Consider the following 55721-nt stretch of genomic DNA (forward strand, 5'->3'; position numbering starts at 1 on the left):
TTTGAATGATAAAACTTTGTCGGATATTTTAAAAAAACTTCACGCCATTCCGCATGTTCGGCTGCTGCGAATTCACACCCGGATCCCAGTTACTCTACCCTCACGTGTCACAAAAAAATTAGCGGCCATTTTAAAAAAATCAAAACCGCTTTGGGTTGTTGTTCACATAAATCACCCGAAAGAAATTACGCCGAAATTTAGGGAAGCCGCCGCCAAATTCAAAGTAGTCGGCATTCCCCTTCTCTCTCAATCGGTTTTACTTCGCGACGTAAACGACAACGCCGAAACTTTAAAAAAATTATTTTACGGACTCGTGAAACTCGGTATCAAACCTTATTATCTGCACCAATGTGATCCGGCACGAGGCACAAAAAAATATTGGGTTTCAATAAAAAAAGGTAAAAAAATAATGCGCCAATTGCGCAAAGAAATTTCCGGAATTTGTCTTCCGACTTATGTCCAAGACTCGCCTCATTGCGGCAAAACGCCACTATACTAATTTTTTCAACAACAATTCTCCAACTCGCCAAACGTCTCCCGCGCCCATTGTGATTACCACATCTCCACTTTTCACTTCTTTCGCCAAAAACTCCGCCGCTTCAGAAATAGTCGAAATATAGAGAGCATCCTTGCCCTCTTTTTTTATTAATTCAACGAGCTCGCCGGAACTTACTCCGCCGGCGACTTCGCGCGCCGAACCATAAATATCAATCACAATTGTTTTATCAACCGCGCCAAATGATTTTGCAAAATCAGAAAGCAACGCTTTAGTTCTTGTAAAAGTGTGCGGATGGAAAACGCACCAAATTCGCCGGCCAGGATATTTTTGCCGCGCCGCTTCAAGCGTTACTTTAATTTCTGTTGGATGATGACCGTAATCGTCAATCACTAAAACGCCGCCCGCCTCTGCTTTTATTTCAAACCGCCGAACCGCGCCTGAAAATTTTTCTAATGCCTCGCGAATTTTTTCTAAATCAAAACCCAACTCTCTCGCCGTGGCGATTACCGCCAAAGCGTTTGCCACATTATGATTACCGAATAACTGAATTTTAAAAATCCCATGCGATTCGCCATATTCCAAAACTTCAAATTCCATTCCGCAGACGCGCGCTAAAATATTCTCTGCTCGCCAGTCGCCAGCTGTCAATCCATAGGAAATTATTTTACACTTTGCCGACTTAGAAATTTCTAAAACACTTTTATCATCCCCGCACGCTACCAAAAATCCGTCTACTGGAATTTTTTCCACAAACTTTCTGAAAGCATCATTATATTCTTCTGGAGTTTTGAAAAAATCCGGATGATCATATTCCGCGCTCGTCAAAATTATTGCCCGCGGATCAAAATACAAAAATTTATTTTGATATTCATCAGCTTCAATAACAACATACTTTCCTCCGCCAGCCCGGGCGTTTCCTCCGAGTTGCGGCACCGCCGAACCAACAATCACCGTTGGATCCGCGCCCAATTCCCGCAAAACAAATCCGAGCATTGCCGTGGTTGTCGTTTTTCCGTGCGTGCCAGAAATCGCGATCCCAAAACCTTCTTTCAAAATTTGTCCGAGCGCCTCCGGATAACTTAAAATCGCAACTCCACTTTTCCGCGCCGCGGCCAATTCCGGATTTTCTTCAGTATAAGCCGTGGAATAAATTACTAAATCCGGTTTTTCCGCCGCTAAATTTTTTGCATCAAATCCTTCATAAAATTTTATTCCATTTTTCGCCAAAACTTCGTCAGTAAAAAACTTCTCATGCGTATCGGAACCAGTAACTTCCGCTCCGCGCAATTTAAAAACTTGGGCAATCGCGGTCATGCCTACGCCCTTTATGCCGATGAAATAAATTTTCTTGGAATCTTTTAAATTCATCTCTCACAGACTGTCATTCTCGCCCCGCATCAAGTGCGGGGTAAACTCCAGCGGGAATCCAGGAATAGGAACTGGATCCCCGATCAGGTCGGGGATGACAATATTATTTTGATTTTTCATCCTATCACTTTTTCGCGATTGTGACAATATTCTTCCCGTTCCAAAAATGCGCTTTTTTATCATCAATTGAATAAAAATTTTCTAAAATTTCAAAGCCTGATTCTTTGACGAGACGTTTCAATTCCCGTAAAGTAAAAGCGTGAACATAGCGTTCGGCCATAACCTTACCGGTTTCAGAACTCTTCCAAGGAACCGAGGCATCGCCAAAATCCAAATCGCTCCGGCCTAATAATTTTAAAATAATATTTTTCGTGACAAGCATCAGGTATTTTTTTCGGAATAGTGCCCAGTTGGTCATAATTAAAAAGCCGTTTGGCGCAAGAACCCGGCCGACATTTTCCAAAACTTTCTTGCGCAAATCCCGGGATGGTATGTGGTGCAAAGTGGCAATCAAAAAAACCACGTTATATTTTTCACCTTTCCACCAATCCAAATTTATCGCGTCGCCCAATAAAAATTTCCGAGATGCGTTTTCACCCCATCTTTTTTTAGCAAGATCCAAAAGTTCTGACGAATTATCAACGCCGGTATAATCGATTGACTTATCTTTTAGAACCTCGTACAATCTTCCATTGCCGCAACCCAAATCAAGCACACGATCGCCCGACCCTAAACTTTCGGCAAAATCACGCATCTCATCCCAAAATTTTTGTCTTTTTGCCGAAAACTGAGGCGCGATAATCGCGTAATCAGTCTTAACTTTATTTAATATTTTTCCCGCGACTTCTTTTTTCATTTTAATTATTGCCTGAGCTTGTCGAAGGCCCTTCGACTCACTTCGTTCGTTCAGGGAATAAAATATAAAGTCAGATGAACACCATCGAAACCATCACTAAAAAAATTATCAAATCACGGCCAGAAAGCCGTGCCGACTTGGCGCAGATTAAACGCCAGACCGCGGGTAAATTTAAATTACCGCCGCCTCTCTCCGCTGATATTTTTAAAATTTATAAAAAACTTTTGCGGCAGAAAAAAATTAAACGCGACGAACGGCTGGAATTGCTTTTGAAAAAACGCGAAGTGCGGACAATTTCCGGCGTCGCGCCCATTGCCGTTTTAACAAAATTCTATCCTTGTCCTGGAAAATGCGCATATTGCCCAACAGAAAAAAACATGCCAAAATCTTATCTTTCCAACGAACCGGCTGTAATGCGCGCCATCACTTTTAATTTTGATCCCCAAAAACAAGTTGCCGGGAGAATTAAGGTTTTGGAAATGAACGGACACCCCACCGACAAACTGGAATTGATTGTTATCGGCGGAACCTGGTCTGCTCTGCCCGACCGCTACCAAAAATGGTTTATCCAAAAATGTTTTGACGGGGCGAACGGCAGAAAATCTTCTTCACTTGCCTCGGCGCAAAAAATAAACGAAACTGCCAAACACAGAATTATCGGCATTACTCTTGAAACCCGCCCTGATTATATTACACCCGTTGAAATAAAGCGAATGCGCGAACTTGGAGCCACAAGAGTTGAACTCGGCGTCCAAAGCATTTACAATTCTATCTTACAGCGAAACCGCCGCGGGCACAATGTCGCCGAAACTATCCGCGCCACGAAATTGCTAAAAGACGCTGGCTTTAAAATTTGTTATCACATGATGCCCAATCTTCCAGGTTCCACACTAGCTAAAGATTTTAAAATGTTCCGCGAAATTTTTACGAATCCAGATTTCCAGTCGGATATGCTTAAAATTTATCCCTGCGTTGTGACGCGCGATTCAGAAATTTATAAATGGTGGAAACAGGGGAAATATAAACCATACACAGAAAAACAACTCGTGGAGCTGCTCATTAATATTAAAAAATTTCTCCCGCCTTACGTCCGCGTGAATCGTTTAATCCGCGACATCCCGAGCCCAAGCATTGCCGCGGGAAATAAAGTTTCTAATCTGCGCGAAGTTGTTACCGCGGAAATGGCGCAACGCGGGCTACGATGCAAATGCATCCGCTGCCGGGAAGTCGGCCACCAAAAAAATCTCAAACACTCTGCTCCTAAACTATCCGTAAAAAAATATCTGGCATCAGACGGCACGGAATATTTTATAAGTTTTGATTCGCCAGATAAAAAAATACTCTACGCTTTTGTCAGATTACGAATTCCTAACTTAAAAACCGATCCCATTTTACCAGAGTTAAAAAATGCAGCGCTTATCCGTGAATTGCACACTTACGGTCATCTTGTTCCAATTGATAAAAAATCTCCCGGCGCGACACAGCATCTTGGACTGGGAAAAAAATTAATGGCCGAAGCGGAAAAAATCGCGCGAAAATCAGGCGTAAAAAAAATGGCCGTCATCTCCGGCGTCGGCGTCCGTGAATACTACAAAAAAATTGGATATCAAAAAGACGGAACTTACGTGACAAAAAATTTATAAAGAAAGCCCGCCTAACCGGTGGGTTTTTGAAATAAAAAACTCCCGGGAATTTCACTTCACGGGAGTCACTCATTACGGCAAGAAAGAAAACCGTTGTCTTCCGCCGTTTCGAGAAAATCCAACATTTCCTCGCAGACCGAGCCGCAATACGGATCGCTCCGCCCCCTTTCAATGTAGGCGCCGAACTCCTCGCGTAAGCGCTGTAAATCCTGAAGGGCGTTACGTATAATTGCTCTTCTCTTTTCAGAGGACAACCCGATGCCCTGACAAGAGGCCGCCTCCATGCGCGCTATCGAAATATGCAGATGCAGCGCTAGAACCGCGTCGGCGCTCGGTCGAACCACCTCGGTTTTGGCAGTGCAACCAACGAACGCAGCCAAGAGAATCGCGTAAATTTTCTTCATCGCCCCTCCTCTCATGGCCGGCAGAAAAAACCGTTCTGCCTTGCCTCTTCCAGGAACTTAGTTATCTCGAGGCAGACTGGACCGCAGTAACAGTCAGTCCGTCCCGCCGCGTGGTAAACGTCGAACTCCGCACCGAGACGACTCACGTCGCGCTCGGCAGCATTTCTCACGGCTTGTCTTGCACCAACTTCCGACATCGCTGCCTCGCAGATTCCGACTTCTGTCCGCCAAGCAGCCAGCTGGTAGTACTGTCCGGCAGTTCCGCCAAGTGTTGGTTCGCAGGTAACTACCTCGACTGTAACCGGATCAGTTGGCTCTGACAAACTTCCGCCACAACCGAAAACGAGAAACAGGAGCCCCAGAATGGCGCCGATTCCTCCGCCATAGTAACGCCGTTGTAGCGTGTATCCACTCTGTTCCATCCCTCAACCCTCCTTCTATCGCTCGTTTCAGGCGAATATAAAATTTTCTAACTTTTTTTGCTTTTTGTCAAGGAGAGATGTAAAATAAAAACACCCATCCTTGTCATTCCCGCGAAAGCGGGAATCCAGTTTTATGAAAAATTATTATGTTTATATAATGACAAACCGACGAAATGGTACGCTATACATTGGAGTAACAAATGATTTAACCCGCAGAGTTTACGAACACAAACATAATTTAGCAGATGGATTTACTAAAAAGTATAACATACACCTATTGGTGTATTACGAGGGAACGCCCAATGTTGTAAGCTCTATTCAAAGAGAAAAACAACTCAAGAAATGGAATAGAAAATGGAAACTTGCACTAATTGAAAAAATTAATCCCGAATGGGAAGATTTATATAATAAAATAATTCAATGACTACACTCTTTGTCATCCTCAATTTAAAGCCACAAGTGGCCTTGACCCGGAGATCCAGCGATCTGGATTCCCGCTTTCGCGGGAATGACATTGTGGGTCGGGCATGACAAATACAACTATGTCTTTTTTATCAAAATTCGATCCCGAAATCGCAAACGCGATTGAAAATGAAATTAACCGCCAGCGGTCTGGTCTCGAAATGATCGCTTCGGAAAATATCGTTTCCCGCGCAGTTTTGGAAGCCATGGGCACGCCACTCACCAATAAATATTCCGAGGGTTATCCTGGCAAACGTTATTATGGTGGAAATCAGTTTATTGACGTCTCGGAAAATCTGGCCATTGACCGCGCAAAAAAAATCTTTAACGCCGAGCATGCCAATGTCCAGCCGCACTCCGGCAGCCAGGCCAACGCCGCGGCTTATTTGGCGCTTTTGAATCCTGGCGACAAAATTTTAGCCATGAACTTGGCGCACGGCGGACATCTTTCGCACGGCTCGCCTGTAAATTTTTCTGGAAAATTTTATAATGTTGTTTTTTACGGGGTGGACAAAGATACCGGCCGAATTGATATGGATGAAGTCAAAGAAATCGCGCTTCGGGAAAAACCGCGCCTGATTTTGACTGGAGCTTCGGCTTATCCTCGCGAGATTGATTTTGCCGCTTTTCAAAAAATTGCTGATGAAGTTGGAGCGTATTTAATGGCTGACATTGCTCATATCGCCGGACTCGTTGCCGCGAAAATTCATCCTAATCCAATTCCCGTTTGCGACGTTGTGACGACCACGACTCACAAAACTTTACGCGGTCCGCGCGGCGCTTTAATTTTATCAAAAATTGCCGACCGCCTGCGCCCGGAAGATAAAAAAAATCTGGCGCAAAAAATTGACTCGGCCGTTTTCCCGGGAATGCAAGGCGGTCCGCTTGAACATATAATCGCCGCCAAAGCCGTGGCCTTTCTCGAAGCGCTCCAGCCGGATTTCATTGAATACCAAAAACAAATTGTAAAAAATGCCAAAGTTCTGGCGGAGACATTGCTTGGCGGCGGATTAAAATTAGTTTCCGGCGGCACGGATAATCATCTGATTTTGATTGACCTCTCCGAGACCGGCCTCGGAGGAAAACAAGTTGAAGACGCGCTGGGCGAAGTGGAAATTTATGTCAACAAAAACATGATTCCTTTTGACACTAGAAAACCGACCGATCCTTCCGGCATTCGTCTTGGCACCCCAGCCTTGACTACTCGCGGCATGAAAGAAGATGAAATGAAAAAAGTTGGCGAAATGATTGTAAAAATTATAAAAAATATTTCCGATGAAAATGTAAAAAAAGAAGTCCGCGAAAGTGTTCACGGACTTGTGACGAAGTTCCCGATCTATCCGGGGCTGACTGTTTTGTAGTAGAGGCGCCCGGCTACTTCATACGAGGCTTGGCCATGCTAGCGATCAAGAGTGAAACAATGATCAGCTCAACTGGCCGCACGTATTCCGTAATACCTACGGTGAAGTGCCGATAGATAATCCACCCGAATATCCCGATGTAGGGAATGAGGAAATCCGCCACTTGCCACACACGCCTAATCAGGCTTTTCTTCTCACCCATTTCTGTCCTCCTTTCCGAGAAAACTTAACATGATTTTAAAAAAATGTCAAGGATATGCCCGCTCAAATAATTGATGGCAAAAAAATCGCCGCGGAAATCCGCGTGGAAATAAAAAAAGAAATCGCTGAATCGGGAATTACACCCGGTTTGGCCGTGATTTTAGTTGGGGCTGATCCGGCCTCGCATTTGTATGTTGGCCTTAAAGAAAAAGCCGCCGCCGAAGCTGGCATTCATTTTGAAAAATATTTATTTTTCGCCACTGAGCCAGAAGAAAAAATTACTATGAAAATTCAGGAACTAAACGCCCGGCCGGATATCCACGGAATCCTGGTTCAGCTTCCCCTGCCAGGCGGCTACGACGAAAGTAAAATCATCGCCGCGATTGATCCAAAAAAAGACGCCGATGGTTTTCATCCGGAAAATATTAAAAAACTTATTTCTGCCGCGCCGGAAATTATTCCACCAGTCGTCTCTGGAATTTTAAAATTGATTGAATCAACCGGCGTGGAATTAAAAAATAAAAAAATCGCCATCTTGGCGAACAGCGAAATTCTAGCAAAACCGCTGGAAAAAATTCTAACAGGTAATGATATCCAAACCATCATCGCCCCGGAAACATTGACCACAGAAATTGCCGACGCCGATATCATTATCTCGGCGCTTGGCCGAGCAAAAATTATAACTGCCGACGCCATAAAACCCGGCGCGATTTTGGTTGATGTCGGAACAACTCGGCTGGATGACGGCACAACGGTCGGCGACGTTGACTTTGAATCAGTAGCCGCGAAGGCCAGCTGGATTACGCCCGTTCCCGGAGGCGTTGGACCAATGACCGTGGCAATGCTCTTGCAAAATGTCGTGAACATCGCAAAAAAATAATTCTAAAAACACGGCCCTCGAGACGTGTTTTTTATTCTCTTAAATTTTGTATAGTAGCCAATTTTTCCCTTCCATTTTTACCAGCGCATAATCGCCTTTCAATTTCTCGCCATACATTTCAATTTTCATGGCCTTGGTATTTTTCTCTTTCAAAATAAATTTCCCCTTGTCCCAAATCAACACTTTTCCCGCGCCGTATTGGCCCTCGGGAATTACGCCCTCAAAATCAATATATTCAACCGGATGATCCTCAACTTGCACCGCCAACCGCTTTACTCCCGCGACCTCCGGCGGACCCTTTGGCACAGCCCAAGATTTTAAAACTCCATCCATTTCCAGACGAAAATCATAATGCAAGTGTCTCGCGTGGTGCTCTTGAACAACAAACCGACTTTGGCCGGTTTTTTTAATTTCACCCCTTGGTTCAGAAGTAACGGAAAATTTTCTTTTTACCCGATAATTTTTTAAATCCGAAGCCACAAAATTTTTCTTTAGAATTCAGGATAAATTACTTTATAAATAATTCCCAAAATAAATACAAACGCCACCAGACTCAAGACCCATTCGGAAATTTTAACTTTATATTCCGGAGTTCTTTTCCCTTCTTTTTCCGCCTTGAGCCAAATCAAAATTATCAAAAGCCCCTCGATTCCTCCGAGCACCGCGCCGGTAAAAGCAGCGACAGAAATAAATTCCGGTCGAGCCAAAAGAAAAATTATAAATGGAACCAGGCATGCCAAAAGCCAGGAAAGCCAGCCATTCACCTTGTAATCTAATTTAAAAATCTCTTTGAGATTCAGTCCCAAAACAAGAAAAGAAGTAGTAATAGCCAAAAAACCGAAAATCGCGCCAAAGAGAACAATATTGCTTCCAAGCGGCCCGACTAAACCGCTGATTGCTTCTGACGTGGTATTTTCTCCGCTGATCCCGATTACCACGAAAGAAAAAAGAATTGTAATGACAATCGGAATTGCCGTGCCCCAGATCAACGCCTTTTTCATTTTCTTTTCCTGGCCACGTAGCAAATCTCTGATTTCAGGAACTGCCGCCGCCCCACCTAGGGCGAATAAAATCACGCCGTAAGGGAAAAATATTTCTTTCAAATTCATGACAAATAAATTTGGATACCAAACGTAAGACAGACCAAAAATAAAAATTATCGCTACTACGGCCAGAAGAAACATTGTCATCGCGAATTCAATCGGCGCCACGAGGCGAAGGCCGACTCCGACCGTGAGCGACGTAACAATAAAAAATCCGATTTGATAAGCCAAAATCGTTCCGCCAAAAACCGGCGAGAGAAGCAGGTGTAAAAATTGTCCGCCAATAATTATATAGGCGATAAGCGCGCCGTAAAAAGAAAAAATTTGCGCCAGAGCCGCTACTATTTTTCCCTTACTCCCAAGATATATTTCCGCATAACCAACCAACCGATGTTTCCCTTCGGTGCGGAGAGCTACTTCACCATAGAGAACATGCACAAGCAATAGAAGCATGCCCAAAATAAAAATATAAGTGGCGCCAAGAGCAAAGCCCACTTTCTCCACGGCGTAAGGCACGCCAAAAAGCCCCACTCCTACGATCATGCCAACCATCATGGCGATGGCATGAAAAAATCTTTTATTCATAACTCTCTAAAATTAGTTCTAATAGTTTAGAACATTATAACATAAACGAAATTATAACTCAAAATAAGGCTATTTTTAAACGTGGACAAAATGTGCAAAAATCCATTTGCCTTTTTCCCCCAAATCATCTAAGATTTAAGAACCTAAATTGCCAACTATGGCTACCGAAAAAATCACTCCGCAAAATATTGAAGCCGAACAATCTCTTTTGGGAGCGCTTTTAATTGATAAAGATTCTGTCATCCGCGTTGCCGATATTGTCCGGACGGAAGATTTTTATAAAGAAAGCCACGCCGTGATTTATGAAGCGATCTTGGATCTTTTCGGTCGCCATGAGCCGATTGATATTTTAAGTTTAACTTCAAAACTTGAAGAACGCGACAAATTGGAAATGATCGGCGGAAGAAGTTATTTGATGACTCTCGCTAATTCCGTCCCGACCGCCTCGCACGTTGTCCATTACGCCAATATTGTCCAGAAAAAAGCGACTTTACGACGGCTTCTAACCGCAGCCGGAGAAATCACCTCACTTGGCTACAACGAAGAAGAAGACGTGGAGGTTGTTTTGGATAAAGCTGAACAAAAACTTTTTTCCGTTTCCCAAAAATATTTAAAACAAATTTTCATCCCGATTAAAAATATTTTAACCGAAGCCTTTGATCGCATTGACGAATTGCATCGGGAAAAAGGAAAACTCCGAGGCCTCACGACCGGCTACCATGATTTGGATAATCTCTTGGCTGGGCTTCAAAAATCGGATCTTGTGATTTTAGCCGCCCGCCCTTCCGTCGGTAAAACTTCGCTTGCCTTGGATATCGCGCGAAATGTCGCTACCAAAGCAAAAGTCCCGGTCGGTATTTTTAGCTTGGAAATGTCAAAAGAACAACTTGTTGACCGCCTACTCTGTTCCGAAGCCGGGGTGGATCTTTGGAAAATGCGCACGGGCAAACTGTCCGACCGTGATGAAGACGATGATTTTCCGCGTATCGGCCACGCCATGGGAACTCTTTCCGAAGCCCCGATTTTTATTGACGATTCGGCAACTTCAAATATAATGGAAATCCGGACTAAAGCCCGACGGCTTCAAATTGAAAACGGTTTGGGTCTTCTGATTATTGACTATTTGCAATTGATGGAATCCCGTTCGCAAAAAGCCGACAACCGCGTCCAAGAAGTCGCGGAAATCACGCGTTCGCTAAAAGGTATTGCTAGAGAATTAAATATCCCCGTGCTTGCCTTGTCTCAATTATCCCGCGCCGTGGAAGCGCGTTCCCCGGCCATCCCGAAACTCGCGGATCTCCGCGAATCGGGCTCAATCGAACAGGACGCCGACGTGGTTTTGTTTATTTATCGCAAAGCCATGGACCGCAACTTCCGCGAAATAACTCCGGAAGAAAGAAACATCGCCGAAATTCACATTGCCAAACACAGAAACGGCCCGACCGGAATCGTCAATCTCTTCTTTGATGAAAACCGGGTCAGTTTTAAAAATTTGGAACGGCGCGCGGAAGAACAGCAATAGTTAGTAACGGGTAACGCGTAAATTGAATATTTTAAAAATTACTGGTTACTGATTACACGTTACTGGTTACTTCAACAATGTCTAAATTCCCCTTATCACTACAAAATCTCGTCGATCATTTCTCTAGTTTGCCGGGCGTTGGCCCCAAAACCGCGCTCCGGTTTGTTTTTTATTTGTTAAAACAACCGAAAGCAGAAGTGGAAAAATTCGCGGTGGCGCTTGGGTCTTTAAAAAATGTTCTAGCGACTTGTAGTGTCTGCCAAAACTTTTCTGAAAAAAATCCCTGCGCAATCTGCGGCGATTTGAGACGCGACCACGGAACAATTTGCGTTGTAGCCGAGCATCAAGATTTACCGGTTATTGAAAATACCGGCATCCATAACGGGACTTATCATGTTTTGGGTGGAGTTTTAGACGCGCTTCACGGCATTACTCCAGACCAGCTAAAAATTAAAGAACTGGTTACCCGTATCCAAAATGGCAATGGAAAAATTAAAGAAATAATTCTGGCCCTTAACCCTGATTTGGAAGGCGAAACAACTATGCTTTATCTCACAAAACTCATGAAGTCATTCGGTAAAAATATAAAGATCACTCGCCTCGCCCGCGGGCTTCCCATGGGAAGCGACCTTGAATACGCTGACGAAGTGACTGTTTCCGACGCTCTGAAAGGAAGAAAAGAAATATAAAAGAATTAAAAAAATCAGCCGCGTTTGGGCTGATTTTTATTTTATTATTTTATACTCGTAACTTTTACTTTCGTGAACATCTGTCTGTGGCCATTCTTTCGGCGATAACGAACTTTTGGTTTGTACTTTATGATGTTCAACTTTTTTGCCCGGCCTTGCTCTAAAATTTCTCCGGAAACTTTCGCCCCAGAAACCGTCGGTTTTCCAACTTTTACATCCTTACCGTCTTCGTCAGCCAAAAGCAAAACTTCAAAATCAATCTTATCGCCGGCTGCTCCGCCGATTTTTTCGATTTTTAAAATATCCCCTTCTTTAACTTTATACTGCTTTCCGCCTGTTTTAATTACTGCAAACATAATTTATTTTTGAGTATTAAAAAATTAACATTCAACTATTAAAACATCTATTTAAAAAACTGTCAACTTCTTCCAGTTTTCCTAACGCCCTTTTCCCAGCTCCTTGTCGATCGCCGCGACAAAACTTCTAAATTGATTCAGATCCGGATCATCCTGGGCTCTTTTCAAATCTTGCCTTATTTCTTCCTGTCCTTGACCAACTCTTCCGATAGCATCATCTATATTACCAATCTCCTTAAGGATAGTCTGGGCTCTTTTAAAATTTTCCTCTCGCTTAGCCCTTTCCAATTCCCCAAGAAGTCGCGCGCTTTCTTTATTGAGTTTGTCTACCTTTGGCTTCGCGGCTGCTATTGCCTCGCGCAAATCCCTGGCCATTTGCAGTGCCGCCCGTTCCTTTCTCCCTACAAGCGCCGCGAAATATTCTCTAGCTAACGAAAGCTGCCCTCTTTTTAAGGAATTAATAACTCCTTCCAGATTTTCAATACTCTGCTGCCTCGCTTTCCCGCTCTGTTCATTAAACACTCCAAAATTTTTGGTTTGACGTAATTCGCGCTGGAGAAAATCAACCATTGCTTCTTTAATTTTTAAAAAATCTTTCCCCTCTATACTTCTTTCTTCCTCCACTCCGAGTATCTCAATCCTATGCATATTTTTCTAAATTTTAATATCCACCTTATCTCCTATTTTTATCCCGTGCTCCGCGGCAAACCCGGCGTTGACTTCTAAAACATAATTAGCTGGTTCTCTCGGTGTGTAGGTTGATAAAAATTCCGCGGCCGTAACCGGAAGATTTGGCGCGATATCAACAACTACATTATTTTTAATCCAAATAATATCAATGGAAAAATTCATATCTTTCATCCAAAATGCCGGCTGACCGGGGGTAGCAAAAATAAAAAGCATTCCATGATTTTTATCCAAACTTTTACGGTTGCTTAAACCTTTTGCCATTTCCATCGGCTCATCAGCGATTTCCACTTTAACTTTTACATCATCAATAATTACTGAGCCGTGTTCTTCGACGTATTGGCCTACTTTTAAAAATCCCGCCGCCGCCAAAATTACGATAAAAATGACCGAATAAAAACGTTCCATAACATTCAATGTCATTACGAGCTTAGCGAAGCAATCTCATTTATGGGATTGCCGCGTCGCTCATTTTATTCGCTCCTCGCAATGACAAAATAATTCTTTTAATTATTGTACCAAAATATCATAAAATCGCAAGCTAAATAAAAACCCTGGAGTGAGTGAGCAATCCTCGAATATCCAGACAAACAGAGAGAGATTTGTTTGCTGAACGAGGCTTACTCACTCGCTTCAGGGTTCAAACATTTTTTGAGGCCACCACCCGACTGAAATTCATGTTAACTAATTTGAGCGGGTGACATTCTCGAAAAATGCGGGGAGTTACTAAGCATAAACTTTTCACTCCCCCGAGGCTCTGCTTCCTCTGGGCTCACCACTGCGCAGGTGACGCGTTCGGGCGCGGCTGGCGAACGTTGACCTTGCGGTCAAGCGATGGCAGCTATCTATCTCACGCCTACCTCCTTCTTTTCGCCGAGCAGGAACCGGACGAACTGGTCCAGCTGCGGCTCGTACCGCTGCATGAGCCGGGCCGTCGCCTGCGGTGTGATCCGGTCGGCGATTCTGACCACAAGTACTGTGGAGACGAGAATCGCCGTGCTAGCGATCTCCCATGCCATCTTCACAATTTTTCTCCCTTCTAGCCGATCTTCCGAGGATTTGTTGCGACGAACACCAAGTACGCCGCGACGAGCAGAACGACGTTCAGGAGGACGGCACCGAGATTGGCGGCCGGTCTCCACCAGGCGTTCGGCAACGCCAGATAGAACTCTCTGTAGATCGTCGCCCCTCCCGCGAGGACAGCCACGATCGTGAACACGAAGGCTCCACCTGGAGAACCTTGCGCCCAGCGGAGGATGATCATCGCCCCGAAGGCAACGATCATCACCCAGAACGCGATCGTTCCGATTGCTTCGAGCATCTTCTTCTCTTTCTACCCGCCGAGGACCAGCAAGGTCCCGACGAAAGCGAAAAAGACAATGAACAGAAAAACATTGCCCTCGGCTCCGTCTTCTGCCCCACCGACAACCATGAGCCGCCGGCGTTCCAGTTTTTGCACTCCTTTCATGAGAATGTACAGGTACGCTCCTACCACCAAAACTCCCAATGCCAACCTGAACAATCTCTTTTCCTCCTTCTTTGAAAGCACCACTTCTCGTGATGCCCTCGAAAAAGGGCGGAACTCATTTTTTAGGTGGGTTCCGCTAACTCGCTTAAGTTGCTCGTCGCGCATTACTGCGTGATTTCGCAAAACTTTAGCGAGCGCTCAACCTAGGATGGTTGAACTTTCCTGGCATACTTTGGAAGCCAGGACGTTGGGAAGGAACTACGAGCAGCCCTCGTCGACCGTGCCGTCGCAGTCGTCATCGACCCTATTGCAGTCCTCTTCGGTCGAGACGAATTGCGACTTGCAGGCAGTCCACTCACGGTTCAGGCAGGTGCTCATGCCGATTGCGCAAATGCCACGCGCGCCATCCACCGAACAAGTCTGTACCGAACCCTCCGGCACCTCCTCTAGACGGCCGTCCTCGTAGACGAGGCACCCTCCTTCTACCGCCTCCGTACCCGCCGGCTCGTCGATGATAGGCTGGCTCGTACCGCCGAAATCGAAAGTGTAGTACTGCGAGAGCCAAGCCGCGAGACCGATGCCGACGAGAATCAATCCCACGACGATCGCCGCGACCTCCGCTCTCTTCGACCTCTGCGTCATCATATCTCTCCCTCCCCTTCCTTCCTTGTTTGTTGCCCAATGAAGGGCAGTGTAAAGAACTTTGTCCCGGACACGCGAGATATTCGCGGCCGAGAAACTTTCCTCTCTTCGAGCTCACCACTTGCATGATGCCCTCGAAAGAAGGCGGAACTCATTTTTGAGGTGGGTTCCGCTGGAGCTCGCTTGGTTGCTTGTCGCACACTTGCGTGTGAGATTTTACAAACCTTTGCAAGCCGCTCAACCTAGGATGGTTGAACTTTCCTGGCATACTTTGGTTTGAATTTGCCAGGACGTTTGGAAGGAGCTACGAACTGCAGCCAAGCATCTGCGGCGTCAGCAACAGATTGCCTTCGCCGCCGATCCACGGATGGCGAATCACTGCCGGTTCCACCGAGAGACCGTCAACGGTAACCATGAGACGGTCGAGCATGCCCAGATCGCCGTACCAGCGTCCGTCGGTACGTCGAGCATTGACCTCGACGCCTCCCGCGCGACCGCAGGCCTGCGCCTTGGTCAGCCGCACCTCGAACATGGCCGGCCCGTAGGACACATCTCCGTTCGAGGCATCACCGGGATCGACTGCGTGAAAGATGTAAATCTCGGCCGACTGCTCATCCTTGGAGTTAATCCGAACCGTCACGGAGTCCCGCTGCTTGTCCGCGCGCTTGTCTGCCAGCAGAGCCAGAAGACCCAAGCTCAACATGCCGAACATGAAAAAGCAAACCGCACCCACAAGCCACCAATTGCGCCACCAGTTGCTGAGAGCCTTCAGTGCCTTCTTCATCTTCTTCTCCTTTTTCCTTCCTTGTTGTAAAGAACTTTGTCCCGGACACGCGATGATTCGCGCGCCGAGAAAACTTCCTCTCTTCGAAAGTACCACTTTCGTGATGCCCTCGAAAAAGGGCGGAACTCATTGTGGTGGGTTCCGCTAAACTTGCTTGGTTGCTTGTCGCACATTACTGTATGATTTTGCAAAACCTTGCAAGCCGCTCAACCTAGGATGGTTGAACTTTCCTGGCATACTTTGGAAGCCAGGACGTTGGGAAGGAAGCTATGGCACACATTCGCAGATGCCGTAGTCACAGTAGCCAAACTTCTCTCTGCAAGAATTCCGGCACTCTTCATCCCTGCAGAATCTCTCATCGTTCAGGTCGCACCGTTCGCCGATGCCATCATTGTCCGCATCGAACTGGTCGGGGTTAGGATCAATAGGACAGTTGTCCCAACGATCTGGAATCTTGTCGCCATCCTGATCCTTTATCATGACCGGCTGAACAACCACGCCCCGCCAGTGGAGAGAAGCCGCTCGGGAAACTTCCAGGCAAAAACCGCGCAACGCGCAGAAAAACGTGAAAACGACGAACGTGAACGACGCTACCGTGATTACTGTCCTTGCCACTTTTCCATTCATTATGTTTTTACTTCCTTATTTCATCCGCCAAAGGCGGACTGGTCAATGAACTATTCCCTTGTCGCACCATGCGGTTTAGGAAATCTCTTCAGTGGCGCTGGTGGGAATTGAACCCACTCTGACCCGGTCGACCCTTGCGGGCTCTCTCCTTGAGACTTTTTGACCGGCAGCGCCCCTCGAGCAGAAACTCGTGCTTCTGCCCTGGCTTGAATCGATGAATACTCATCGCCTCAAGTCATTTAGACAAACAAAAACGGGCGAGGAGAGAATCCGCCCGAAATTAAATTATTTGTACAAATAATTTAGGGTGGTTTCCCGCCAAATCGGCGGGTCTCTCTCAAACCAACTTATCTTATTGTCAACAAATTAGTATACCATAAAAACAACAATCTGTCAAGAGTTTTTGACAGATTTATACATTCCACTCTATTTTTCCTTTTAAATTAACCAAATTTACCCCTCCCCTTAAGAATTGACTACTCTTCCCCTCCTCCCTGAGGAGGGGTTGGGGGTGGTGCGTAATTTTTGCAAAATTATTGCCAAAGCATTATCTAAACTATCTCTCACATCGTTGTCTGTAAAACGCACAACTCTTATGCCAGCCCTTTCAATAAATTCTTGTTTTACGCGGTCGTGTTCCGCAGCTCCAATTTGATAATGACTATCACCATCAATTTCCACCGCGAGTTTAGCTTCCGGACAATAGAAATCGACAACATACGGCCCTATTCCTTGCTGCCGGCGAAATTTGTAGCCGCCCAGATTATTCCCACATAAATAATGCCAAATTATTTTTTCAGAACACGTGGGACGGTTGCGAAGATTTCGACGCGTTAACTTTTGTGATTTGCGGTTAAATAGTTTGATCATAACCACCCCTTGATCCCCTCCTTGGAAAGGAGGGGAAACTACAACCTTAAGAGGGGGAAATTTACTCCCCTATTTTATGCTCGTTCCGACGGCCTTTTATCAAAACAACTGTCCAGGCTACGCCCAAAATTCCCAAAACTACCAAAGCAAAAACTTTGCCCCCAGATTTTAAAATCAAAGTTGAAGTGCCAAAAGCCAAAGTCACAAAATACAGTGAAAGCACGGCCTGGCGCTGGGTCATCCCGGCGCGAAGCAGGCGAAAATGCAGATGTTTTTGGTCAGCCAAAACCAAACTTTTCGGCCGGCTCCAAAGTCGCCGTAAAATGACAATCGCGGCATCCAAAATCGGCAAACCCATAATCAAAAGTGTGGTCGCGATTTTACCGCCGGCAATGATGGATAAAACCCCTAAAATAAATCCTGTAAACAGGCTTCCGCCCTCGCCCAAAAAAATCTTCGCCGGATTAAAATTCCAAACTAAAAATCCGGCGCAAGCTCCGGCAAAAATTATCGCGAGCATCGCTGTCCCCGGCTGGGCGACTTCGGCCATTAAACTGACGAAAAAAATTATTATTGCGCCGATGGTTGAAACTCCGGAAACCAAACCGTCCAAGCCGTCCAAAAATTTTGTCGTGTACATCATTCCCATCAACCAAATAAAAGTGAAAAGATCGGCGAGGATTGTAATTTTATAAGGAATACCATCCCACCAAAAAATAATTTTCTGCCAGGAATCAAGATGTAATAGTCCGCCGAAAGGGTTGGTGATCTGGCTAATTCCCACGCCGCCTATAATTACAGCAATCACCGCCGCAATCGGCCAGATGATTTGATATTTTGGCGCCAATTTATATTTGTCATCCAAAAATCCGCCAATCATCAAAAGCGCGCCGCCCAAAAACACGCCAATTAAATTTTTCGCAAAAATTTCCGTACCTAAAACTTTGTCGGAGAAAAAAATATAATAAACTAAAACTCCGAAAAAAGATAAAAAAATCGCCAACCCGCCCAGAAGCGGCATTGGCTTTTTATGAATTTTTCTTGTTTCATTCGGCTCGTCAACCACGCGCCACTTCAAAGCCAACCGGCGGACAAGCCCGGTCAAAAAAACCGCCAACAAAAAAGTGACGATGAATGAAGTAAAATACATGGCATTTCATTTTATAATTCTCTCGCCTTCTCGATTTTAAAATTCCCACCGACTTCAAAAATAATTTTGTCCCGTCGGCCGACTTGTTTTGTTAAAAGCAAATTTGCCAAACCATCTTCCACTTTTTCCTGAATTACGCGGCGAAGAGGCCTCGCGCCAAAAACCGGGTCAAAGCCGGCTTTGGCGAGTTCGCGAACCGCTTCGGGTGTCGCCTCAAAAATAATTCCATGCTTATTTTCCAATTGTTTGCTAATTTTGTCAAGCATCAGACCTGCGATTGTTTCAATCTCATTTTCCGCGAGAGGTTTATAAACAATTACCCCGTCAAAACGATTCAAAAATTCCGGACGAAAATACGGTTTTAGCTCCGTGTTTATCAGGCGATCTTTAATCGCTTCAATTGATAATCCGCCCCTGATCCCCTCCTGAATCGCCGGTGAGCCGGCGTTTGAAGTCGCGATTAAAATTACGCTCGTAAAATCAATTGTTCTTCCCTGATTATCAGTCAAGCGGCCGTCATCCATTACTTGTAAAAAAACATTTAAAATATCTGGGTGGGCTTTTTCAATTTCATCCAGGAGCAACAAAGTAAAAGGACTTTTCCGAACTGCTTCAGTTAAAAATCCTGATGAATCCCCTGCCGGCGCGCCGATTAATTTATAAATACTCGCCTGATCCTGATATTCTGACATATCAAGGCGAATCATATTTTCTTCGCTGCCAAAATAAACTTCTGCCACGGTTTTCGCGGTTTCAGTTTTACCAACGCCAGTCGGCCCCAAAAATAAGAAATTGGCAATCGGCCGTTTGCCTTCGCGAAGTTCGGCCCGAGAACGCCGCAGCGCCGCGGCCACCATTTTCACGGCTTCATCCTGGCCGATAACGCGACGATGCATCACTTCTTCCAGCCGCAAAAGTTTTTCGGTTTCGCCTTCGGTCACGGCCGTTACCGGAATTTTCGTTTTCTGCGCCACAACTTCGGCTACATCTTCGCCGGCGACCACCGCGCCTTCGCCTTTTTTACTCCGCGTATAGTGCGCCGACTCGCGCAAAATTTCTATGGCCTTTTCCGGCAAAAATCTTTCATGCAAATACCTGTCGGACAAAGTCACGGCCTTTTCCAGAGCGTCGTAAGAAAAAAATACTTTGTTTTGATATTCCACGCCGCCAACTTTTGCTTCCAAAATTTGGATCGCTTCATTTATTTCCGGCTCGCGGACTTCAACTTTTTGCAAAACATTGCCCAAAGGCGAACCTTCAACATGCCTGCTCCAATTCATCGGCGTGGCCGTTGCCAAAACAAAGAAATAACCCTTGGCAAGTTCATCCGCCAAAACGCGAGAAAGATCAACGCTTTCCTCCGCCCCCGCGGTTATGCCGATTAATCCTTCAATGTCTTGGATATAAAGAACAATATTTCCGGCGCGGGCAATTTCATTACAAATAATCAAAAGCCGTTCCTGGGCATCGGCTGGAGACGCACCTGCCACAAGTTGACCAATATTTAAACTGATCAATCTTTTATCCTGTAAAATTTTTGGCACATCTTCTTCAAGCATTCTTTCGGCAATGCCTTCAATAATTGTATTTTTCCCGACGCCGGGATGACCGATTAAAATTACGCTCTGGTGTCCGCCTTCAATAATTCTCATTATTTCTTCTGCTTCTTTTTCGCGGTCAATACAGGGCGCGAGATACGCAAACTTCGCCATTAAAGTCAGATCTCGGCTGAATTGATCCAAATACGGCGTGGCCATGGCCGTCATCGCGCGAGACATTGTTCCGCCCGGGCGAAGCCGCGCCAAGGCGCGCGCCTGTTTCCATTTCTTCCGCAAAAGTTCGGAAATTTTCAGCCACTCCACCACGTTTCTAAGTTTCGCTAAATCAACTTCCATGGAATACAAAACTTCTTGGATTAATTCTTCTGATTCGGCCGACGCTAAAATAAGTTCGGCAATATCAATTTGTTCGCGGCGCGCGGCGTATGCTTTAAAATATGATTCAAAAAATACTAAAATCCCTGCCGAAGAAAGCGCGGGTTCTCCTCGTTCCGGCAAATTTACGGGAAGCGCACCTAATTGTTTAATAATTTTTTCCTGTAAAATTTTTAAATTAATGCCAAGCCGCCCGAAAACCACAGCCGATTTTCCGGAAAAAAGAAGCGCGCCAAAAATATGGAGCGGCAAAACTTCCGCGTGGCCAAATTTCAAGGCCGCTTTCCAAGCGTCAACGAGCGCGTGCTCGGCCTCCTGGCTCAAAGTTTTGGCCACATTTATTTTTTCTTTTGCCGGCAACTGCCGAACAGCCGCCCAGTCGGTGATTTCCCCAACCGGCGCCGTTTTTATTCTTTCATCCACTTTTTCCGAATATTCCCGCTTTTCCACTTTTCCCGTTAATGCCCGCTCCAAAGAAAACTGGTAAACTAAATAAAAATCACCGACAAGAGATAATAAAAATAAAATTACTTCCAGCCGCCCGGAAATCCAAAAAGTAGTGTCAAAAATTGAAATAAAACCGACTTCCCAAATTCGCCAGCCTAAAAATAAAATAGCGCCCAAGCCAAAAATCAAGGTAGCTCCGGCGAGGACAACTTTCAAAAATTTTTCTATCTTTTTTCTTTGCAGTTCGCGCTTGGTAATTATTTTATTCCAATACAAAAATCTGCTATTTCGCCAAAGGCCCGCCCCAAATCCCTGGCAAGCCAGACATTTTCCGGCTCCCACTTTTCCGCTGCCATTGCAGGCGGGGCAAATTAAAATATTTTGGTTAGGCGTCATAAAATTATCCTGCCAAATTTAAAATAATTCCTAAAACTACGAAGAGCGGTAGAACAATCCAAACAAAAAAGACCAAGATCATAATCATGGTCCATAAAAACAAAACCAGCGTCCGGCCGATTATCTGAAAAATTCTCATGAAAAAACTGATAAGCACTCCGGCAATATCATGCTGGCCAAACATCGGTTTGAAAATATTTACCGCCCAGACTTTGACGCCAAGGCGGACTTCCATATTCTTTATTCTCTGCCAGGAAAAATTCGCCGCCATCGCAAGCCCCTTCGTATACCACCAAATTGGGAAATACAAAATTTCCCGGATAATATCCAGAAACACGTCTCGTATGAGACCGCTTGTCACCTTTTGAACCATACCCCGTAGTAGAACTTCGACTCGCGAATAAGTCTCGGCTCCTCTATATTTTATTTATTTACGCTCCGCGATGAACTTTGACACATAATTTTGCTAACATTATTCGCTAAAGGCGAATTGTCGAAGTTTCACTACGGGGCATATTTAATTATTTTAGCACAAAAAACGTTTTTAGAGAAACCCCAAGTTAAAATTTCCCTGCCCGAATCGCCGCCCTGATTTTTCTCATCAATTCCAAGTAGAAATGGACGTTATGAATTGTCGCGAGGCGCGCCGCTAAAGGCTCGCCGGCAATGAAAAGATGGCGCAAGTAGGCGCGAGTATAATTTTTACAAGTTGGACAGGAACAATTTTTATCAAGCGGCGAAAAGTTATTTTTAAATTTTTCGTTTGTGATGTGGAGAGTTTCGTAAAATCCCTGGCCAAAATTATCTTTCTTTCCCTTGAAAATATAAATCAACCCATGCCGGGCATTCCGGGTCGGCAGGACGCAATCAAACATATCTATCCCGCGCCGGACGGCCTCAACAATTTCTTCCGGCTGGCCGACACCCATCAAATAATGCGGTTTTTCTTTTGGCAATTCAGGCACAACATAATCCAAAATTTTATACATATCTTTGCGCGGCTCGCCTACCGCCAAACCGCCCACCGCGTATCCGTCAAAATTCAAATCCACCAATTCCTCGGCGCTCTTCAATCTTAAATCTTTGTAAACGCCGCCCTGCACAATCCCAAACATCAATTGTTTGCGTAACGGGTAATGAGTAACGGGTAATGAGTAATTTTTACTTCTTTCTGCCCACTTTGTAGTCAAACGCACTGCCTCCTCAACAATTTTCCGCGAGGCGGGATATGGCGCGCAAACATCCAAAATCATGGCAATATCAGAACCTAAATTTTTTTGAATTTCCAAAGCAAGCTCCGGCGTCAAAGTAAATTGCCGGCCATCAATATGCGAACGAAAAATCGCGCCGTCTTCGGTTATCTTTCTCTGTTTGGCCAACGAAAAAATCTGGTATCCGCCCGAGTCAGTCAAAATCGCCCCGCCCCAATTCATAAATTTATGCAATCCGCCGGCTTTTTTCATTACTTCCATTCCCGGACGAAGCAAAAGATGATAAGTGTTGGATAAAATTATTTCCGCGCCGAGATTTTTAATATCCGCGCTGTCCAGCGTTTTAACCGAGGCCTTTGTCGCGATCGGCATAAAAAATGGCGTCTGCACAACTCCATGCGCCACTTTCAACTTCCCTACCCTCGCGCGAGATTTTTTTGAGGTTTTAAGTATTTTGAACATAAAAAAATTAAACCGATCTGCTTTCTAAAAGTTGTTTTATTTTATTGATTGATGTTTCCCAAAGTTTTTTTGTGTATTCACAATAAAAAGGTCGTCTTGTTAACTTTTCATCTTTTATCCAAAATTCATAAAATTGTTGCGGGGTTTTCTGCATAGATTTGGCGGTAGCTTCAAATGCGTTGAAACTAGAAGTAACCCAAAGAAAATCTAAATCATTAAACACAGCCATTTCCTCGCATTCTTGAAAAGGAGAATCGTCACCAAATAACCAAGCGTCATGGACTGAAATATAACGTACAATTTTTTCAGTCAGGACTGGACTGTAATTTATCTCTCGAAGAATACTCTCTGAAATTTTAGCGCCTTCCGCCATGTGAAGTTTTTTTGTTTCTTTATCTTTAATATTGGGATTCGTATCTTTAATAACCGAATATCCGACATCGTGCAAAATTACAACTGGAAGTAATATTTTTTTATCCAAATGTTCAATGTCGGCAATTTTATCAGCTTCGCCCATCATCCATGAGACGTGCGGAATATTATAAGCGCGGCCTTTCTGATAATAAGGCTTAGCCAATTCAAAAATTTTAAGATAAATGTCTTCCATATTATATTTTTATTTCTCCTTGTTTTACTTTTTCAAAAAACTTTTTAGTGCCGGGATATAATTTTAATTCAAGCGCCTCGTCCGGCGTCACCCATTTAAACTCAGACGCTTCGCTTTCATCAATTTTTAAATCGCCGCCAATTATTTCAGCCAGCCAGAACGAAACTGTTTTAACTTTTGTATCTGCTTTTGTTGTCCAAAGTTTTTTAATTGGCTTAACTTTCAAACCGGCTTCTTCGCTGACTTCTCTTATTACAGTCGCCTCTTCATCTAAATCAGACTCCTCCGCTCTGCCGCTCGGCGGTTTCCAGAGGCCAAACATTAAATCACGGCTTTCTTTAAGCAGTAAAAATCTATTGTCTTTTTTTATAATTGCCGCAATACCGTGGCTTTTCATATTTTATTTTTTAATCTAAGATCTTCAACTGAATAATCGTTAAAAGTAATACAATTAGCATTAGACTATAGTTTATTGAAAAATTGCGTAGAGTAATATAGTTTTCACTTGGCGAAATATTTATCTTTTTTACAAATTCGTCGTTAGTAGTACCATAATTTCCAGAATGCATTTTCATTTCGCCCCTAAACCTATAAAGGGATTTAAAGCTATACTCCCCCCGGCTATTGAAAATTATCGTAGCCCTACCATTCAATTTTCCTGGCTTTATTTCTACTCCACCTGCACTTTGAACTCCCATGCGTTCGCCGAGCTCAATTGGATATTTGAAAGAGTTGAACCATGCCAATGAAAATTCATCAAACGAATCTTTAAACACGGACAGAGTGTCAATTTCATCGAACTTTTTTACGGATGCCTTTATTCTTATTTTTCTGCCAGCAATAAATCCTCCCCTTGCCTTAATTATTATTTCTATTGGAATGCCTCCCGGCCCATCTGGAAATTTATTAATTTCAGGACTATTACTGGGGTGCAATATTAACATATTTTCTTTCACGAAGGGGATAAAAAATCCAATAAGCGCTAATCCTGCCCATGCAATAAAAATAAAAATTATATAATATTTTATGTTATATATCTCCAAAAAGAATTTATCTACTATGAAAAGTAAAACTATTATTATTGGAAAAGCAAACTCTATGACTCTGCGTATAGAAAAATCATAATAAAATAAAGAATATATATAGCCAAAAATCTTATTACAAGGCTTTAAAAATTTACTTTTCTTAGAAAATTTCATAGTTGTAAATGTTGGTATATTTTAATCATACCCTATTTATCCCGGACAATAAAGCCCGCCATTTGAACCCCTCACCCTAACCCTCTCCCCCAAGGGGCGAGGGGATTTTTGCGCCTTTGCTAATTTTGCGTTTTCGCGATATCAAAAACAGCTTCTTCATCCTTGAACAAAGGTAAGAAGAAGCCGTTAGCTCGCAGTTTTTATCAGAGTTTGCCAAAGGGTTAATTCTTCGACACTACCTCCGGAAAAACTGCGAAATATTTTTTTATAAATAATGAAATCCTTCGACTCGCTGTGCTCGCTCAGGAGATAACATTACACATTATTTAACGGCGACCGTGCCGCTCGTTTTCGCGTAATCAACTTTCGCCACGCCAACCATGCTCAAACTATTGATTCTCTCCTGAATCTTAGCCGTTGATTGCATTTCCGCCACTTGAAACTCAATCTTCCTGATATTTTCTTTAAGCGCGGCTTGTTTATCTTCCAAATCTTTTATGGCAAAGCCCTTTACTGCCATGCTATTAATTTGGGCGAGATAGAGCACGCCGAATAAACAAATCAAAACAACGAGGGCTATATTTATAGTTTTAACATTAGAAAAAATCTTGTACCAAACACGCGGTTTGGCTTCAAGCCTTTCTTTTTTGTTTTTGTTTTGGATCAGCGCCAAGAATTTTGACATATTTTGATTTTCGGCTACTTCAATTTCTCAACGGCTCGAAGTTTCGCGCTCCGAGACCTGGGATTTTGGGTTGCCTCCTCCTCACTGGGTACTATTGGTTTTTTATTTAAAATTTTTAAAATCGCTTTGTGGCCGCAGGTGCAGACTGGAATGCTTTTTGGACAAACGCAGTCAATTGATTCTTTTTTAAAATATTGTTTGACGATTCTGTCTTCCAAGGAATGGAAGGAAATTATCGCGAGCCGGCCGCCCGGCGGAAGAATTTGAATCGCTTGCGGCAAAACTTCGGTTAAATTTTCAAGTTCGTGGTTTACAGCAATGCGAAGAGCCTGAAAAACTTTCGTGGCAAAATGGATTCGGCCAAACTGAAACTTTTTCGGGATCACTTCAGCAATCGCGTTCACCAGTTTAAAAGTCGTGTCTATTGGATTATTTTTTCTAATTTCGCAAATTCTCCTGGCAATTCTTCCGGAAAATTTTTCTTCGCCGTATTCTTTGAAAATTCTTTCTAATTCCTCTTCGCGAGAATGGTTTAAAATATCCGTTGCCGTCATCCCCTCTTCGCCATAGCGCATATCGAGCGGCGCGTCGATTTGAAAAGAAAAACCTTTTTTCGGATCCGCGATTTCCATGGAAGAAAATCCGAGGTCAATCAAGATGCCGGAAATATTTTTAAAATTATTTTGAAGGACTATGTCCTTTAAATCTCTGTAATTACCTCTGACGGCAACTAACCTCGTGTCCCCGATTCCCGCCTTCAAAGCTTTTTGCTTGGCGACAAGAATCGCCCGCATATCCATATCAATTCCCAGAACTTTTCCATTCGGCGAAATGCGTTTTAAAATTTCTATCGTATGTCCGCCGGCGCCTAAAGTACAATCCAGAAAATTTTGGTTTGGTTTTGGATCAAGAAATTTTATGACCTCATTTAAAAGGACTGGTATGTGCTCGGATTTTTTTTCCATATTAAACCCCGAGCTCCCCTAACTGTTCGGCGATGTCACCGCTTGTTTTTTCCGTGCCGCTCTTGTAAGTATTCCATTTTACTTCATCCCAAATTTCCAAACGATTGTAAAGTCCGGCGACGATAGCGTTTTTTCCAAGGCCGGCATACTTCCTTAAATAATCAGGCAAGACTACTCTTCCCTGTTTGTCTAAAGAAACGTCCATCGCGCCGGCGAGCATTAATCTGGAAAAGGCGCGAGTGTTGGCGCGGCTGATCGGCAGCTTGGCTAATTTTTCCGCCAAGATTTTCCATTCAGCTCCCGTGTACAAAAAAAGGCAGTTGTCTAAACCCCGAGTCACAACTGCGCCTTTAGAAAGTTTATTTCTAAACTTAACCGGCACGGCCAGTCTTCCCTTCTCGTCTATTGTGTGATTGTATTCTCCGATAAACATGAAAGTAGTTTTATGCTGTTTGAAAAATTTTACGTGATTTTGCCGAGTCCCGCCCCGTACGAAGTAAAGGTTTCAGGCGAGAAAATTTTTAAATAACCATCTTGCGCTCATTGCCCTGCTAGCTACATCGCCCCGCTTAAACTTCGTATGGGGTGATTGTATTCTCCGATAAACATAATATTTTGTGAAAGAAACAAAAGTGGAGGACGGTGGGTTTTGGGTACTAATTTTTTTTGGTTAAAGTGGAATTGGCGCGTAATGTCTTGGCCAATTAGCCGCGGAGCTGTTATTTGAACTTTTGATTAAGGAATTCTGAAGGTTTTCCTCAGGATCCTTTGGCTCAAAGCAACTCCGAGTTATCCACAAAGAACCATGTCTATCCCCACTTTTATCCACTTTCATATCTTATACTTCCATTTTACTCCACTTTTCCCAACTTGTCAACCACTCTGTCAACGAATTATTTTCCTTTTAAATAAAACAAAAAATCCACTGCTGTGTATAAGTGGATTTCTATATTTCAAATTAAGCTTGTGGATAACTGGCGCCAAGCTACAACTTCCACTTCTTGGGCTTGGTGATATTTGGCTCCTTGCCGTAAGTCGGCAAAACGATTTTCTCTCCTTCGCCTTTAATCATTTTTTCATAACCTATTCTTAAAAATTCAATTTCACTTTTAAATTCCTCCTGTTTTAATCCAATAACCGGAATTTTAAGCAAACTTCCCAGAAGATTCGCCGCGACCACGCCGCCGCGCACCGCCGTAAAAGATCCCGGACCGGAGACCACGGCGATTCCCCCGATTTTCCCCACCTCTTTTTTATTTTTCTTAAAAATTTTATCAATCAAAAAAAGCAATTTATCTTTTGTTTCTTTTGTTGCCTCTTTTTTAATTTTTTTTCCGTCAAACAAAAAAACAGTTGCTTCGCCTAGAACCGCCGTATTAATTCCTAATAATATTTTTTTATTTTTTAATTTCATTATTGATGCACAATAACAGGCGTGCCTTTCTCAGCCCATTCAAAAACTATTTCCGCGTTGGAAAGCGCGAGCCGTACGCAGCCATGCGAAACCCTTTTTCCTAGATGATTTACTCCTTCATAAACAAACTTACTGCCGCTCTTCCAATATGGCAAGCCGTGGATGCCCGCGCCACCCTTGGTGAACAACATAAAATGCGGCATATAAAGTGAATACGCGTTGGAATACGCCACCTCTGATTTGGATAAAATTTTAAAAGTTCCGAGCGGGGTCGGCATTTTTGTCGTGCCGGTGGAAACTAGATATTCTCCAAGCTTAAAACCGTTTTCAAAAAATTTAAGCTTTTGCTCGCTGATATCAATTTCAATATATTTATATAAATCCGCCCTGCCACTCGGTTCGGTTTTATTGGGCATGGCCACAATCTTATTTTCTCCATCGGCAAACTTCCCTACTCCGACAAGCGTCCCGCTTCGCGAATTTTTATCAAAAGAAAAAAATTGATTTTCTAAATTTCCTTCACCGTCAAAAATTCTGATATGCGGCCCGCCCGTAAACCCCGCGCCCAAAATAATTTCTTCCTGGCTATCTTCGTCCACATTGCCCAGAGAGACGTTCACTCCTCCGCGGAAACTTTTTCCATAAGCCAAAAATCTTTTAACAAATTCTCCATCTGAATTAAAAATTTGAACTTCAGGAACGCTCCCCCATCCCGGCGCGACAACAACTTCTTCTTCCTCGCCAGCCAAAATATTTCCCGCCGCCACCCGAACGCCGCTCCATTTATTTATGCCTGTCGGATTAATTTTGAACAAAGCCACGCCTAAATTATTAAAAACTTTTATTTCCGGCTCTTGCCCGGGCCCGCTGCCCACGATAATTTCATCCTGTCCATCATTATCCAAATCCCCGGCGGCGAGATTCGCGCCAAATTCCAAATTTTTATCAAAAGCAAAAAAGCTTTGGGAAATTTCCATTTGGCCATAACCGTCAAAAATTTTTATTTCCGCCGCCGCACCTTCGGCCGGTGCGGTTATAATCTCACCCTTGCCGTCTCCGTCAAAATCTCCGGCGCCAACCGTGACGCCTCCTAAAAATTTTTCATCATAAGCCAAAAAGGAATTTACGAGCGATCCATCCTCCCGATAAATTTTTACTTCTGGTTTTTTACCAAACGGCGCGCCAACCACGATTTCGTTTACCCCGTCCCCGCCCAAATCAACCATCGCCATACTCGGCGCTTCGTCCATTTTTGAAAAAGAAATAAAAAATCCCTTCTCCGGGGTGAAATTCGTTGTATTAAAAATTTTTACTTCCGAAACCCCCGCGGCATGAACAAAATTAACCGGTAATATTAATAAAAGTCCGGCACCTAACACGAAAAATAAATTTTTTGCTCCGTTGGGCATAATCATAATAAACGTTCGCGCGGTAAAATTATTTCACTCCTAAATTATTTACCATCACGATTTTTTTACCTTCTAAAATATTATATAAAAACTTGTCCGTAATATCTTTGCGATATTTAAATTCCTGGCGGCTCATCAGGGTATAATTAATTTCCCGACCAAAATCTTTTTCGAAACCTTTAATTAAGCAAGCCACCTTCCGCCGATTAAACCGGCCCACCAAAAGCAAGTCCACGGAAATACCTGGCATGCCGACAAACTGACCGGCTAAAACCAAATAATCCACGCTCCCGGCACGGCTAACGGCTTTAACAAAATTCTTTTCCAACAAAAAATCCGCTTTTAAGAGTAATGCTTTAAGTTCCGGAAATAAAATAAAACCGCTGTTTGCCTGAAAAAATTTCTTTACGACGTCCTTATTTTTAACTTTTTTAAATTTTCCGGAAAATTTTTTTTGACTATCGACTTTGGGAACCAGATAACTTTCCTTCGGGGCTTCCACCTCTAAAATTATTCCCAAATCTTTTAAATTTAAAAGCTCTCGACGGACGGAATTAATTTGAGAATTGATCGCTCTCGCGATTTCTCTCACGAAAAACATCTTCTCCGCGCTGTTCAAAAATAACTTTAATAATTTGACCCTGGTCTTTGAACCAAATAGTTGTTCAAGGCCGGAACTGCGGCTGTTTTGATGTCTTTTTTTAGTCGCCATAGATTACCCCTATAATCTTTACTTTAATCCTAAAAAACATTATACTTATTATAATACATAAAAGCCAAAAAGAAAAGCCATTAAACCAAATGTCTAGAATTGAATATAGCCAATTAATCACTGACTCTGGAAACGGAAAGTCCATTTCCAAGAGTTTTGTTTTTGATTTGCCTGAAAAAGAAGAAGCTGCGTTAGATAAGCCGGAGACGGCCGCGCCAAGGCGGGCTTCCGGCCAAATTTTCGGCATGATTGAAATTGAAGCGCCGTCGAGCAAAAAATCATTATCTTTTCTCGATGTTTTAATCAGCGAAATCAAGGAGGCCGCGGCGGGAAGTTTTGGAAAACCGGGACAAAAAACGCCCGAGGAAATTTTTGAAAATTTTATCCAAAAAACAAACTACCGTTATCTGGAGTTGGTAAGCAATAAATCTTCGGCCGCTTTTCTTGATGAAGAGACGGACGGCTTGCCGAAAATAAATGCCATACTCTCCTTTTTAGATGAAAAAAATCTTCATCTCGCGGGCCGGGGAAAAATGCTACCATTTTTAATTTATGAAGTAAAGCAGGGAAATTTCCGAATCATGGACATCACGGAAACCGCCACGGGCAAAGAAGCGCGATCAAGCAAACTTAGCCTCTTCACCAATATTGTCAGCGGAAAAATCGGCGCGAATGATTATCTCTTTTTTACAACTGAGAGTATCTTGGATTATTTTTCTTTAGAAAAAATTTGTAAAACCGTTTCCGCGGCAACTCCGGAAGCGGCGAAAGAAACCTTAAAAAATTTGCTCGGAGAAACAGCTAACCCCGGAACATCTTTTGCTTTCATGGTTATAAAACTCCGGACAGAACTTCCGGTAATAAAAGCAACTTTATCCCCCGCCCCGGCCGCGAGCTCCGACAACAGGGAAACGACTTCTCCGCAAAATTCTATGGATGGCTTGCTCAAAACCGCAGCCGACACGGAAAAAATGTTAACTCCGTCACTTGGTTTAAATATCGGCGGCGGATTTTTCTCATTCCTCGGCGGCCTGAAAAATATTTTTAGAAAAAATGAAATAAAATCTAACGCCCGGCTTGAATATTATTCTTCCCAGTTCCATCCCCCAACAAGCATCAATAAATTTTTTAGATCAATTTCTCTCATTCTTTTGGCAATCCTTCGCATTCCTTACTTTTTGATCAGAATAATTTTTTCATTTCTCTTCAATCTCCTTAAAATTATTTTCTATTCAATCACAAACTGGAAGGGGCAAAGGAAGACGGCCTTTGCAAACGCCGCCGAAAGTTTCCAAAAAAGCTGGTCAGCTATTTTACCCAAAACAGAAAAACTTCCCAAACTTTCCAAAACCCTTCTGGTTTTTGCCGTAATTTGCGTCACTCTTTTTGTCGGCAGCACCGCTTTTCTTTATTTTAAATATCAAAAAGATGTTGCCACAAAGGCGCTTCAAGAAAAAGTTGAGGTTGTCCAAAATAAAAAAAGTTCTGCCGAAGCCAGCTTAATTTACAACGACGAAACTGGAGCGAGAACTGTCTTAACTGAAATCGACGCGCTTTTATCCGCTTTTCCACAAAAAACAAAAGATGAAAAAAAGGCCTACCAAAATCTCCTCGCGGAAACAGAAAAACTTCGAGAAAAATTAAGGCATGTCGAAAAAATTGAAAATCCCGTTGCGGTAGCTAATTTCCCGAGTTTTAATCCCGACGCGGCAGTGGAGAATTTTATCGTCACTAATAATAATATTTATGCTTTTGATCGCTCAGCTTCGGTTATTTACAAAATAAATTTACAAAATAATGAAGTAGCGAATAAAAGCGTTTCCGGTCTTAATTTCCAGATCGTTTTTATGGAAAAAGATGATTCGGCTTTTCTTTATGAATCGGGGGAAAAATTCTTTAAACTTGACTTGAAAGAAGATATTTTAAAAGAGCTTGAAGTGGTAATGGCAAGCAATGAAACAGAAATCCAAGATCTCGCGGTTTATAACCAAAAACTTTATGTTTTGGATCCGCGCGACGGACAAATTTTCAAACATTTAGCGACCCCGACGGGATTTGGCGGCGGCACAAACTGGCTTCGCGAAACAGTAGATATTAGCAAAGCTAAAAGCCTAGCCATCGACGGCGCTATTTATCTTGGAACGACAGACGGAAAAATTTTAGAATTTGCCAACGGCCAACAAACAGAATTTTCAGTTGAAGTTGATCCTACTCTTTCTTCTGAAATAAAAATCTGGACTTCGACCGAATCTTCATTCCTCTATGTTTTAGAGCCGCAAGCTAAACGTCTTATTGTTTTGGACAAACAAGGAAAATTGATCATCCAATATTTTTCAGAAAAATTTGATAATTTAAAAAATTTAGCAGTCAGAGAAAAAGAAAAGAAAATCTATTTGCTTTCCGGCGATTTTGTTTACGAAATTACCGCTACTCATTTGCAATAAATAAATGGTATAAAAAAACACCCGCCGATTGGGCGGGTGTTTTTAATTATCAAGCGAGCGAGGGAAATGAAATTATATTTCATTTCCGAGCGAGCGCAGATAACACGAAGTCTTTTTGTTACTTTAAGGTAACTTTGGCGCCAGCGGTTTCTAATTTCTTTTTCATCTCTTCCGCTTCGGCTTTGCCTACGCCTTCTTTCACGACTTTCGGTGCGCCATCAACCAAGTCTTTCGCGTCTTTCAAACCCATCTGGGTCAATTCGCGAACCGCTTTAATCACGCCGATTTTATTGGCGCCGGAATCAGTCAATTCCACGTTGAAAACGGTTTGTTCTTCAGCCGGGGCTGCTCCCGCGGCTGGGGCTCCTGCGGCCACGGCCATTACTGGCGCAGCGGCGGAAACTCCAAACTTCTCTTCCAAAACTTTTACCAGTTCGGCTAAATCCAAAACTGATAATTTCTCAATCTGCTCGACAAGCGCCTTAAATTTTTCCGGCACTTGCACTTCTTTTGTTTCATCTGCCATATAATTTTTTAAATTATTATTTAATTAAATTATTTTTTAAGCCGTTTTTTTCTCGGACGCTGCTTTCAAGACTTGGACCAAACCGCGTAAATTTCCCGCCAAAACATTTACAAATCCGGAAACCGGTGAATTGATGCTACCGACTAATTTTGCCAAAAGTTCCTGTTTGCCCGGAATATTGGCAAGTTCCATAACTTTAGCGGCGTCAATAAATTTATTTTCCAATGTTCCGCCGATAATTTTTAACGCTTCATGAGTTGCCCCAAATTGGTTCAAAACTTTTGCCGGCATCACTTCGTCTTCAAAACCAAAAACTACGGCAATATTGCCATCAAAACTTTTTGGATCAACTCCTTCTTGACCGGTTTTTTCCACGGCAAGCTTCAAAAGTGTTTTTTTCGCGACCTCGTATTCAATTTTTTCTTTACGCAAAATATTCCGAAGGGCAGTCACGTCTTTGACATTTAATCCTTGAAAATTAACAAAAACCGCGGCTTTACTTTTTTTAAAATTGTCTTCCAGCTCCGCGAGAGTTTGTTTCTTTTGTTCTTTAGTTTTAGGCATATTGATAAGAAATTATATAAATAAAAAACTGTGGGATTACCACAGAACACGAATGAAAAACCGAAAAATCACGGTTTTTACCTCGGCAGGAAATTAAGCCCCGCCTAAGCGGGACGCCTGCTGTCTTTGGTAATTTATTTATACTACAACATCCCCCAAAACCTGTCAAGTTTAATTTGTCCACAGGACTTTCTAATAAAAAAGCCCGCCATCCAGAGTGAATGACGGGCAGAGACGGGCGTCCTAGACCGAGCGAATCCCGAGCCTAGAACTTCCGGCAGGAGGCCGAACCGTGATTCGGAAGAGCGCTACCGCCCCAGCGCCAATCAAGCACGGTCCGACCGCTGATCACACGAAGACAGGCCACATCCTCGCGCTGCTTACGACGAACGGAACCCGGCAGGTCCATGACGTGGCCGTCGCGGCGCGTGGTGTCGCTCACAACCTCGGGGTACTGGATGTAGGCCGAAACGGCTTCGAGCACCGTGAGGCCGAGTTCGTTCTTTGCGAAGTTGTGGCGACAGTCGACCACCGAACGGTTCCGGTTTTGACGGCCATCCTGCATCCGAATCCAAAAGGGAACTTCTGGATTACTGTGCAGAGCGTTCCACAATTCGAAGGTTTTGTCGCTGCCGTCGAAGTCGATGTTGCCGCAAGCGCAGAGCCTCTTGAGCGGCAGCCGCGACTCCACGAGCACGAGGAGCGGAAAATCCTTGTCCGGAAGACGAAGCTGCGGAGGAATCTTGGGAATGGTCGCGAGGTACTTCTCGAAACTCGGAAAATCGAGCTCATGGCCGATGCCCGGCTCGCTGTTTCTCAAACGCGCCGTCTGGATCTCGTGCAGTTGGGCCACGTGGCCAAGATCGAAAAGGTCTCCCATCTTTTTTCTCCTTCCATCCCGCGGCAGTTCCGGAGACAGCGCTTTGGCCATAACCGGAATAAACCGAAGGACAGCTCGTCGCCGAACCCATTCCGGCGAACATTTTATTATTGTCTGTTTAAACAAAAAAGTCAAGCGTCTTGGCGCTCGGCTTTCACAAAAAATTAAATTTATTTTATCACGCTTCCCTTAAACTTTTCTCCCTTTAAAAATTTTCTAAAGTTATCTAAATGATTTGCTTTCATAATTACAACTTCCATTCCCCATTTTTCCGCAAAACGCGAAGCAATTGGATCAAACGGCGCGTGCATGCGCGGAATCCATTTACTCCCGACCATTTTCCTGTACTCTGCCCATTTTAGATTTTTGATAGGCCTGGCGTTTTTAAACTTTTTAGGATTTTTATCATAAACGTAATCCGTATTGGTTAAATTTATTACTTGTTTCGCACCAAAATTTTTTGCCCACAAAATCGCGTCTTTGTCTGACGAACACCCCGGCAACCAGCCAGAAGCAATTATTATTTTTTTATTAGTTTTAATTTTCTCTGTCGGATTAATAGCCACTTTTTCATACGCGGCCTCGCTAAAAATCACCCTCACTAACTCTGCGTTCAATTTTGTCGCGGCAATACCAAGCCAATCTAAATCAACGTTTTTAATCTTTGCTAATTTTTTCGCCGCCGCGTTATATTTTTTATTTGTCCCTCCTCCGCCGGCCACTATTACCGCCCGCCCGCCATTTTTAATAAAATCCAAAATCGCCCGACGAAAATTTTTTAAAAAAATCGTGTCCACTTCGTCTGGCACGATAACTGATCCGCCGAGAGAAACTATTAATGTTTTCATTTATTTATTTTGTGAATTGTTTATAAAGTTCCTCAAATAATCTTTTTTGTTCTGTCGGATCATAACCCTCCCGACGTATGCGGGCTTTCTCCCCACGAATAAATTTTTTAACACTGCGGCTAAATTTTCTTTTTGACATAAATTTTGTCTCTCTTTGCACGCTCGGCCGACATTACTTTAAAAGGCGACGGCGTACGGTATCGCGTTTTTCCCTTTCCACAACGTGCACACGAATATTTTTTCATCTTCTTACAAATAATTTTTAGAGCGCGTTCTCCACGCCGCCCACAGTAATGATTGCGCCACCAACTTTAGGAAATTGTTTCGCGGTTTGGGAAAGTTGCGCTCGAAACATTTGAGCCCGACAATTATCCGCGGCTAAAACAAATATCTCTGGAGAAAAATCAACATAAGCCATGCCAATCATAATCTTTACGCTATGGATTTTTATCTCGTCTCCAATGTACGGCGCCTGGCCCGTTTCCCCTTTCTTTTGTTCGCGATAATTTATCATTTCTTCTTTGCTCGGTATGGCTGAATAATATCCTTGTTCTATCTCGGTAGCACTTGGACCAAATAAAATTTCTTCAAATGCCCTACGTTTCACAATAAGATCGTTCGGGACAGTCCGCTCTATCGGAAAAACTGCCTTGCAATCGGCCTGATTTTGATTTAAATTTTTATTCCCAAAAAATATTTTTACAGTCGTCTCTTTTGCTTCAACTTTTTTTGCTTCCTGAACCGCGTCTTTTAAATCAGCGCTCGCCTCTTTCATTCCCCCAATATAACCAAAAAGCATCGCTGCAGCAGCAATTAGCAAAATAATACTAGCAAATATTAAGAGCTTCTTTTTCATAAAATTTTATTTTTTCTAGCTCTACAATAATTTTAACCTCAAATCCGACTTTGAGCAACAGCTCGCAAATAAAGCTAACCGACTTTTATCCGGCGCTTGATCCGCCGCCGCCTCCGCCGCCGGCTCCCCCACCTCCGCCAAAACCGGACGAGCTAGAAGGATTACTATAATTCACAGCTGCGCCAACGCTTGTTTTCATTCCTGAAATAGAGTTAACAAAAATAACACTATTAAATCCGCTAAGCGGCGTCGAACTTTCGTACCAATCTGGCTGCGCTTTATAAATATCAGCAAACCTCTCCGCCCATTTTCCTTCCACACCAAAAACCATGGCATAAGATAAATATTTTTCAAAAGTTTCCGGCGTGCAAGCCCCGAGCCGGAATCTTTCCGCCACTTGCAAATATTCCTTGAAGCCGAGTGCGTGCCATTTTGCTTCAATCCCCTTTTCCGTGAGCGGCGGGGGTTTAATAATTAAATAAATAACCCACAAACCCAATGAAATTAAAATCGCGGCTAAAATAGAAAATGAAAAATTTGGGAGTAAGGCCGTGACTATGGGAATAAAAATAGCGGCCACGGCAAGTGCCACAATAAAACTTGTCTCACGAGCAATCGGCATGGATCTGAAATATTCTTTTTCTTTAACTAATTTTTCTAAAATTTCTTTTGGTAATTTAGTAATCGTCCCCCTAAACGATGATTTTGTTTTTAAGTCGCCGAGCTCAATTGTTTCGGCCGTTCCAAAAATCGCTTTTAAAAAATCTGCTTCATAATCGGAAAGACTGGAGTCACTCGAAAATTCTTTTTTCTTCACGAGCGAATATTTTTTACTTTTTATCCATAAAGTTTTTTCTTCTCGTTCAACAATTTTTAAATAACCGCGGTAAGCCAAATCAATAAGCGTAGCCGTAAAATCTTTAGAACGAACGCTGTTGTAAACAAGTCCGCCCATTTCGGCCGGCAATAATTTCGCTGGCGGATCGTATTGGGCAATAATTGTCTTTTTTAGTTTTGGCGCGTTTTTATATTTCTTAAAAAGAAAAATGCCAAATAAAATCGGGAGGAGATAACTTAATTTATCTAAAACATAAAACCAGGTTGTCTTTTCCAGTTTAAAATCTGATGTTACAACTTTTCCCGTTTCCATCTTCACCATTTTTTCGCCATCACCTTCGGGTTCAAAGCCAAATTTTTCCACGGAAATTTTATGTTCACCAAGAGAAATCTCATAGTTTTCTTCAAGCACAGCCGGCGTGCGAAGACCGGTTTTCTGTCCGTCTAAAATTACTTCCGCGCCCGCAGGATCGGAATTGATTTTTAAAACACCGGCGGAAAAAACAATTCCTTTTGGCCAGCCGGCGACAATTGTAAAATTTTCGTAGGGAAGAATGTTATTTCCAAAAAATTTAAAAGTTTTACCGTCAACAATTTGATATGTTCCGGAAAATTCGCGACTACCAGCCGCTCCGGTGTAAAGCGCCTGCTTTAGAGCGCTGATATTAGACGCTTCGGGCAAGTGAACCGTGACTTCTACTTCCCCAATCGCCACATCCCGATTTTCAGAAACTGCGTTCCAATAAAGTTCATCATAATCTTCAAAATATCCAAGCCCACCGGACACCCTATATTCAAAAATTCGCGTCATCGAGGTATCCGTTAAATCAAAACTTAATTTAATATTAACCTGATTTATATCTTCGGTAATTTCCACTTCTGGTGGAACAATTTCTTGGCCATTTTCATCAAAAACTTTTATATCACTTATCGCCCGCACCCTATTTTTAGGAATAAATCTTTGTGTCCAATGAAAATTTCCATGAAAATTAAAAATCTGCGTTTCGCGGACTATAAAAGTGCTATCTTCATTTACATTTATGTCTACCGACCACTTTTCAAAATCCCACCATTTTTCTTCTTGGGCTGAAACTTGACTACCGGAAAATAAAAAAACTGCCAGAGCTACCGCAAGAAAAAATATTTTTTTAAACATAAAATTAAATTAAAATTACTTCTTATAATTATACTAAATTTTTTACCAAAATACCATTGTGCCAGCTCTTGACAAAATAAAAAAACAATGCCAAGATGAGGCGAGGAAAAGGAGGTATTTTATGGCCCAATCAGCGCGACCGGAGACTCCCAGACTGTATCGCCTCACGATTCGCCGCCCATCATCCGATCCAAAGACGCCAGAACTCATGGACATCGTCAGCGAAGCGTTTCTGTTCACCAAGCCGGACGGATTCCCCATGACCGAAGCCATCGCCAAACAGAGAGCCACGAGAGTCCAGGAAACACTGCCGCCGGGCTGGGAAGCCAAGGTCACGGAAGAGCCCTTCCTTGTCACGCATGGCACGCCGGCAATCGTCGGCACCTGCCGACGCGCGACTTGCCAGAATTTCGGCATTGGGGCTCCAAATCGCTTCCGCTGCCCCGAGTGCGGCGAGCTGACCGCGATCGAGATGGTCGCAACCGTAGAGTAGCGACTTCACCCGAACCGATTGACTGAGTTTAGGATAACTCTCCATCGGCTCGGGTATTTTTTATAAAAAATTCGAACCTTTAAAAATCCGAATTTTTAAATTTATTTATTTTTTAACTCTTCTAAAATCTCCGGGGGGATAGGAATCTCTTTCACCGGACTAATCCCCGGATATCGCCAGGCGGCAATAATTTTTTTCTGTCCGTCTTTTTCCTTCTGCCACATTACCCAAATTTCCGTTTGTCTTTTGCCTTTTCCAACTTTTTGCATCATGGCCACTGTTCCCGGCGCAATCCCCTCTTCTGTCCGATCCGGAGCGCGAAAAATCTTTTTCACCCTGCTCGACGCGAGGCCGTAAAAAAACATTTTAGCAATCGCGTGTTTAGTCCAAAAAAATTCCTTAGTTTCTTTGAACTTGGTCTCGTCCATACTTAAACCTTTTTCTCTTTAAGATAATCATCCCATCTCACCTCAAGTGCTTCAGTGATCGCTTTTATATCCTCTTCTGGTGAAATTTTACCAAACTCGGTAAGTTCACCAATCACAGCCTCGGCTTCTTCAATAAAGGCTTCACGACTTTCAGGTACAACATAATCAAAGCGCGCAAGCAATTCTTCCCAAATTGAATCTATGTCGGGCATAATTAGATATTAAATTTAAAATTTTATAATTTACGGCACTGCAGTAAAACGGAAAGTGGAAATTATAAATTCCCATTCTTCAATCACGTCTGGATCCCCCAAATCTGAATTATAATCAACTGTCACCCAATCTCTACCGTTTGGATGTTCCACGATGTAGGCCGGATCTCTTCCATAAGTTGCGCGAAATTCTCCCTCTGTATCCCAGGTTTCAATCTGAGCCCGGTAAGACTGCGTGCCAGGGACCGCTTCAATAAAATGAATTAAGGCATGCGGCCAGCCGTAAGTGTCAGAAATTGTTTTGTATTTCGCTGGATATTTCATTTCAATTGCCCATGGAACATCTCTATATATTTTCCAACCAGTGGTCGGGTCCGCGGCCGCGTTAACGTTTTCAGCCGACACCTCTTCGTTGACATTTGCCGACGGCACGTTCGTTGCCTCTTCCCTTTCAGCCGGAAACCAAGCGCACCCCGCCCCGAGAAGAGTCATTGTCGCCAAAATTGAAACTCCCAAAATAAATTTTTTCATAATTTTATTATTTAATTACTAATTATTTTGTTAGCGCGTTTGTAATCCACCCGACCACCCATAAAACCAGAGCTCCCAAAAACGCGGCGGCGAAATTTCTAACATCAAAACCTTTAACGATTGAAGCGACAAACCATAACATCAACGCATTAATTACTAACGTAAAAAGTCCGAGGGTTAGAATATTTACCGGCAAGGTCAAAAGGATCAAGAGGGGCCTGATTACGGCATTGACAAGACCCAAAATGAGCGCCGCAATAAGGGCTGAATAAAAATTTTTCACGGAAATGCCCGGTACAATGTAGGTTAAAAGCATAATCGCCACGGCATAAATTAACCAACGAATAATAATGCCCATTCCCATAAATTTGTGATTTATTTATTAACTCCTTTTTAATTTTACCGCTATTGACTTTTGGCGTCAATAAATAAAAAATAGAGACAGATGAAATTTTTTCCGAATAAGCCCGTTTTAAGATAAAAGGAACCATATGGATTACGAATTAGAGCGACAATTAATCAAAAAAGCCAAGGAAAACGCTGCCGCTTTTGAGGAGCTATACAACCATTATCTCCCCAAAATCTACGGTTTTCTCCTAAATCGCACCGGCCAGAAAGAACTGGCCGAAGATTTGACGTCCGAAGTTTTTGCCAAAGCCCTGGCTAATATTTCTAAATTTAACGACCGAGGCGTTCCTTTTGCCGCCTGGCTTTTTAGAATTGCGCGAAATACTTTAATTGACTGGAGCCGCAAAAAGAAAGAGATTCTAACAGATGCCGTAGAAATATACGAACCAAAACCTGACCGCGCGGAAGTGGGAGCTGTATCCGGACTTATACAAGATGAAAAAAAAGTACTCCTCAGAAAAACCATGGGAAACCTTCCCGAAAAATACCAGACGGTTTTATCTTTAAAATTTTTTGAAGAGTTAAGTAATGACGAGATCGCGGATATCGTCGGTTGTCAAAAAAATGCCGTAGCTGTAAGAGTTCACCGCGCGCTTCGTTTAATGAAAAAACATCTGATCGGCAATCCTGAATTTTTAGAAATCAATTTTTAACAAACATGTTTCAATTTTTAAATAGAAAATCAAAAAAATTGATCACGGCCTGGGAAGAAAAAAAACCAGCCGAGCTTAATGCTGAAGAAAAAATGCTCTACGCCCTGGCAGAGAAAATCCAAAATGCGCGGCTCGCGCGGCCAGGAGAAATTTTTGTTTCCGAAACGGAAAAAAATCGCATCAGGGAAAATTTTTATCATAAATATTTTAATCTTGTCGGTTCCAAGGCAACTGCTCAAAATCTAATAAAGGAGCAGGCCAGAACCCAAGACGGAAGAAAGGAAAAACTTATGACTCTGCCCTTTAATTTAAAGCGAGCCACTCTCGCGTGGGCTGGTGCGGCCGTAGTAGTGGTCGCCTTGGCGCTCGGAATTTATTTCACTCGCGGCCCGGCCGGAACGGGTGGAATTTTTAACGGAGCTCTCGCGGCACATTTATCGATCGCTGACGGACAAGTTGAAACCTGGAATGGCAGTGACTGGCAAGAGGTTGCTGTCGGGGCCACCTTATCCGGTCAGTCGCAGCTTAGAACGGGTGAAAACAGCAAGGCAGTTTTAGAATTTGATGAAGGCAGCGCCCTACGGCTCGACGAAAACACTCACGTAATTTTAGAAGAAGTCAATAATAAAAATATTTCTGTCGCGCAAGTGGTCGGCGAAACTTATAGCCGCGTTAATAAAACTTCAGGCTTAACTTATAAAGTAAAATCCGGCGGCGCGGAAACAACGGCGCTTGGCACGGCTTTCGGCGTAGCCACGGAAAAATCAAACTGGGTTAAAAAGGGCGAGAAAAAAGTTATCGTTAAGGTGGTGGAAAGTAAAGTAAAAGTAAAAATTATAAAAAATGACGAAACCCTGGAAAAAGAAGTCAGTGAGGGCGAAGAATTAATTGTTGATATGACAAAACCGATTGAAGACACTGCAAAAAAAGTTCCTCTGCCAAAAGAAGAAACTGCGCAAGACGGATTTTATGCCTGGAACCGCCAAGAGGATAGTGAAAAATCTTATCCTCTCGGAGTTTTATCCGATACCACAGCGCCAGAAATAAATATCTCTGAACCTTTAGACGGAATCACAACAGAGTTGGTTCGCGTCGCTGTACGCGGCACGACCGAGACCGGAGCAAAAGTTTTTGTGAATGGCACCTTGGCGGAAAACAAAGACGGATCATTTGAAAAAATTATTGATTTGAAAGTCGGCGCGAATACAGTTGAAGTAAAAGCAAAAGATGACTCGGGAAACGCTACCACCAAAAAAATTACTGTCACAAGAAAAGGCGAAGCAGTCCAAGCCTCCCCTCTTTATCTCAAGGGTTGGGCTGATTCTGACGGCGTGCATCTTTCTTGGTCGCTTTCGGGAATTACCGCGCCAAAAGGATTTAAACTGGTAAAATCGCTCACGGCTTACCCGACTTATCCTGGCAACTCGGCGGTTTACCTAAATCCCGATGTCAGAAGCTATCTCTGGCAAATCAATGATGGAAAAACCTGGCATTTCAGAGTCTGCGTTTATGAAGGCGGGGCTTGCGGCACATACAGTAATGATTTAAAAATCACTGCAAAATCAAGCAGCGCGACAAACAACGAAATTTACGGGACATTGTCTTTGACCGGCTGGATAAAAACAGGAAAAATTGTTGCTCTCTCTTGGGCACTTTCTGGAAATTCCCCGTACGGATATAAATTGGTGAAATCCACAGAACCAAATCCTGTTTATCCCGGAAATGAATATGTTTACCTCTCTTCACCGGACTTGAAAGGAAGTTATGTCTGGGACATGAAAGAAGCCGGCACATATCACTTCCGCGTTTGTGCTTATAATGGAGGCGGCGGATGCGTCTTCTATAGCAATGACTACTCTATAACAGTGCAATAAAAAAATAAAAACATAAAAACACGACCCCAGTACCCGGGTCGTGTTTTTATTTTAAAATCTTTATTCTACTTTTCCCCAAAATTCGTCTGCTTCCTTTTCCATTTTGTCCAATCTTGTGTAATAATCCGAAAATTCATTTAAATGGGCTAGGGCGATTTTTCCTGTCATAAGCGCGTCATCGTTCGTGACATTGGTGTGCAAATCACGCGCACCATGCTCCAATTCAACATCCATTCCTCTTCTAAACTGCTCGATATCAAATTTACTCCAATCGATGCCCAACTCTTCTCCGATTTTTTTCGCCTCATCGGCGGTAAAATTTTCTTTAGCCATACTATTTTTTCTCCTTTCTATACATTAAATAACTATAACCTATTGTGATAATCGTGGTGATAACCACACTACCAATTAAAACAATAAAACTTACCATGCTGCCAAAAAAAGCGGCGACCAAGCTCGCCACGCCGGCAAAAATAAATACCTTGCCGCCGAAATCGTGCGTCTTTTTCCAATTTTCGTCAGAAACGAGGGTCCACGGCGTCTTGATGCCAATAAAAAAATTTCTTTTAAGCTGCGGCAATATCCATCCAATAAAACATAAAAGCAGGGAAAAAGGAATCGCAAACATCAAGCTTCCCTGTGGCGGACTAAAACGTATTGAAGAATAAAGCAAAAATATTTCTAAATAAATAAAGAAGAACGCCAAGAAAATTTTAAAATATAAATACGGCTTGGCAAATTTTTCATAATTTTTCCGGAACGGATCAATCGCCGGCAAAAAAGACATTAAAAGATACGCCGCGAGAGCAATTGTCGGCATTAAAAATAAATTGATATATTTTGAACCCCAGCCATCAACTTCTCCTCTTATATTCCAGTGTGTCGGCACTCGATCGGGCATATTCGGTGCCATATAAATTCCCACCGCAAAAATCGTAATAATAAACAAAACCATTAACCAGTCTACTTTTCCCCAAAGTTTCATAAACTTTAATTATTATTTAAAGTATCTTTCTGAAATTATATCACAAAATCATGTTTGACAAAAATCAAATAATATTTTAAATTTAAAATCCGGAAAGGAGGGGAAAAATGGAAGACGGAACGATGCTGCTCGACAGGGAAAAGCGGAAAGCGGAAATTGGCGGACGCCTCCAAGAATACGAGCGGGAAAATCCCGAAATCTGGCGAGTCATCCTCAGGGTTTTCAGAGTAGAAACGACCTACTCCAAATATGATTTCCTGGAGGCAATGTGGTCATTGTTCGAAGGTCTGCGAATGGTCACAGAACTGCTCGGACAACTACCACTGATCCCGGCCGAGTCAGCCGAAAGGGTCTGGACCGAACTGCACGAAGCGCCTTCCGACGTGCTAAACAGCGAGGACTTCGACCGTTTTCGCTGCATCATCGAGTTTGGTTTCAGGACAGCGCTAAATGCAGTAGTCCGGTCACCTGACATCAAGAAGCGGACCGAACGCATCTTCGCCATGATTCTCCGGATGGTTCAAATCGAACTGGACCGAAAACCAGACTGAAAAGGGAGGAATAGCAAAGAGGCACCGACACGGCAAGCCTCTTTTTTTATTTTTTTATTTTACCCTTGACAAAAAATAAAAATTAAATTAAGATTCATTGTTCCCCGGAAAGGAGAATTCCATGGAAACCACGAGCGCCGACAAGCGCCAAAATCCCGTTCAAAATCAGTTTGAGCGTCTGGTCGCTGCCTTGCGGATGGAAGAATCCGCCGTGGCCGACTGGCTCGAGGAAACGCGGGACGACTTGGCCGGTATTTTCGGCGAGACGGAACTTGCCCTGGCCTGGGAAAACATCTCTTTTCTCTCCTACATCTGGGTGATGCTCGGCACGATCGAAAAGATGAGGGAGAAGGGCCGGTTGCCCACGATCACCGTCAACTCCTACCTACAAGCCACTCGCGAGTGGAACGACCGGGAAATCCGCGCTCAACTGGAGTGTGAGATCCTCAAGGCCATGCAGACGTTCCAACGCGAATCTTACGAAGACTTCGAAACTCTCCTCAGCGGTTCTCCTTCCGAGAACCAGAGGGCAGAAAGCTGTTGCCGCGGGAAGCTAGCAAAGCTCCTGCGTTTGGTCAGACTCTCTCAGCAGTAAGAAAGGAGGCAAAACGAAAAGCATCCCCGCTTCACGAGGATGCTTCTTTTTTTATTTTTAAATTTAAGCAGCTCTTTTTCCCAGGGCGTTCTTAATTCTTTCTCTGCGAATGTCTTCCTTTTCTTGCTCTTCACGCGACATTTCTTTTACTTTCAACATTCTCATCGCAGCACCATAAACCCCTTCTTCAAATTTTTCCGGAGTAAGTGTTCCCTCGTCAAGTTGCTTGAGCCAAAATTCTTTGATACTAAGAGTAGCCATTTCTAATCTCTTAGGATCCCCTCCTTCTCTATCCAAAACCGACTTCACAAAATCTTCTGGACTCATTACCCCAGCAAGCAAACTACCAACGTCAGTTTCTCTTTCCGCTGCGGCGGCAGCGCCTTCGTGTTTTTGTTCCATATTTTTTTCTCCTCCCATTTTTTCGTATTCCGCCGCGACTTCCGGCGGAACTTCACCTTCTCTAAACATATTCAAAAAATTAATTTCTTAACACTAAATAATAACATAAATTCCAAATTTTGGCAAGATCCCCTAGGCGGCCTTTGTTTTTTTAGCTTTAGGTTTCTTTTCTTCCGGCTCTGCTATTTTAAACGCCGCCTCAACCCTCGCCCTTCCCTTCTGCGCTCTTATCCTTTTCCCTTTTTCACGGAGACCTTCAATTTTCGTCTTGATGCGCTCTTCCCTGGCGCGGCTTGCTGCGGCGCCTTTTTCAAGCCATTCATCTCCAGCCGCCTCTGTTTTCCCAATTTTTTGCCATTTCTTTAACGCATTTAAATCAACATTTTTAAATATTGGTTCTCCGTCCTTATCCGTTTTGCCGAGAAGCATTGTTTCTTTATTTTTACCAAAATTCACAACCGCCCAACCGGAATCCAACTTACCTGAATCATCTACCACTACAACCTTATCGCCGATCTTAAAGCCAGAATCACCCAAAAATTCCTGCGCCGGTATTGCTTCAAGTTCTTCTTCCTCGACCGACGGCAATTCCCTTTTCGCTTTTTTTCTTTTAACAAGGGAAACTGGTTCAACTTTTGCTTTTTCCATTTCTTCTTCGGCCGATTCAATAACTTCCTCGGCCAAAACCTCAACCGGTTTAATTTTCTCTATGGAGGGAGGCAATTTTTCTTCGTGCTCTTTGTCTATTGCCTCAAATTCTTCACCTGGCGGGAGGTCAACCATTTTCATTTTTTCTTCTTTCACCTTAAACAAACTATCCCTTTCCGCCTTAATTACACTACGCGTTTCTTCCATCTTTTCTTGCTCGTCCTTGAGTTTATCCGATTTAAAAAACTTTCCACTTTTTAAACCCTGTTCAATCTCTTCGTGACGGACGTCTTGCGCCCGCATCTGATCTTCTAAAAATTTAATTCTCTTATCAACCTCTTTTAATGAAGCTTTTTCATACTTCGTTTTTATCTTTTCGGATATTTCCTCGAGCAACGGTTTTTGTTCAAGAATTTCTACATCTTCAATTAAACCCGTCTTCGCTGCTTCCGCTTCTTGTTCAATTGCTGCCTCTTCTGCTTTGGCTTCCGCAATGGTCGGCGCGGCCTCTTCCACGCTCGCACCGGCGCGCGCCGCGCTTTCTAAAATTTTTTTAGGAATTTCCTGCCCTTTAGCTTTTACGTCACTAACTTCTGTTTTGGCAGCGGCTTCAATATCCTCCGCGGTTTCCTTACTCGCCTCCCTTTCCGCCTCTTCTTTTTCCATTTTCTCTTCCTGCTCAAAATAATCATTCATTCTCTCCCAATATTTCCCAATGCCAAATTGATTGAAAAATCTAGAAACAGATCCTGGTTTTTTTAACTTTTTTTCCTTACGGACCGCTTCAAATTCCTTTTGCTCTTCCGCGCGAATCTCGCTCGGTTTTTCAGCTTCTGTTTTAGCCTCTGCTTTTTTATATTTTTCTAATGTTTCATCTGATTCAAATTCTCTGGGTGACATAATTTTAAAAAATTAATTTAAATTTAAATTTTTGCGTATTTTTTCTATCTGCTCTGCCTCTATCTTTTTTATTGCCTTTTCCAAAACCGCCCTCTGGCGGCGCGATAATTTAAACATAATATCAGAGAACTTTTTATAAGCCTCCTCTGCTTTTAAAATTTTCTCTCGTGTGGATAAATTTTTTCCTTCAGCCATACGCTTGTGGATAGATCTTTTTATATATTCTATCATATTTTTAAAAATGAGTAAAAAAATCCGGCAGATGAAATATCCGCCGAACTAGATTTTGGAAGGCCATTCCCGAAATTCGATCTCAACCCATCCTTCATCTCCGCCCACTCCGCCCTCAATTGGCTTAACTCGGAGATAAATTGGAGCATTGCCGCCAGCCTGAATATCCGCGCAAACAAGACGAACGAGACACCGCGTAGTAAGCTCCGGATCGACGAACAGCAAGTAATCCAACGGCGGTGCGAAACGGACAAGGGACAGGCGATTTACGAGGTGCGAAAAGGCGATCTCTATCGCCCGACGAATTTCGCAGTTGATTTCCGGAAACTCTCGCGCGAGAATTTTCCTGACTTGTCTTCCTGAAAGGCCGCCCATTTCCTTACCTCCTTTTTTAGAAATGATTCGGATGACCACCCCCTTAATCGGAAATTAACAAAAAAGACGACTTTTGTCAATAACCGTCGCCCTTTTGTTAAAAATTATTTTAGTTGTTGCCTTTGTTATTGTAAATATTTCGCCTTATTTTCTTTGTGTTCTTCAAAATTTATGCTATAAATTGTCTGACCATCTTTCGCGTGCAAAAAATACCAATAGTCGTTTGCCTTGGGATAAATTGCCGCCCGAATTGCTTCTAGCCCGGGATTTCCGATCGGCCCCGCGGGCAAACCGCGATATTTGTAAGTATTATGTGGCGAATCAATTTTTAAATCATCAAGGCTCGGCTGAGTTTCGTATTTTCCGGTTGCGTAATTTACCGTAGCATCGGACTGGAGGGCAATTCCTTCATCAATTCTCCGCCAAAATATATCAGCGACCATAGCCATATCTTCTCCCCTCGCCTCTTTTTCAATGATTGACGCCATCGTTAAAATTTCAAAAATATTTTTTTTCTGTTTAGCAATTTCCGCTCGGAGATCGGCCGATAATTTTTTATCAAAATTATCCAACATTTTTTTGATGATATGTTTAGCAACGGCAATTCCTTCATCCTCACCGTTTAAAAATTCTGCCGGAAATTCTCTATAAATCCTATATGTATCCGGGAATAAATATCCTTCAAGCGTCGCGCCAGCCGGCCGATCACTCAAAAATTCGTAATTCTTAATTCCTGATTCATAATTATCTGCTGTTGCCAAAAAAATATCTTTAGAAACCACGCCTTCTCGTTCTAAATAATTTGCGATTTCCGTGTTGTTCCAGCCCTCGAGAATCTTTATGTCGCGTTCGTTTGTTTCACCGGCAGAAGTTAAGACTGGAACAATTTCCCAAACCCTCATATTCTGCCGCAGTTTATGTTCGCCGGCCTTAAAATCGCTTTGAACTTTTTTTAACCAAACGTAAGTTTCAAAAACAAATTTATTTTTAATAAAATTTTGTTCTTTCAAATGTTGGCTTATTTCATTAACCCCCTCGCCCTTTTCAATAACAAAAATTTTTTCCGCGGTATCCTCGGATGGAGACACAAAAATAAACCAACTAAAAGTGACCAAAACAATAAGAATTACCAAAAAAACAATTTTTTTCATACCCCGTTAGAAGTCTGCCACTCCAGAGCAGAACTTTTTAAAACAAATTAAATTATTTTTTGCCTAAACCCGGTTAGATGTTAAGAAAAAATTTAAAAAAATTTTTTCGCGGAGGACTTCTAACGGGGCATAATTGCTATAAATATTTTTTTAATCTCTTTTTCTCTAATCCATCTACAATTTTTTTAACCTCTCCCGCTCTGCCTTTCGAACAAACAAGCAACGCATCTTCAGTCAAAACAATCACGAGATCACTTAAACCGACTGCCGCGACTAACTTATTATCCGGACTATAAACCAAACAATTCTTTGTGTCAATTGAAATAACTTTTCCCCTTGTCACATTTCCATTTTTGTCGCCAGGAAGCATTTTCGAAATAATCTGCCATTTTCCCAAATCACTCCAAGTAAATTTTTCCGAAACAGCAACAGCAATTTTCGGCGCTCGATTTGTAATCGCCGTTTCAACGGAAATTTTTTCTAGTTTAACATAATTTTTTGAACTTCCTCCGGCTGCCAATTTTTCACAAACATCATACATTTTTGGCTGAAATTTTCTAAATAAATCAAGAATGGTTTTTAACTTCCAAACATACATTCCGGTATGATAAAAATATTTTCCTGACTTAATCAATTTTTTACAATAATTAATATCTGGTTTTTCAACCCAACCACCAACTTTAAAAATTCGCGCTCTTTTTTCTCCTCCTATTTTTTCCCCGATTTTTATATAACTGTATCCCGCGTCCGGACAAGTTGGTTTCGCCCCCGGCGTTACTATATAGTCAGGATTTTTTTCTAAAAATCTTTCCGCTGCCTGAAGCATCGCGCGAAAAGACGCGGCATTGGAAATATAATCATCAGAGGGTAAACTCGCAACAATTGCATTTTCTCCAAAACGACGCGCTAAAACACAACTTTCAAGACACATCGCCGGCCCGGTATTTCGCCCCGCCGATTCCAAAATCATATTTTTAACCGGCAACTCCCCTATTTCCTTCTTCAACCTGCGGATCATTTTTTGATTTAAAGAAATAAAAAGATCTTCTTTATTTTTAAGAAGCGGTTTTACGCGATTTACTGTGTCGCGGATAAGAGTATTTTCCCCAACCAAAGCCTGAAATTGTTTTGGGTTATTTTCGCGCGATGCCGGCCAAAGCCTTGTCCCCGATCCTCCTGCCCTAATTACGATTTTCATATTTTAAATATTTTTTTCCAATTAATTTTATTTACCGCATAAGCCGCGAGCCCCGCCAAAATTATTCCACCCAAAATATCTAATGGATAATGCACTCCAACATAAACCCTTGAAACGCTGACAAACGCCGCCAAAATTATTAAAACGGCACCCAATTTTCTGTTATAAAAATAAATTCCAAACGCCATAACAAAAGACAAAAATGTATGTGCCGAAGGAAATGATCCGTCGGATATTTTCCCTATCAACAAATTTACGTCATGAACGGAAAACGGGCGCGGCCGGAAATAAATTAAATTAATTATAATTTTTATAAGATAACTGAAAAATGCCGCCAAAATAATTTCTAAAATTATAATCGTGTCCGCGCGCCGATTATTTTTATTAAAAATCGTCCAGGCGATAATCACAAAAGCCATGGCAAAAATTAAATATTCAGCGCAAAAAATTCCGAAAAAATCCAACGGCCACCATCTCCCTGCCAGATTGTTTATAAGTTGGAATAAATAAAAATCCATAATCAATTTATTTTTGGCAACCGGGACAAAAGCTCGTCCCCCGCCCGGCCAATTTAATTGTTTTTACTTTCCCCTTGCAACTGATGCACGACTCTCCTCCGCGGCCGTAAATTTTTAGAAAGGGCATGTAGCTACCTTTTTCTCCCAGGGCGTTGACATAAGAGTCAACCGATGAACCACCTCGCGCGATCGCCGCGGAAAGAATTTTTCTAAGGCAAAAATAAAGATTTTTAATTTCCGACGCAGTCAAAGTAGAAACCTTTCTTCCTGGCAAAATTTTGGCGCAAAAACACGCTTCTTGCGCGTAAATATTTCCGATGCCGGCGATGAATTTCTGATCCATCAAAAGCGGTTTTATTTTTGCGTTCGGTTTTTTCCCTAGCAAATTTTTAAAATCTTCCACGGAAAATTTTTGATCAAGAATTTCTGGCCCGTAATTTTCTTTATCTAAAAAATTTTTTACCTCGTACGTTTCCATTAACTTCGCGTAACCGAAAAGACGAAAATCATAATGTTTCAATTCATGGTCGTCGGAAAAAGTATAAATAATATGCGGCTTACCAATCCCCTCTTTTCCATTATAAATCAGCTGCCCCGTCATTTTTAAATGAATTACAATACTCCGACTATTGGACAAATCTAAAATTAAAATTTTAGCTCGCCTTCTTAAATCCGTAATACTCGCTCCAATAATATTTTTTCTAAATTCCCTTACTGGCACATTGACCATTCTCGCCAGCCTCACTTCAACGGATTTTATTTTTTTACCTTTTATTTTAGCAAGTAATTGTCTTCTTATTGTTTCTACTTCTGGCAACTCAGGCATAAAAAAATTTAATTAACTGAAGAATTATTTAAAATTCTCATCTCTTTTTTATGTCTAGTGATAAAAATAAATTTTACTAACTCAATCAACAAAAGATTTATCAATCCCAAGAATAATATAATTCCCCAGTCGCGGATACCTAATGGCACAGTTCTCAAAACTTTTTGAAAAAAAGGAACATAAAGTGCGATGAAAAACATTAAAAAACCAAAAATCACAGAAATATTTAAAAATTTATTTTTAAAAGGGTTCATGTGCCAAAGAGAAAACCTTAAACTTCTGCAACTCCAAACATAAAATAATGAATTAATCCCAAGCCCCACGAATACAATCGTCCTTGTATATTCAATGTCTTGGTATATTTCCCAAAAATAATAAAATAAACCAAAAAGTAACAGATCTGTAAAAATTCCTATAACAAAAATTATAATTTTCATTTCCGCATTTAAAATATTTTCTGTCTTTTTTCTCGGTTTTTCCCGCATCAATCCTCTTTCTTCTGGCTCAAAAGAAAGAGCAATGGACGGCAAACCATCTTCAATTAAATTAACCCAAAGAATTTGCGCCGCCAAAACCGGCAATGGCAGCCCCAAAAGCAAACTTCCACCAACCAAAATCATCTCCGTAAAACTATCAGACAAAAGGTATGTAATAACTTTTCTGATATTTTCAAAAATTGCCCGCCCTTGCTTAACTGCTTTGACAATAGTAGCAAAATTATCATCCAAAAGAACCATATCCGAAACTTCTTTTGCTACCTCTGTTCCAGAGCCAAGCGCAACTCCTATGTCTGCTTTTTTGAGGGCCGGAGCGTCGTTTACTCCGTCGCCAGTCATAGCGACCACTTCACCCTTTTTCTGCCACGCTTCAATAATTCTCATTTTATGTTGCGGCAGAACGCGAGCATAAACATTAACTTGCCTCAATATTGAATTAAACTTTTCATCATTCATTTTATCTAAATCCTTGCCTTCTAAGATATTCTCTTCCCCCGCCGGCAAGCCGATTTCTTGGGCAATCGTTTTTGCAGTCAATCTATGATCACCAGTGATAAGAATCGGTCTAATCCCAGCTTTTTTGCACGCCTCCATTGTGTCTCTTGCCTCTTGCCGTAAAGGATCTTTCAGGGCGACCAAACCAACTAAAACCAAATCTTTTAATTCCTCGAGATTTCCATCTTCCTTGTAGGCAACAGCCAAAAGCCTAAGTCCTTTTTGAGTTAAATCATCAATTTCTTTCTCAAAATTTTTAATTCTATCCCCGCTGAATTTTTCTTTTTCGCCGTTAACCTCCAACCACCCAGACATTTCTAATACCACTTCCGGCGCCCCCTTTATAAAAATAACTTTTGAATTTCCGACGGCGTGTAACGTCGCCATATATTTTTTTTCTTCATCAAAAGGAATTTCATCAATTCTTGGTTTTTGTTTTTCAATTTCTTCTTTCCGCAAACCGGTTTGAAGAGCCGCTAAAAGCAACGCTTGTTCCGTGGCATCACCTAAAATAACTAAATTTTCTAATTCTTCTTCTGGATTTTGAATAACTGCGTTATTACACAAAAGACCAATCTCTAAAACCCTAATTCTTGATTTCTCGCTTTTACTTTCAGTAAAAATATGATCCACCATCATTTTTCCAAGCGTGATAGTTCCTGTTTTATCCGAACAAATTACCGAAACACTACCCAACGTTTCTGCGGCGACTAATTTTCTGACAAGTGCCCTTTCCTTGAGAATCCTCTGCATGCCAATCGCTAAAATTACAGTAAGAGCAACAAGCAAACCCTCTGGGATAGCCGCTACCGCCACAGCTACCGCCGTTAAAAATATTTCAATAAACGGCCTACCCTGGACAATTCCAAATAAAAAAATGCATAGACACAACACAGAAAAAACCACCGCAAGCCATTTGCTAAATTTTGATAACTGTTTTTGGAGCGGAGTCTTTTCTTCTCCCGCCTCTTTTACCATCAAAGCAATCTTTCCCAGCTCTGTCCGAACGCCAGTTTCTATCACGACCGCCTTCCCTCGCCCACGGACCACATTAGTTCCCATATAAACTATATTTTCCCTATCCGCCAAAACAGTTCCTGCGGCTAAAATTTTTACGTCTTTATTTGATGGCGCTGATTCACCGGTTAGGGGAGCCTCAATAATTTGCAAATTATGAGCTTCCACTAACCTAGCGTCTGCCGTGATTTTATCTCCCGCTTCAACTAAAATAATGTCACCCGGCACTAACTCCTCTGCATTGATCTCCATTTCCTTCCCATTTCTTATTACTCTTGCCTTATGTTCAATCATCATCCTTAAACGCTCAATAGTTTTTTCAGCCTTCACTTCTTGAAAAAATCCTACGATTGTATTTAATAAAACAGCGGCCAAGATCACTCCCGTATCAATAAATTCATCCAAAAAAATAGTAATGATCGCCGCAACTAACAAAATATAAACTAAGGGGCTTTTAAACTGATTAAAAAAAATCTGAAGCTGCGTTAATTTTTTTTCTTCAGGTAATTTATTTGGTCCAATTTTTTCTAATCTTTGTGCTGCTTCCGTTTTATCCAAACCATCCTCTGAAACATTCAATTTAGTTAGTACTTCTTTTATTTCTAAACTATGCCACATAACATAAATTTTATTTAAATTAACGTTGTGCCAGTCATCTCCTCTGGTTGATCAATGTTCATTATTTTCAAAATTGTTGGGGCAATATCGGCTAAAACTCCGACCGGAGACATTAAACTAAGATCTGTCCCCGGAGGACAAGCCGCGCCGACCCGATCTTTCAATTCTCGCCCGGCCAGAATAAATGGCACGGGGTTTGTGCTATGCTCTTTATCCATTTCTTCGGTTTGCAAATTAACAATTTCTTCCGCGTTGCCGTGATCCGCGGTAAGCGCGAGTACCCCACCCATGGGCAGAATGATATCTGCCAGCTGACCGATACATTTATCCACTGTCTCCACGGCCTCCACCGTTGCTTTATAATTTCCCGTATGTCCGACCATATCGGCATTCGCGAAATTCACTACAATAAAATCATATTTTCGCGACATTATCTCTTTGACTAATTTTTCGGTAATAATTTTGGCGGACATTTCCGGCTTCTCGGCATAAGAAGCGACGTGCGGCGAAGGGACAATTATCCGGTCTTCCCCGGGAAACTCCTCTTCCTTCATACCATTAAAAAAGAACGTCACGTGGGCGTATTTTTCCGTTTCGGCAATGTGGAGTTGTTTTAATCCGGCCTCGCTTAACACTTTTGCCAAACATACTTTTATTTCTTCCGGCGGAAAAATTACTTCAACCGGCAAGCCGGCTTCGTATTCCGTCATCGTGGCAAAAAATAATTTCGGGGGGAAATTATCTCTTCCAAATTTATCAAAATCGGGAATGACAAAAGTTTTAGTCATCTGCCTTGCGCGGTCGGCACGATAATTGAAAAAAATCATTGCGTCATTTTCCGAAATCGTGGCTACGGGTTTTTTTCTCTCCAAAATTACGACTGGAACAAACTCTTCATCATAAACTTTTTTCGCGTATGATTTTTTTATTGCTTCTAATGGATCAGAAAAATATTCCTCGCTTTTTCCCTCGGCAATAGCGCGGTAAGCTTTTTCCGTCCTATCCCAACGATTATCGCGATCCATCGCATAAAAACGTCCAGAAATTGTAGCAATTTTTCCCACGCCGCACTCTTTTATTTTTCCCTGCAATTTTTCAATAAAATCCAACCCGCTATTGTAAATTGTATCCCGCCCATCCAAAAAACAATGGATAAAAACATTTTTTATTTTTTGTTCTTTGGCAAATTTTAGTAATGCGTAAAGGTGTTCAATTGTCGTATGGACACGACCATTGCTCACGAGACCCATCAAGTGAAGACTCGATTTATTTTTTTTAACATGAGCGGCGGCGTCACGCAAAACCTTATTGCGGAAAAAAGAACAATCGCTAATTGCCTTATTGATTCGGGGAAGTGTCTGATAAAAAATTCTCCCAGTCCCGATATTTAAATGTCCAACTTCCGAAGTTCCCATCTCTCCCCAAGAAAGGCCAACTTCTTCTCCTGATGCCCGAAGCGTCATCGCGGGATACGTGGCGATTAATTTATCAATATTTGGCGTTTCTGCTCCGGCAACGGCATTACCCTTTCCTTCCGGGGCAATCCCCCACCCGTCTAAAATAGCAAGCATTACTGGTTTTGGACGCATATCAAAATTAAAAAATAAATTAATTTATAAAAGCAGACTTTTTTTTGTCATTTCTCTCGGGGTTGTTACATCCATTATATCAAGAACGGTCGGCGCGACATTTGCCAAAACTCCTTTTGGTAAAACCTTTCTCCTTAAATTTTTAAAACTAGGCCCAACCACAATAAAAGGCACCGGATTTACAGAATGTTCAGTATCAACTTCTCCACTTTTTAAGTTTACCATTTCCTCAACATTCCCGTGATCAGCAGTAACAATCGTTGTTCCTTCTTTTCTCCAAACACCCCGGATAATTTTACCAACACATTTATCAACCGTCTGCACCGCCCGAATTCCAGCGAACAAATTTCCCGTGTGGCCAATCATGTCGGGATTACAAAAATTCACCACTATAAAATCATATTGTCCGCTGTCAATGTGCCTCCTAACTTCTGTGACTACTTTTTCCGCGTTCA

At 42.5% G+C, this 55721-nt stretch carries 67 protein-coding genes and 1 other annotated feature (2 of these 68 only partly in view); of the genes, 13 read left to right on the forward strand and 54 right to left on the reverse strand.

The features are described 5' to 3' along the window. Positions 1-499 carry the 3' portion of a KamA family radical SAM protein gene (locus WC445_01920; GenBank protein MFA5128704.1) on the forward strand. It extends 266 nt beyond the left edge of the window, so 499 of the gene's 765 nt are visible here — the last part of the coding sequence; the start codon falls outside the window, past its left edge; it ends in the stop codon at positions 497-499. On the opposite strand, the gene murC is transcribed toward WC445_01920, so the two are convergent. Both murC and WC445_01930 read right to left on the reverse strand, forming a co-directional pair. Beyond that, on the reverse strand, positions 491-1867 hold the full coding sequence (gene murC / locus WC445_01925; GenBank protein MFA5128705.1) for a UDP-N-acetylmuramate--L-alanine ligase: 1377 nt from the start codon (positions 1865-1867) through the stop codon (positions 491-493). The genes WC445_01920 and murC overlap by 9 nt on opposite strands. 124 nt (positions 1868-1991) lie before the next feature. Next, entirely contained in the window at positions 1992-2723 is a 732-nt protein-coding gene (locus WC445_01930; GenBank protein ID MFA5128706.1) for a class I SAM-dependent methyltransferase, read from the reverse strand. A 74-nt stretch (positions 2724-2797) separates the two neighbouring features. Here WC445_01930 and WC445_01935 point away from each other — a divergent pair, with 74 nt between their 5' ends. Then, positions 2798-4366 (forward strand): tRNA uridine(34) 5-carboxymethylaminomethyl modification radical SAM/GNAT enzyme Elp3, encoded by a 1569-nt coding sequence (locus tag WC445_01935; GenBank protein ID MFA5128707.1) that lies wholly within the window; start codon positions 2798-2800, stop codon positions 4364-4366. A 65-nt stretch (positions 4367-4431) separates the two neighbouring features. Here the strand turns inward: WC445_01935 and WC445_01940 are convergent, their stop codons facing one another. Both WC445_01940 and WC445_01945 read right to left on the reverse strand, forming a co-directional pair. After that, positions 4432-4770, reverse strand: a complete 339-nt coding sequence (locus tag WC445_01940) for a hypothetical protein (GenBank protein MFA5128708.1) — start codon at positions 4768-4770, stop codon at positions 4432-4434. A gap of 11 nt (positions 4771-4781) precedes the next feature. Beyond that, positions 4782-5192, reverse strand: coding sequence for a hypothetical protein (locus tag WC445_01945; GenBank protein ID MFA5128709.1), 411 nt, complete (start codon positions 5190-5192; stop codon positions 4782-4784). A gap of 133 nt (positions 5193-5325) precedes the next feature. Between WC445_01945 and WC445_01950 the strand changes: the two genes are divergently transcribed. Both WC445_01950 and glyA read left to right on the forward strand, forming a co-directional pair. Next, positions 5326-5616: a GIY-YIG nuclease family protein gene (locus WC445_01950; protein MFA5128710.1), complete on the forward strand. Its 291-nt coding sequence runs from the start codon at positions 5326-5328 to the stop codon at positions 5614-5616. 103 nt (positions 5617-5719) lie between these two features. Continuing rightward, positions 5720-7015: a serine hydroxymethyltransferase gene (gene glyA, locus WC445_01955; protein MFA5128711.1), complete on the forward strand. Its 1296-nt coding sequence runs from the start codon at positions 5720-5722 to the stop codon at positions 7013-7015. 13 nt (positions 7016-7028) lie between these two features. On the opposite strand, the gene WC445_01960 is transcribed toward glyA, so the two are convergent. Then, positions 7029-7217: a hypothetical protein gene (locus WC445_01960; protein ID MFA5128712.1), complete on the reverse strand. Its 189-nt coding sequence runs from the start codon at positions 7215-7217 to the stop codon at positions 7029-7031. A gap of 54 nt (positions 7218-7271) precedes the next feature. On the opposite strand from WC445_01960, the gene WC445_01965 reads away from it, so the two are divergent. Continuing rightward, positions 7272-8096, forward strand: coding sequence for a tetrahydrofolate dehydrogenase/cyclohydrolase catalytic domain-containing protein (locus tag WC445_01965; GenBank protein ID MFA5128713.1), 825 nt, complete (start codon positions 7272-7274; stop codon positions 8094-8096). A 39-nt stretch (positions 8097-8135) separates the two neighbouring features. Here the strand turns inward: WC445_01965 and WC445_01970 are convergent, their stop codons facing one another. Beyond that, complete coding sequence (locus WC445_01970; GenBank protein MFA5128714.1) at positions 8136-8576, reverse strand: DNA polymerase ligase N-terminal domain-containing protein; 441 nt, start codon at positions 8574-8576, stop codon at positions 8136-8138. 11 nt (positions 8577-8587) lie between these two features. Beyond that, on the reverse strand, positions 8588-9724 hold the full coding sequence (locus WC445_01975; GenBank protein MFA5128715.1) for an aromatic amino acid transport family protein: 1137 nt from the start codon (positions 9722-9724) through the stop codon (positions 8588-8590). A gap of 157 nt (positions 9725-9881) precedes the next feature. On the opposite strand from WC445_01975, the gene dnaB reads away from it, so the two are divergent. Together dnaB and recR are read left to right on the forward strand one after the other, a co-directional pair. Continuing rightward, positions 9882-11246, forward strand: coding sequence for a replicative DNA helicase (gene dnaB / locus WC445_01980; protein ID MFA5128716.1), 1365 nt, complete (start codon positions 9882-9884; stop codon positions 11244-11246). A gap of 77 nt (positions 11247-11323) precedes the next feature. Beyond that, complete coding sequence (gene recR, locus WC445_01985) at positions 11324-11935, forward strand: recombination mediator RecR (protein MFA5128717.1); 612 nt, start codon at positions 11324-11326, stop codon at positions 11933-11935. Positions 11936-11979: 44 nt separating this feature from the next. On the opposite strand, the gene rplU is transcribed toward recR, so the two are convergent. From rplU to WC445_02025, 8 genes are all read right to left on the reverse strand, one after another. Continuing rightward, positions 11980-12291, reverse strand: a complete 312-nt coding sequence (gene rplU, locus WC445_01990; GenBank protein ID MFA5128718.1) for a 50S ribosomal protein L21 — start codon at positions 12289-12291, stop codon at positions 11980-11982. 81 nt (positions 12292-12372) lie between these two features. Then, entirely contained in the window at positions 12373-12939 is a 567-nt protein-coding gene (locus tag WC445_01995) for a hypothetical protein (protein ID MFA5128719.1), read from the reverse strand. 6 nt (positions 12940-12945) lie between these two features. Then, positions 12946-13386, reverse strand: a complete 441-nt coding sequence (locus tag WC445_02000; protein ID MFA5128720.1) for a DUF192 domain-containing protein — start codon at positions 13384-13386, stop codon at positions 12946-12948. Positions 13387-13823: 437 nt separating this feature from the next. Continuing rightward, on the reverse strand, positions 13824-14003 hold the full coding sequence (locus WC445_02005; GenBank protein ID MFA5128721.1) for a hypothetical protein: 180 nt from the start codon (positions 14001-14003) through the stop codon (positions 13824-13826). Between the two features lie 14 nt (positions 14004-14017). Then, complete coding sequence (locus WC445_02010) at positions 14018-14299, reverse strand: hypothetical protein (GenBank protein MFA5128722.1); 282 nt, start codon at positions 14297-14299, stop codon at positions 14018-14020. A gap of 12 nt (positions 14300-14311) precedes the next feature. Next, positions 14312-14611 carry a hypothetical protein gene (locus WC445_02015; protein ID MFA5128723.1) on the reverse strand — a complete coding sequence of 100 codons (300 nt, stop codon included), beginning with the start codon at positions 14609-14611 and terminating at the stop codon, positions 14312-14314. Between the two features lie 93 nt (positions 14612-14704). After that, positions 14705-15091, reverse strand: coding sequence for a hypothetical protein (locus WC445_02020; GenBank protein ID MFA5128724.1), 387 nt, complete (start codon positions 15089-15091; stop codon positions 14705-14707). A gap of 301 nt (positions 15092-15392) precedes the next feature. Next, on the reverse strand, positions 15393-15872 hold the full coding sequence (locus tag WC445_02025) for a hypothetical protein (protein MFA5128725.1): 480 nt from the start codon (positions 15870-15872) through the stop codon (positions 15393-15395). 216 nt (positions 15873-16088) lie between these two features. Here WC445_02025 and WC445_02030 point away from each other — a divergent pair, with 216 nt between their 5' ends. Beyond that, positions 16089-16610 (forward strand): hypothetical protein, encoded by a 522-nt coding sequence (locus tag WC445_02030; GenBank protein MFA5128726.1) that lies wholly within the window; start codon positions 16089-16091, stop codon positions 16608-16610. Positions 16611-16964: 354 nt separating this feature from the next. Here WC445_02030 and WC445_02035 read toward each other — a convergent pair whose 3' ends face one another. From WC445_02035 to WC445_02100, 14 genes are all read right to left on the reverse strand, one after another. Beyond that, entirely contained in the window at positions 16965-17369 is a 405-nt protein-coding gene (locus tag WC445_02035) for an endonuclease domain-containing protein (GenBank protein ID MFA5128727.1), read from the reverse strand. Positions 17370-17430: 61 nt separating this feature from the next. After that, on the reverse strand, positions 17431-18519 hold the full coding sequence (locus WC445_02040) for an MraY family glycosyltransferase (GenBank protein MFA5128728.1): 1089 nt from the start codon (positions 18517-18519) through the stop codon (positions 17431-17433). 11 nt (positions 18520-18530) lie between these two features. Next, positions 18531-21296: an AAA family ATPase gene (locus WC445_02045; protein ID MFA5128729.1), complete on the reverse strand. Its 2766-nt coding sequence runs from the start codon at positions 21294-21296 to the stop codon at positions 18531-18533. A 4-nt stretch (positions 21297-21300) separates the two neighbouring features. Further along, a complete protein-coding gene (locus WC445_02050) occupies positions 21301-21669 on the reverse strand; it encodes a hypothetical protein (protein ID MFA5128730.1) in 369 nt (122 codons plus the stop codon). Between the two features lie 187 nt (positions 21670-21856). Further along, positions 21857-22969, reverse strand: coding sequence for a tRNA guanosine(34) transglycosylase Tgt (tgt, locus tag WC445_02055; GenBank protein MFA5128731.1), 1113 nt, complete (start codon positions 22967-22969; stop codon positions 21857-21859). A gap of 7 nt (positions 22970-22976) precedes the next feature. After that, positions 22977-23576 (reverse strand): HD domain-containing protein, encoded by a 600-nt coding sequence (locus WC445_02060; protein ID MFA5128732.1) that lies wholly within the window; start codon positions 23574-23576, stop codon positions 22977-22979. A 1-nt stretch (position 23577) separates the two neighbouring features. After that, positions 23578-23973: an NUDIX hydrolase gene (locus tag WC445_02065; GenBank protein MFA5128733.1), complete on the reverse strand. Its 396-nt coding sequence runs from the start codon at positions 23971-23973 to the stop codon at positions 23578-23580. Between the two features lie 10 nt (positions 23974-23983). After that, positions 23984-24775 carry a hypothetical protein gene (locus WC445_02070; protein MFA5128734.1) on the reverse strand — a complete coding sequence of 264 codons (792 nt, stop codon included), beginning with the start codon at positions 24773-24775 and terminating at the stop codon, positions 23984-23986. 322 nt (positions 24776-25097) lie between these two features. After that, the gene (locus tag WC445_02075; GenBank protein ID MFA5128735.1) at positions 25098-25460 is read right to left on the reverse strand and encodes a hypothetical protein; all 363 of its coding nucleotides are present in this window, start codon (positions 25458-25460) and stop codon (positions 25098-25100) included. 14 nt (positions 25461-25474) lie between these two features. Then, positions 25475-26425: a 16S rRNA (cytosine(1402)-N(4))-methyltransferase RsmH gene (gene rsmH / locus WC445_02080; protein ID MFA5128736.1), complete on the reverse strand. Its 951-nt coding sequence runs from the start codon at positions 26423-26425 to the stop codon at positions 25475-25477. Position 26426: 1 nt separating this feature from the next. Further along, on the reverse strand, positions 26427-26858 hold the full coding sequence (gene mraZ / locus WC445_02085; GenBank protein ID MFA5128737.1) for a division/cell wall cluster transcriptional repressor MraZ: 432 nt from the start codon (positions 26856-26858) through the stop codon (positions 26427-26429). Positions 26859-27410: 552 nt separating this feature from the next. Next, entirely contained in the window at positions 27411-27839 is a 429-nt protein-coding gene (locus WC445_02090; protein ID MFA5128738.1) for a hypothetical protein, read from the reverse strand. Then, a complete protein-coding gene (locus WC445_02095) occupies positions 27839-29254 on the reverse strand; it encodes a L,D-transpeptidase family protein (protein ID MFA5128739.1) in 1416 nt (471 codons plus the stop codon). The genes WC445_02090 and WC445_02095 overlap by 1 nt, the downstream gene beginning before the upstream one ends. 22 nt (positions 29255-29276) lie before the next feature. Continuing rightward, positions 29277-29960: a hypothetical protein gene (locus WC445_02100; GenBank protein MFA5128740.1), complete on the reverse strand. Its 684-nt coding sequence runs from the start codon at positions 29958-29960 to the stop codon at positions 29277-29279. A gap of 89 nt (positions 29961-30049) precedes the next feature. Here WC445_02100 and WC445_02105 point away from each other — a divergent pair, with 89 nt between their 5' ends. Beyond that, positions 30050-32404 (forward strand): hypothetical protein, encoded by a 2355-nt coding sequence (locus WC445_02105; GenBank protein ID MFA5128741.1) that lies wholly within the window; start codon positions 30050-30052, stop codon positions 32402-32404. Between the two features lie 118 nt (positions 32405-32522). On the opposite strand, the gene rplL is transcribed toward WC445_02105, so the two are convergent. The 12 genes from rplL to WC445_02165 all read right to left on the reverse strand — a co-directional run bounded on the left by rplL (position 32523) and on the right by WC445_02165 (position 40093). Next, a complete protein-coding gene (gene rplL, locus WC445_02110) occupies positions 32523-32930 on the reverse strand; it encodes a 50S ribosomal protein L7/L12 (protein MFA5128742.1) in 408 nt (135 codons plus the stop codon). 36 nt (positions 32931-32966) lie between these two features. Next, positions 32967-33494: a 50S ribosomal protein L10 gene (gene rplJ, locus WC445_02115; GenBank protein ID MFA5128743.1), complete on the reverse strand. Its 528-nt coding sequence runs from the start codon at positions 33492-33494 to the stop codon at positions 32967-32969. A gap of 13 nt (positions 33495-33507) precedes the next feature. After that, positions 33508-33642: a sequence feature (ribosomal protein L10 leader region), on the reverse strand. 117 nt (positions 33643-33759) lie between these two features. Next, the gene (locus WC445_02120; GenBank protein ID MFA5128744.1) at positions 33760-34425 is read right to left on the reverse strand and encodes a hypothetical protein; all 666 of its coding nucleotides are present in this window, start codon (positions 34423-34425) and stop codon (positions 33760-33762) included. A gap of 119 nt (positions 34426-34544) precedes the next feature. After that, the gene (gene pyrH / locus WC445_02125; GenBank protein MFA5128745.1) at positions 34545-35222 is read right to left on the reverse strand and encodes a UMP kinase; all 678 of its coding nucleotides are present in this window, start codon (positions 35220-35222) and stop codon (positions 34545-34547) included. Between the two features lie 4 nt (positions 35223-35226). Further along, positions 35227-35361 (reverse strand): hypothetical protein, encoded by a 135-nt coding sequence (locus WC445_02130; GenBank protein MFA5128746.1) that lies wholly within the window; start codon positions 35359-35361, stop codon positions 35227-35229. Positions 35362-35484: 123 nt separating this feature from the next. Beyond that, entirely contained in the window at positions 35485-36078 is a 594-nt protein-coding gene (locus WC445_02135) for a GerMN domain-containing protein (protein MFA5128747.1), read from the reverse strand. An 85-nt stretch (positions 36079-36163) separates the two neighbouring features. Beyond that, the gene (locus tag WC445_02140; protein MFA5128748.1) at positions 36164-38071 is read right to left on the reverse strand and encodes a DUF2207 domain-containing protein; all 1908 of its coding nucleotides are present in this window, start codon (positions 38069-38071) and stop codon (positions 36164-36166) included. Positions 38072-38113: 42 nt separating this feature from the next. After that, positions 38114-38488, reverse strand: coding sequence for a hypothetical protein (locus WC445_02145; protein ID MFA5128749.1), 375 nt, complete (start codon positions 38486-38488; stop codon positions 38114-38116). A gap of 177 nt (positions 38489-38665) precedes the next feature. Continuing rightward, a complete protein-coding gene (locus tag WC445_02150) occupies positions 38666-38992 on the reverse strand; it encodes a hypothetical protein (GenBank protein MFA5128750.1) in 327 nt (108 codons plus the stop codon). A gap of 2 nt (positions 38993-38994) precedes the next feature. Beyond that, positions 38995-39204: a hypothetical protein gene (locus WC445_02155; protein MFA5128751.1), complete on the reverse strand. Its 210-nt coding sequence runs from the start codon at positions 39202-39204 to the stop codon at positions 38995-38997. Between the two features lie 30 nt (positions 39205-39234). Continuing rightward, positions 39235-39735, reverse strand: coding sequence for a hypothetical protein (locus WC445_02160; GenBank protein ID MFA5128752.1), 501 nt, complete (start codon positions 39733-39735; stop codon positions 39235-39237). Positions 39736-39757: 22 nt separating this feature from the next. Next, a complete protein-coding gene (locus tag WC445_02165) occupies positions 39758-40093 on the reverse strand; it encodes a phage holin family protein (GenBank protein ID MFA5128753.1) in 336 nt (111 codons plus the stop codon). Positions 40094-40226: 133 nt separating this feature from the next. Here WC445_02165 and WC445_02170 point away from each other — a divergent pair, with 133 nt between their 5' ends. Both WC445_02170 and WC445_02175 read left to right on the forward strand, forming a co-directional pair. Beyond that, positions 40227-40796, forward strand: coding sequence for an RNA polymerase sigma factor (locus WC445_02170; GenBank protein MFA5128754.1), 570 nt, complete (start codon positions 40227-40229; stop codon positions 40794-40796). Positions 40797-40801: 5 nt separating this feature from the next. Beyond that, positions 40802-42670, forward strand: a complete 1869-nt coding sequence (locus WC445_02175) for a FecR domain-containing protein (protein MFA5128755.1) — start codon at positions 40802-40804, stop codon at positions 42668-42670. A gap of 60 nt (positions 42671-42730) precedes the next feature. On the opposite strand, the gene WC445_02180 is transcribed toward WC445_02175, so the two are convergent. Then, on the reverse strand, positions 42731-43003 hold the full coding sequence (locus WC445_02180; protein ID MFA5128756.1) for a DUF5661 family protein: 273 nt from the start codon (positions 43001-43003) through the stop codon (positions 42731-42733). 1 nt (position 43004) lies between these two features. Beyond that, positions 43005-43655 (reverse strand): SdpI family protein, encoded by a 651-nt coding sequence (locus tag WC445_02185; protein MFA5128757.1) that lies wholly within the window; start codon positions 43653-43655, stop codon positions 43005-43007. A gap of 107 nt (positions 43656-43762) precedes the next feature. Between WC445_02185 and WC445_02190 the strand changes: the two genes are divergently transcribed. Continuing rightward, entirely contained in the window at positions 43763-44206 is a 444-nt protein-coding gene (locus tag WC445_02190; protein ID MFA5128758.1) for a hypothetical protein, read from the forward strand. Between the two features lie 121 nt (positions 44207-44327). Further along, the gene (locus tag WC445_02195) at positions 44328-44801 is read left to right on the forward strand and encodes a hypothetical protein (GenBank protein ID MFA5128759.1); all 474 of its coding nucleotides are present in this window, start codon (positions 44328-44330) and stop codon (positions 44799-44801) included. 63 nt (positions 44802-44864) lie between these two features. On the opposite strand, the gene WC445_02200 is transcribed toward WC445_02195, so the two are convergent. The 11 genes from WC445_02200 to gpmI (WC445_02250) form a co-directional block, all read right to left on the reverse strand. Further along, positions 44865-45272, reverse strand: a complete 408-nt coding sequence (locus tag WC445_02200) for a hypothetical protein (protein ID MFA5128760.1) — start codon at positions 45270-45272, stop codon at positions 44865-44867. A 63-nt stretch (positions 45273-45335) separates the two neighbouring features. Beyond that, positions 45336-46751, reverse strand: coding sequence for a hypothetical protein (locus WC445_02205; GenBank protein MFA5128761.1), 1416 nt, complete (start codon positions 46749-46751; stop codon positions 45336-45338). A gap of 12 nt (positions 46752-46763) precedes the next feature. Then, positions 46764-46982 (reverse strand): hypothetical protein, encoded by a 219-nt coding sequence (locus tag WC445_02210; GenBank protein ID MFA5128762.1) that lies wholly within the window; start codon positions 46980-46982, stop codon positions 46764-46766. Positions 46983-47030: 48 nt separating this feature from the next. Further along, entirely contained in the window at positions 47031-47357 is a 327-nt protein-coding gene (locus WC445_02215; protein ID MFA5128763.1) for a hypothetical protein, read from the reverse strand. 125 nt (positions 47358-47482) lie between these two features. Further along, positions 47483-48508, reverse strand: a complete 1026-nt coding sequence (mltG, locus tag WC445_02220) for an endolytic transglycosylase MltG (protein ID MFA5128764.1) — start codon at positions 48506-48508, stop codon at positions 47483-47485. A 136-nt stretch (positions 48509-48644) separates the two neighbouring features. Continuing rightward, positions 48645-49706: a sugar phosphate nucleotidyltransferase gene (locus WC445_02225; GenBank protein ID MFA5128765.1), complete on the reverse strand. Its 1062-nt coding sequence runs from the start codon at positions 49704-49706 to the stop codon at positions 48645-48647. After that, positions 49703-50224: a phosphatase PAP2 family protein gene (locus tag WC445_02230; GenBank protein ID MFA5128766.1), complete on the reverse strand. Its 522-nt coding sequence runs from the start codon at positions 50222-50224 to the stop codon at positions 49703-49705. The genes WC445_02225 and WC445_02230 overlap by 4 nt, the downstream gene beginning before the upstream one ends. 7 nt (positions 50225-50231) lie before the next feature. Beyond that, positions 50232-51050 (reverse strand): bifunctional DNA-formamidopyrimidine glycosylase/DNA-(apurinic or apyrimidinic site) lyase, encoded by an 819-nt coding sequence (mutM, locus tag WC445_02235; protein MFA5128767.1) that lies wholly within the window; start codon positions 51048-51050, stop codon positions 50232-50234. Positions 51051-51058: 8 nt separating this feature from the next. Then, positions 51059-53677, reverse strand: coding sequence for an HAD-IC family P-type ATPase (locus tag WC445_02240; GenBank protein MFA5128768.1), 2619 nt, complete (start codon positions 53675-53677; stop codon positions 51059-51061). Between the two features lie 14 nt (positions 53678-53691). After that, positions 53692-55266, reverse strand: a complete 1575-nt coding sequence (gene gpmI / locus WC445_02245) for a 2,3-bisphosphoglycerate-independent phosphoglycerate mutase (GenBank protein MFA5128769.1) — start codon at positions 55264-55266, stop codon at positions 53692-53694. A 24-nt stretch (positions 55267-55290) separates the two neighbouring features. Next, on the reverse strand, positions 55291-55721 hold the end of the coding sequence (gpmI, locus tag WC445_02250; GenBank protein MFA5128770.1) for a 2,3-bisphosphoglycerate-independent phosphoglycerate mutase. It continues 1132 nt past the right edge of the window; 431 of the gene's 1563 nt are visible here — the last part of the coding sequence; the start codon falls outside the window, past its right edge; the stop codon is at positions 55291-55293.

This window comes from Patescibacteria group bacterium (assembly GCA_041650995.1).
In the GTDB taxonomy this organism is placed as follows: domain Bacteria; phylum Patescibacteriota; class Patescibacteriia; order XYB2-FULL-38-15; family XYB2-FULL-38-15; genus JAHIRI01.

Excerpts from the sequence above, each read along its gene's own strand:
- murC (MFA5128705.1), bottom strand. The coding sequence starts at position 1,867 with ATGAATTTAAAAGATTCCAAGAAAATTTATTTCATCGGCATAAAGGGC.
- WC445_01930 (MFA5128706.1), bottom strand. The coding sequence starts at position 2,723 with ATGAAAAAAGAAGTCGCGGGAAAAATATTAAATAAAGTTAAGACTGAT.
- WC445_01935 (MFA5128707.1), top strand. The coding sequence starts at position 2,798 with ATGAACACCATCGAAACCATCACTAAAAAAATTATCAAATCACGGCCA.
- WC445_01940 (MFA5128708.1), bottom strand. The coding sequence starts at position 4,770 with ATGAAGAAAATTTACGCGATTCTCTTGGCTGCGTTCGTTGGTTGCACT.
- WC445_01945 (MFA5128709.1), bottom strand. The coding sequence starts at position 5,192 with ATGGAACAGAGTGGATACACGCTACAACGGCGTTACTATGGCGGAGGA.
- WC445_01950 (MFA5128710.1), top strand. The coding sequence starts at position 5,326 with ATGAAAAATTATTATGTTTATATAATGACAAACCGACGAAATGGTACG.
- glyA (MFA5128711.1), top strand. The coding sequence starts at position 5,720 with ATGACAAATACAACTATGTCTTTTTTATCAAAATTCGATCCCGAAATC.
- WC445_01960 (MFA5128712.1), bottom strand. The coding sequence starts at position 7,217 with ATGGGTGAGAAGAAAAGCCTGATTAGGCGTGTGTGGCAAGTGGCGGAT.
- WC445_01965 (MFA5128713.1), top strand. The coding sequence starts at position 7,272 with ATGCCCGCTCAAATAATTGATGGCAAAAAAATCGCCGCGGAAATCCGC.
- WC445_01975 (MFA5128715.1), bottom strand. The coding sequence starts at position 9,724 with ATGAATAAAAGATTTTTTCATGCCATCGCCATGATGGTTGGCATGATC.
- dnaB (MFA5128716.1), top strand. The coding sequence starts at position 9,882 with ATGGCTACCGAAAAAATCACTCCGCAAAATATTGAAGCCGAACAATCT.
- recR (MFA5128717.1), top strand. The coding sequence starts at position 11,324 with ATGTCTAAATTCCCCTTATCACTACAAAATCTCGTCGATCATTTCTCT.
- rplU (MFA5128718.1), bottom strand. The coding sequence starts at position 12,291 with ATGTTTGCAGTAATTAAAACAGGCGGAAAGCAGTATAAAGTTAAAGAA.
- WC445_01995 (MFA5128719.1), bottom strand. The coding sequence starts at position 12,939 with ATGCATAGGATTGAGATACTCGGAGTGGAGGAAGAAAGAAGTATAGAG.
- WC445_02000 (MFA5128720.1), bottom strand. The coding sequence starts at position 13,386 with ATGGAACGTTTTTATTCGGTCATTTTTATCGTAATTTTGGCGGCGGCG.
- WC445_02010 (MFA5128722.1), bottom strand. The coding sequence starts at position 14,299 with ATGCTCGAAGCAATCGGAACGATCGCGTTCTGGGTGATGATCGTTGCC.
- WC445_02015 (MFA5128723.1), bottom strand. The coding sequence starts at position 14,611 with ATGCGCGACGAGCAACTTAAGCGAGTTAGCGGAACCCACCTAAAAAAT.
- WC445_02020 (MFA5128724.1), bottom strand. The coding sequence starts at position 15,091 with ATGATGACGCAGAGGTCGAAGAGAGCGGAGGTCGCGGCGATCGTCGTG.
- WC445_02025 (MFA5128725.1), bottom strand. The coding sequence starts at position 15,872 with ATGAAGAAGGCACTGAAGGCTCTCAGCAACTGGTGGCGCAATTGGTGG.
- WC445_02030 (MFA5128726.1), top strand. The coding sequence starts at position 16,089 with ATGGTTGAACTTTCCTGGCATACTTTGGAAGCCAGGACGTTGGGAAGG.
- WC445_02035 (MFA5128727.1), bottom strand. The coding sequence starts at position 17,369 with ATGATCAAACTATTTAACCGCAAATCACAAAAGTTAACGCGTCGAAAT.
- WC445_02040 (MFA5128728.1), bottom strand. The coding sequence starts at position 18,519 with ATGTATTTTACTTCATTCATCGTCACTTTTTTGTTGGCGGTTTTTTTG.
- WC445_02045 (MFA5128729.1), bottom strand. The coding sequence starts at position 21,296 with ATGACGCCTAACCAAAATATTTTAATTTGCCCCGCCTGCAATGGCAGC.
- WC445_02050 (MFA5128730.1), bottom strand. The coding sequence starts at position 21,669 with ATGGTTCAAAAGGTGACAAGCGGTCTCATACGAGACGTGTTTCTGGAT.
- tgt (MFA5128731.1), bottom strand. The coding sequence starts at position 22,969 with ATGTTCAAAATACTTAAAACCTCAAAAAAATCTCGCGCGAGGGTAGGG.
- WC445_02060 (MFA5128732.1), bottom strand. The coding sequence starts at position 23,576 with ATGGAAGACATTTATCTTAAAATTTTTGAATTGGCTAAGCCTTATTAT.
- WC445_02065 (MFA5128733.1), bottom strand. The coding sequence starts at position 23,973 with ATGAAAAGCCACGGTATTGCGGCAATTATAAAAAAAGACAATAGATTT.
- WC445_02070 (MFA5128734.1), bottom strand. The coding sequence starts at position 24,775 with ATGAAATTTTCTAAGAAAAGTAAATTTTTAAAGCCTTGTAATAAGATT.
- WC445_02075 (MFA5128735.1), bottom strand. The coding sequence starts at position 25,460 with ATGTCAAAATTCTTGGCGCTGATCCAAAACAAAAACAAAAAAGAAAGG.
- rsmH (MFA5128736.1), bottom strand. The coding sequence starts at position 26,425 with ATGGAAAAAAAATCCGAGCACATACCAGTCCTTTTAAATGAGGTCATA.
- mraZ (MFA5128737.1), bottom strand. The coding sequence starts at position 26,858 with ATGTTTATCGGAGAATACAATCACACAATAGACGAGAAGGGAAGACTG.
- WC445_02090 (MFA5128738.1), bottom strand. The coding sequence starts at position 27,839 with ATGAAATTAAAAAATAAAAAAATATTATTAGGAATTAATACGGCGGTT.
- WC445_02095 (MFA5128739.1), bottom strand. The coding sequence starts at position 29,254 with ATGATTATGCCCAACGGAGCAAAAAATTTATTTTTCGTGTTAGGTGCC.
- WC445_02100 (MFA5128740.1), bottom strand. The coding sequence starts at position 29,960 with ATGGCGACTAAAAAAAGACATCAAAACAGCCGCAGTTCCGGCCTTGAA.
- WC445_02105 (MFA5128741.1), top strand. The coding sequence starts at position 30,050 with ATGTCTAGAATTGAATATAGCCAATTAATCACTGACTCTGGAAACGGA.
- rplL (MFA5128742.1), bottom strand. The coding sequence starts at position 32,930 with ATGGCAGATGAAACAAAAGAAGTGCAAGTGCCGGAAAAATTTAAGGCG.
- rplJ (MFA5128743.1), bottom strand. The coding sequence starts at position 33,494 with ATGCCTAAAACTAAAGAACAAAAGAAACAAACTCTCGCGGAGCTGGAA.
- WC445_02120 (MFA5128744.1), bottom strand. The coding sequence starts at position 34,425 with ATGGCCAAAGCGCTGTCTCCGGAACTGCCGCGGGATGGAAGGAGAAAA.
- pyrH (MFA5128745.1), bottom strand. The coding sequence starts at position 35,222 with ATGAAAACATTAATAGTTTCTCTCGGCGGATCAGTTATCGTGCCAGAC.
- WC445_02130 (MFA5128746.1), bottom strand. The coding sequence starts at position 35,361 with ATGTCAAAAAGAAAATTTAGCCGCAGTGTTAAAAAATTTATTCGTGGG.
- WC445_02135 (MFA5128747.1), bottom strand. The coding sequence starts at position 36,078 with ATGAAAAAGAAGCTCTTAATATTTGCTAGTATTATTTTGCTAATTGCT.
- WC445_02140 (MFA5128748.1), bottom strand. The coding sequence starts at position 38,071 with ATGTTTAAAAAAATATTTTTTCTTGCGGTAGCTCTGGCAGTTTTTTTA.
- WC445_02145 (MFA5128749.1), bottom strand. The coding sequence starts at position 38,488 with ATGCCGAAATTCTGGCAAGTCGCGCGTCGGCAGGTGCCGACGATTGCC.
- WC445_02150 (MFA5128750.1), bottom strand. The coding sequence starts at position 38,992 with ATGGACGAGACCAAGTTCAAAGAAACTAAGGAATTTTTTTGGACTAAA.
- WC445_02155 (MFA5128751.1), bottom strand. The coding sequence starts at position 39,204 with ATGCCCGACATAGATTCAATTTGGGAAGAATTGCTTGCGCGCTTTGAT.
- WC445_02160 (MFA5128752.1), bottom strand. The coding sequence starts at position 39,735 with ATGAAAAAATTTATTTTGGGAGTTTCAATTTTGGCGACAATGACTCTT.
- WC445_02165 (MFA5128753.1), bottom strand. The coding sequence starts at position 40,093 with ATGGGCATTATTATTCGTTGGTTAATTTATGCCGTGGCGATTATGCTT.
- WC445_02170 (MFA5128754.1), top strand. The coding sequence starts at position 40,227 with ATGGATTACGAATTAGAGCGACAATTAATCAAAAAAGCCAAGGAAAAC.
- WC445_02175 (MFA5128755.1), top strand. The coding sequence starts at position 40,802 with ATGTTTCAATTTTTAAATAGAAAATCAAAAAAATTGATCACGGCCTGG.
- WC445_02180 (MFA5128756.1), bottom strand. The coding sequence starts at position 43,003 with ATGGCTAAAGAAAATTTTACCGCCGATGAGGCGAAAAAAATCGGAGAA.
- WC445_02185 (MFA5128757.1), bottom strand. The coding sequence starts at position 43,655 with ATGAAACTTTGGGGAAAAGTAGACTGGTTAATGGTTTTGTTTATTATT.
- WC445_02190 (MFA5128758.1), top strand. The coding sequence starts at position 43,763 with ATGGAAGACGGAACGATGCTGCTCGACAGGGAAAAGCGGAAAGCGGAA.
- WC445_02195 (MFA5128759.1), top strand. The coding sequence starts at position 44,328 with ATGGAAACCACGAGCGCCGACAAGCGCCAAAATCCCGTTCAAAATCAG.
- WC445_02200 (MFA5128760.1), bottom strand. The coding sequence starts at position 45,272 with ATGTTTAGAGAAGGTGAAGTTCCGCCGGAAGTCGCGGCGGAATACGAA.
- WC445_02205 (MFA5128761.1), bottom strand. The coding sequence starts at position 46,751 with ATGTCACCCAGAGAATTTGAATCAGATGAAACATTAGAAAAATATAAA.
- WC445_02210 (MFA5128762.1), bottom strand. The coding sequence starts at position 46,982 with ATGATAGAATATATAAAAAGATCTATCCACAAGCGTATGGCTGAAGGA.
- WC445_02215 (MFA5128763.1), bottom strand. The coding sequence starts at position 47,357 with ATGGGCGGCCTTTCAGGAAGACAAGTCAGGAAAATTCTCGCGCGAGAG.
- mltG (MFA5128764.1), bottom strand. The coding sequence starts at position 48,508 with ATGAAAAAAATTGTTTTTTTGGTAATTCTTATTGTTTTGGTCACTTTT.
- WC445_02225 (MFA5128765.1), bottom strand. The coding sequence starts at position 49,706 with ATGAAAATCGTAATTAGGGCAGGAGGATCGGGGACAAGGCTTTGGCCG.
- WC445_02230 (MFA5128766.1), bottom strand. The coding sequence starts at position 50,224 with ATGGATTTTTATTTATTCCAACTTATAAACAATCTGGCAGGGAGATGG.
- mutM (MFA5128767.1), bottom strand. The coding sequence starts at position 51,050 with ATGCCTGAGTTGCCAGAAGTAGAAACAATAAGAAGACAATTACTTGCT.
- WC445_02240 (MFA5128768.1), bottom strand. The coding sequence starts at position 53,677 with ATGTGGCATAGTTTAGAAATAAAAGAAGTACTAACTAAATTGAATGTT.
- gpmI (MFA5128769.1), bottom strand. The coding sequence starts at position 55,266 with ATGCGTCCAAAACCAGTAATGCTTGCTATTTTAGACGGGTGGGGGATT.